The organism is Mesorhizobium sp. CA16 (genome assembly GCF_020165175.1).
In the GTDB taxonomy this organism is placed as follows: domain Bacteria; phylum Pseudomonadota; class Alphaproteobacteria; order Rhizobiales; family Rhizobiaceae; genus Mesorhizobium.
The window spans coordinates 55,584-113,254 of sequence record NZ_JAIUHP010000011.1 but is presented as its reverse complement, the minus strand read 5'-3'; the positions used below and the strand labels follow the sequence as shown (position 1 = coordinate 113,254).

Genomic DNA, 57,671 nt, shown 5'->3' with positions numbered 1-57,671 from the left:
ACAGCCAGAGCGGTTCGTTGGCCAGGAGTTGAGCCTCCAGCTCACGCGTCATCGCCGCATAGTCGCTGTCATCCAGATGCGCCGCATCGGGATCCGGTCCCGCATCCTCGACCGCGCGGAAGCAGCGAGCGACCAGTTCCTCGGTAAGCGACATGGTTCTTGGCAGCAATGTGCGCGACCTTAAGGTTCCTGCGCGACCGAAACTATGCGGACGCCTCGCGATTGACAACTCCTTGGCCCGGGTGTCGGCTGTCGGCAGCCACGGAGAAGCCGATGCAGCCCGATCCGAGCGAACGCGCGCCTTACAACGGCCTGACCAGTCTCCAGCCGACCTTGCCGTCCGCCTCCTACTGGGGCGCCGACGAATATCGTCGCGATCTGGACGCCATCTGGTACCGAAGCTGGCTGATGGTCTGCCGCGAGGCCGATCTCGCGGAACCCCTCGCCTTCCGCACGGTGCGCATCGGCACCCAGGAGATCGTCGTGCTGCGTGACGAGACCGGCGCCTTGCGCGCCTTCCACAACACCTGCCGGCATCGTGGCTCGCAGCTTTGCCAGGAAAGCGCGGGGCGGCTGAAAGCCAGGCTGCTGACCTGCCCCTATCACGCCTGGTCCTATTCGCTGCGCGGCGATCTCGTGCGCGTGCCGTCGAAATCGCTGCCCGAGGGCTTCGACAAGGCCGATTATCCGCTCTACCGCGTGGCGCTCTCGGTGTGGCGCGGTTTCGTCTTCGTCAATCTCGCCGAGCATCCCGACGGCTCGGCGGAAAGGGCCTTTGACCGCGCCTCCGGCGATCTTTCCAACTGGCCGCTGGAGACGCTCGTCACCGGTCACCGGCTCACCAGGGTGATGAACTGCAACTGGAAGGTCTTCTGGGAGAACTTCAACGAATGCCTGCACTGCCCGGGCGTGCATAAGGACTTGTCGCGGCTGGTGCCGATCTATGGCCGCGGCCTGATGGCCAGGCATGACGATCCCGAATGGGCGCGCCACGCCGACAATGACGCGCCGGAATTCTCCGGCCGGCTGCGCCCCGGCGCCGAAACCTGGTCGAAGGACGGCCATGTCCATGGCCCGGTCTTTTCCGGCCTGACGCCGGCCGAACGCGCCGCCGGCCAGACCTACGCCACCTCGCTGCCGTCGATGTTCATCGTCGGCCATATCGATTATATGCGCACCGTGCGGCTGGCCCCGCTCGGTCCCGAGCAGACCGAGCTCACCGCCGAATGGCTGTTCGCCCCGGAAGCGTTGGCTGAGACCGATGTCGAAAACATCGTCGCCTTCGGCACCCAGGTGCTCGAAGAAGACGCCGTGATCTGCGAGATCAACCAGAAGGGGCTGCGCTCGATGCGCCACGAGGCCGGAGTGCTGATGCCGGAGGAATACGATCTGCACCGCTTCCACGATTGGGTGCGCGGTCGTCACGCGGCGTTCAAAACGCCTTCGGCAGGTAGCGCCAGGTGACGAAGCCGCAGAAGGCGGCCAGGATGCCGAGCGTGACGAACACCGAGCCCAGCCCGAAGAAGGCGAGCACCACCGAATAGATGAGCGGCGGCGTCAGCTCGGAGAAATCGAGATAGGTGCGGTAGACCGCTGCCATCTGCGCCTTCTCGTAAGCGCGCACCGAGCGCATGAAGGCGGTCGAGCCGAGCGCGTCGAGCGCGATGGTGAAGAGCGCGCCGCAAAGCAGCAGCGCGCCGGTGAGCAACGGCGCCGCCTCGCCGATTGCGCCCGCGGCAAACAACATGGCCGACATGGCGAAATAGGCGAAAGTCATGACCTTGCGCCCGCCGAAGCGCTTGCCGGCCCTGCCCCAGAAGATCGCCGCGAACAGGAGCGCGTTGCCGGCCGAAACCAGCAAGCCGCCGGCGAGCTCGCCCTGGCCGGTGATCACCATGAACAGCGGGCCGTAGACGAAGAACGTCGTCCAGAAGCAGGAGCGGCCGAAGGCGATCAGCCAGGCAAGCCTGAGCCTTGGCTGCTTCACGAAGCGGCCGATATTGGCGAGCGGATTGGCGGGCCGCGACTTGCCGGGCCGGATCGACTGGTTATCGCTCAGCCGGTAGAACCAGAACAGGCAAAGCAGCGCGAACGCAAACACGACGACCGCGCCATGCGCGGCATAGATGCCGAAATGGGTGTAGAGGAAGATGCCGAGCGTCGGCCCGCCTGTCCAGGCGAGCATCGACCAAGCCATGCGCAGCGATTCTGCCTGCATGAAGTCGGTCTTGCGGATGTGATCCATGATGTAGAGGTTGAGCGTGATCGACAGCGCGCTCGCCCCCATGACGCGGCACAGCATGCCGGCAATCTGGCCGGGCAGCGAGTGGGTGATGAAGAAGGCGGAGCCGAGCGCCAGCAGCACGCAGCCGGCCGTGTAGACCCAGCGCCGCGCGAAGCGGCGAATGAGCACCGGCATGAACAGCGTGACCGAGAGGCCCATCAGGGACACGATCGTGTAGAGGACCGAGACGATCCGCTCATTGTGCAGGATCTCGTAGGCCTGGATCGGGATCACGCTGGAGATCGTGGCGCGGGCGAAGGATTCAACCGCATAGAGTGAGGCGAAGGTGCGCGCGTCCGCGGGCCGCAGGGCCGGAAGCCAGATCGGATGGCGCACATGGGTGGACATCGGCCCTCCGAAACGTGAATCCCGCGCCCGAATCTGGCCGGGCCAGCTGCCGGCCAGTAGCAGGAAACCGACTCCGAGGGGCCGAAAAGCGAAGCCTGCCAAAGGCTTTCCAGCTCTGGCCTAAGGCGAAATTTCATGGCTGCCATGAACCGCATTGATGGCCGCCTGCTTCTGTCGCCCACTTGAACCGTGATAGGTCGTTTGGCAGGACTGAATCGGATCGAGATGATGAGCCTTCAAACGACGAGCGGCCTTGTTCAGGACGCGCCAAAGCACGGCCGCATCCAGGCCATCGACATCCTGCGCGGCATCGCGCTGATCGCGATGGCGAGCTACCACTTCACCTGGGACCTCGAAAACTTCGGCTACACCGCGCCCGCCCTCACCGCCTTCGGCTGGTGGAAATTCTACGCGCGCTGCATTGCCTCGACTTTCCTGTTTCTGGTCGGCGTCAGCCTCTTCCTCGCCCACGGCCGTCAGATCCGTTGGCCAGGCTTCTGGAAGCGCTTTGCCATGGTCGCCGTCGCAGCGGCCGCCATCTCGGCCGTCACCTACATCGTCACGCCCGACGGGTTCATCTTCTTCGGCATCCTCCATCAGATCGCGCTGGCGAGCCTGCTCGGCCTCGCCTTTCTCAGGCTGCCCTGGCTGCTGACGGCGATCATTGCCGCGGCGGTGATTGCAGCCCCCTATTATCTGCGGTCGGAGTTCTTCGACCATCCGGCGCTGTGGTGGGTGGGGCTTTCCGCCACCAACCCGCGTTCCAATGACTATGTGCCCCTTTTCCCGTGGTTTGGCCCCGTGCTTGCCGGCATCGCCACGGTGAAGCTCGCTTCCGCCACTGGCCTGCTCGCCCGTCTGGGGACATGGGTTCCCGGCCACTGGTCGAAGCCGCTGACCTTCATCGGCCGGCACAGCCTCGCCTTCTACCTCATCCACCAGCCGCTTCTGTTCGGCTCGGTGTGGCTGTTCTCGCAGGTCATGCCCGCCGCCCCTCAGGACAGGGAGGCCGGCTTCCTGCCGGCTTGCCAGGCGCAGTGCGAACAGCAGCGCGACAGCAAGTTCTGTACGAGCTATTGTGGCTGCATGCTGGACACGCTGAAGGGCGAAGGGTCTCTCGACAAGCTCTATGCCAACGATCAGTCCAGCGTCTGGAAATCGCATCTGGCCGACCTGGCGGAAACCTGCACCGCCGCGACCGAGGACAAGATGGAGGGAGGACAGCAATGTCGGGCATCGCAAAGCCCAGACACGGGATCATTCCCTGGCCGCCGGTGATCTATGTCGCGGCGATTGCGGCGAGCATCGTCCTCGGCATGCTCTACCCACTGCCCTGGATCGGCGACATTCTCGGCGATCTCCTGTTCGGCGTCGGCTGGGTGGCGCTGTTCGGCGTCGCCATGCTCTGGGTCACGGCCATCCGTGTCATGATGCGGGCCAAGACGACATTCGACCCCAACGCCGAGCCCGATCATCTGGTGACGTCGGGCCCCTTCGGCATCACCCGCAATCCGATGTATCTCGCCAACACGCTGCTGCTGATCGGCGTCGCCTTCATCACCGGCATCGCCTGGTTCCTGCTCTTTGCCTTCCTCGCCGCCTTCGCGACGCAGAAACTGGCGATCGAGAAGGAAGAAAAGATCCTGGCGGAGAAGTTCGGCAAGAAATACCGCGATTATGCCAAGCGGGTGCGGCGCTGGATTTGAGGTTGCTTCCGCAATGACGGCTGCCTGGTGCGATCAGACTGCACACCTAGGCGATCAGCAACCGCGCACCTCGGCGATTTGGCAGGAGCATCCGCAACTTCGTCATTCCAGGGCGGAGCAAGGAGCGAAGCGACGCGCGCAGACCCTGGAATCCATGCCGTTACCTATACGCGTTGCAACGGTGCAGAGAGCCTACGTTCTGCACCGTTTTCGCCCTTCGGCGAAGGTAACGGAATGGATCCTCGGGTCTTCGCTCCGCTTCGCGTCGCTACGCCCAAGGATGACGAAGGTTCGGAACGCTTCGGCTAATCACCAAGGTCCGCTATGACAGGTGCCATCAGGTATTCACGCCCAGCTCGGCCAGCCGCTCCACGCAGGACTCTTCGGCCTGGTCCAACTCGGCCAGCGTCTCTTCCAGGTCGCGCCGCTTCTGGCGCAGGTCCTCGCGCTTCTCCTCGATGCGCTTGATCATCAGCTTGAGCTGGCCGACCTCGCCGGGCGGCTCCTTGTACATCTGAATGATCTCGCGGATCTCGTTGATCGAGAAGCCGAGCCTTTTCCCCCGCATGATCTGGCGGATGAGATGCCGGTCCGACGGCCGAAACAGCCGCGTGCGGCCGCGCCTTACCGGCTGCACCAGCCCCTCGTCCTCGTAAAAACGCAATGTTCGCGTCGACACGTCGAACTCGCGCGTCAGCTCGGTGATCGTGTAATATTCCCGCATTCCCGCTCCCAAGCCCGGGCATCGCGCTTGAAGCGTCGCCCTTCCCTCCGATGATACCCATCCAGCGCCGGAATCGGCACGTAACCCCGCGGCAACCCTCGCACGGCATTTACGTAAAAGTCAATTAACGGCGCCTCTTGCTTTAGCGAATGCTGAACCACCAGGTAGCCAAGCCAAGGAAAGCAAAGAAGCCGACGACGTCGGTGACGGTGGTGACGAAGACGGCGGAGGCCACGGCCGGGTCGATCTTGAAACGGTCAAGCAGCAGGGGGATGAGAATCCCTGCCAAGGCGGCCGCGAACATGTTGATGATCATCGCCGCCGCGATGATGCCGCCCAGATTGGGATCGCGGAACCAGAAACCGGCGACCATGCCGATAAGCACGGCAAACACCACACCGTTGATGAAACCGACACCGACCTCGCGGCGGATGATGCGGGCGGCGTTATAGATATCGAGGTCCCTGGTCGCCAGCGCGCGCACGGTGACGGTCATGGTCTGCGAGCCGGCATTGCCGCCCATGCCGGCGACGATCGGCATCAGCACCGCCAGCGCCACCACATGCTCGATGGTGCGGTCGAACAGGCCGATGACCGAAGCCGCGAGGAAGGCGGTCACAAGATTGACCAGCAGCCAGGGCACGCGCGAGCGCGAGGTGGCGAGCACCGTGTCGGACAGTTCCTCGTCGCCGACCCCGCCCATGCGCAAAAGGTCCTCTTCCGCCTCTTCCTGGATGACGTCGACCACGTCGTCGATGGTCAGCACACCGACCAGCCGCCCGTTCTCGTCGACCACGGCGGCGGAGAGCAAATTGTACTGCTCGAACTCGCGTGCCGCCTCTTCCTGGTCCATGGTGGCCGAGATCGCATGCAGTGTCTCATGCATGACGTCCTCGACCTTGACCGCCCGCTTGTTGCGCAGGATCTGGTCGAGATCGATGGCGCCGAGCAGCTTGAAGCTCGGGTCGATGACGAAGATCTGGCTGAAGCGCTCGGGCAGGTTCTTGTCCTCGCGCATGTAGTCGATGGTCTGGCCGATCGTCCAGAACGGCGGCACGGCGACAAACTCGGTCTGCATGCGCCGGCCGGCGGTCTCTTCCGGATAGTCGAGCGCGCGCCTGAGCCTGATGCGTTCGGTGAAAGGCAGCCGCGACAGGATCTCGTCCTGGTCTTCCTTCTCGAGGTCCTCGAGGATGTAGACGGCGTCGTCGGAATCGAGCTCCTGCACCGCCTGCGCGATCTGCGCATTGGGCAGATTGTCGACGATGTCGAGGCGGATCGCTTCATCGACTTCGGTCAGCGCGGAGAAGTCGAAATCGGAACCGAGCAACTCCACGAGCGCACGGCGCTGTTCGGGATGAAGCGCCTCCAGCACGTCGCCGAGCTCCGACTGGTGCAGGTCGTCGACCTCGCGCTTGAGGGTGATCGTGTCGCGGTCGGCGATCGCCGCGCCGATCTGGGCAAGGAAGGAGGCGCGCACCGCGCCGTCCTCGCCATAGATGTCGGCGTGGCGCTCCTCGGCGGGCGCGGCGCCGGTCGTCTGTCTGTCCTGGCCTTCCACCAGCGCCTCCCGCAACGAGGAATCCCAAACGAGGTCTAGTGCATGATCCCGAAAAGGGGAAACCGCTTTTCGGAAAATCCAAACCCTGTGCGGCAGATAGCGCGGCAATAGGATTCGTCTTGGAAAGATGTCGCTCTAGCGCGTGGAATAGCCAAGGAAATGTGACGGTCGCCGTCGCCTCGCCACCTCCCGGAAGCGGCGTGGAGCGCGGCCCGCAGGTGTGGCAATGGCTTCAGCCGGCGCGACAGCGCATGTCGCTGGGGAAAGAGCACCCCTTCCCCATTGAGGCAGAATTGTCATGATGCATGATCCAGCGGGATCAGCGCATCGCCAATCGGTCCGGGGAAAAACGCTGGCCTTGAACATCAAGTCCGCAAAAACGAACGAGGGCAATGCCGAGCGGCGCGTTCGCGTGGTCGTCGCCGAACGCAATCCATTCGTCGTTTCGGCGCTGCGCGAGATGCTGGAATGCGACGGCCGCTTCGATTTGCTCGGTGTCGTGCACAGCGGCGCGCAATTCCTGGAACTGGCCGCCGCCACGCAATTCGATGTCGCCGTCGTCGGCTGGAAGCTGGCCGACATGGACGGCGCCGATGTGCTTACGGAAGTCCAGAGCCGCGAGCTTGGCGTGCGCATCGCGATCTTCTCCAACGACCACGACATCGGCATCCTGAAGCAATGCGTGCGCCTGGGCGCTCAAGGCTACTGCTTCCAGTTCGACGATCCGCCGGTGATCTTCGAGACGATCCTGGCGGTCGCCCACGGGCGTATCTGTATTCCCTATATCGACATCAACAAGGTCAACGACACGCCGTTGTCCAGGCTCACCGTGCGCGAGCGCGAGTTGCTGGCGGTGCTTTCCGACGGCTGGACCAATTTGCAGATCGCGACGCGGACCGGGATTTCCGAGAACACGGTGAAGTATCACCTGAAGAACCTCTACGACAAGCTGGACGTCCGCAACCGCGCCATGGCCGTCGCGCTCTATTCGAGCGAGAAACGCCGCACCTCCAAATCACCTATAGGGTAGGCCAACCGGGTAGGATCATCCCACCCGCAAGGGCCAACAACTTACCCGGGAAGGTGTTGTTGCAAGGCCTCATCGAAACGAAACTGCCTCCAATATCCCAACGATCGGAGGAGTTTCGCGCATGGCTGGGTTTACCCATCTCTTTATCCCAGGACCCACCAACATTCCGGAACAGGTCCGGCAAGCCATGAACCTGCCGATGGAGGATATGCGCGCCTCCTCCTTCCCCAACCTGACGCTACCGCTGTTCGAGGACATCAAAAAGGTCTTCAAGAACGAGACCGGCCGCGTCTTCATCTACCCCTCCTCGGGCACCGGCGCCTGGGAAGCGGCGATGACCAATGTGCTCAGCCCCGGCGACAGGGTGTTGATGTCGCGCTTCGGCCAATTCTCCCATCTATGGGTCGACATGGCCGAGCGGCTCGGCTTCGATGTCGATGTCATCGATTGCGAATGGGGCACTGGCGTCCCGCTCGAGCTCTATGTCGAGAAGCTTCGGGCCGACAAGGCGCACCGCATCAAGGCTGTCTTCTGCACCCAGAACGAGACCGCGACCGGCGTCACCAGCGACGTCGCCGGCTGCCGCGCCGCGCTCGACGCGGCGAACCATCCTGCCCTTCTCTTCGTCGACGGCGTTTCCTCGATCGGCTCGATCGACTTCCGCCAGGAGGAATGGGGCGTCGACTGCGCTGTCAGCGGTTCGCAGAAAGGCTTCATGCTGCCGGCCGGCCTCGGCTTCCTGTCGGTCAGCAAGAAGGCGCTTGCCGCTTCGCGAGTGGCGACACACCGGCATTGCTACTTTTCCTTCGAGGACATGATCCGCGCCAATGACGCGGGCTATTTCCCCTATACGCCGGCCACCCAGTTGCTGCGCGGCCTGCGCGCTTCGCTCGACCTTATTGCCGAGGAAGGGTTGGAGAACATCTTCGCCCGCCACCATCGCCTGGCCGAGGGCGTGCGCAAGGCCGTCGACGCCTGGGGCCTGAAGCTCTGCGCCAAGACACCGCAATGGCACTCCGACACGGTCAGCGCCATCCTGGTGCCGGAAGGCATCGACAGCGCCAATGTCGTCAAGCGCGCCTACCAGCAATACAACACCTCCCTCGGCGGCGGCTTGAACAAGGTGTTCGGAAAAGTCTTCCGCATCGGTCATCTTGGCTGGCTGAACGAGGTTATGGTCTGCGCCTCGCTGTCGGCCGCCGAAATGGCGCTGCTCGATTGCGGCGTGCGCCTGGCGCCCGGCTCGGGCGTGGCGGCGGCGATCGAGCATTTCCGCCGCACGGCCGACGTGCCGGTCGCCAGAGCGGCGTGAGGGGTACCATGAGCCACACCATCAACCATCTGAAGAAGCTGAGGCTGCAGCGCAGCGAGCTCGCGGTGCCGGGCTCCAGCCCGGAGATGATCGACAAGGCGGCCAACAGCGCCGCCGACTTCGTCTTCCTCGACATCGAGGATGCGGTGGCGCCGCCCGACAAGGAGCGCGCGCGCAAGAACATCATCCAGGCGCTGAACGACATCGACTGGCGCGCCAAGGGCAAGACCGTCTCGGTGCGCATCAACGGCCTCGACACGCATTACATGTACCGCGACGTCGTCGACGTCATGGAGCAGGCCGGCGACCGGCTGGACACGATCCTGGTGCCGAAGGTCGGCGTGCCGGCCGACCTCTATATGGTCGAGGCCATGGTCAATCAGATCGAGATTGCCAAGGGTTTCAAGACCCGTGTCGGCCTCGAGGCATTGATCGAGACGGCGCTTGGCATGGCCAATGTCGAGGCGATCGCCGCCACGCCGGGCCGGCTGGAAGCCATGCATTTCGGCGTCGCCGATTATGCCGCGTCCAACAAGGCGCGCACCGTCAACATCGGCGGCCTCAATCCCGATTATCCCGGCGACCAGTGGCATTTCGCCCTGTCGCGCATGACGGTCGCATGCCGTGCCTATGGCCTGCGCGCCATTGACGGGCCGTTCGGCGATTTCTCCGACCCGGAAGGCTACAAGGCGGCCGCCAGGCGTGCCGCGGCGCTCGGCATCGAAGGCAAATGGGCGATCCACCCTTCGCAGATCGCCCTGGCCAACGATGTGTTCTCGCCGCCGGAGAAAGAAGTCACGCGGGCCAGGCGTATCCTCGAAGTGCTGAAGGAGGCCGAGGCGCTCGGCAAAGGCGCGGCGGCGCTCGACGGCAAGATGATCGACGCGGCGTCGGAGCGCATGGCGCGCAACGTGCTGGTGGTGAGCGAGGCGATCGAGCGCGCCGGCCAGGCGCATAGCGCGGCGCACTAAAAAATTACTGGGAGGACATGATGGACATCCACGAATACCAGGCCAAGGAACTGCTTGCCCGCCACGGCGTGCATGTGCCGCGCGGCGGCCTCGCCTACAGCCCCGAACAGGCGACCTACCGTGCCCGGGAGATCGGCGGCGCCAAATGGGTGCTGAAGGCGCAAGTCCATTCCGGCGCGCGCGGCAAGGCCGGCGGGATAAAACTCTGCTCGAACGACGAGGAGATCTCCAACGCGGCAGAAGCCATGCTCGGGCGCAAGCTGGTGACCCAGCAGACCGGCCCGCGCGGCAAGCTGATCTCGCGCCTCTATCTCGAGGAGGCCGTCGACATCGCGCAGGAACTCTATCTCGGCTTCGTCCTCGACCGCAAGGAAGAGCGCGTCATGATCGTGGCGTCGGCCGCCGGCGGCATGGAGATCGAGGACATCTCCGAAAAGAAGCCGGACTCCATCATCCGCGCCACCGTCGATCCGGGCGTCGGCATGCAAGGCTTCCAGGGGCGCGAAATCGCCTTCGGACTAGGCCTCGAAAGCAACCTGATCGGCAAGGCGACCGAAACCATCCTCGGCTGCTACCAGGTGTTCCGCGACTACGACGCCTCGATGCTGGAAATCAATCCGCTGGTGGTGACGCGCGACGGCAGCCTGGTCGCGCTCGACGCCAAGATGTCGTTCGACGAGAACGCGCTGTTTCGCCGCCCGGAAATTTCCGAGCTGCGCGACAAGAGCCAGGAAGATCCGCGCGAGACTTTCGCCAGCGACCGCGGCCTCTCCTATGTCGGGCTCGAAGGCAATATCGGCTGCATCATCAACGGCGCTGGCCTCGCCATGGCGACGATGGACATGATCAAGATCGCCGGCGGCGAGCCGGCCAACTTCCTCGACATCGGCGGCGGTGCCTCACCGGAGCGGGTAGCAAAGTCCTTCCGCGCGGTGCTCGGCGACAAGAATGTCGAGACAATCCTGGTCAACATCTTCGCCGGCATCAACCGCTGCGATTGGGTGGCCGAAGGCGTCATCAAGGCGATCCGCGAGGTCGGCGTCGACGTCCCTCTGGTGGTGCGCCTATCCGGCACCAAGGTCGAGGAAGGACGCAAGATCCTGGCCGATTCCGGCGAGAAGGTGATCGTCGCCGACACGCTGGCCGAAGCCGCCGAAAAGGCCGTCGCCGCCTGGCGCGAAGCCGCCAAGAACAAAAAAGCAGCCTGAGGGAGGTCGAGAAATGGCAATCCTGCTCAACCGCAGCACGCGCGTCATCGTGCAAGGTTTCACCGGCAAGATCGGCAGCTTCCACGCCGACGACATGAAGCGCTACGGCACCAAGCTGGTCGGCGGCGTCACCCCCGGCAAGGGCGGCCAGACGCATCTCGGCCTGCCCGTCTTCAACACTGTCAAGGGCGCCGTGCGCGAGACCCGCGCCGAGGCGAGCATCGTCTTCGTGCCGCCGCCCTTCGCCGCCGATTCGATCATGGAAGCGGCCGACGCCGGCATCAAGCTTTGCGTCTGCATCACCGACGGCATCCCCTCGCAGGACATGATGCAGGTCAAGCGCTACATGCGCCGCTACCGCTTCGAGGATCGCATGCGCCTCGTCGGACCGAACTGCGCCGGCGTCATCACGCCCGGACAGGCGTTGATGGGCATCATGCCGGGCAGCATCTATCTGCCGGGACGCGTCGGCATCGTCGGCCGTTCCGGCACGCTGGGCTACGAGGCGGCCTCGCAGATGAAGGCGCTGGGCATCGGCGTGTCGACCAGCGTCGGCATCGGCGGCGATCCGATCAACGGCTCGTCCTTCAAGGACATCCTGCAGCTCTTCGAGCGCGACGACGACACCGACGCCGTGGTGATGATCGGCGAGATCGGCGGCCCGCAGGAAGCCGAAGCCGCGATCTGGGCGCGCGACAATATGAGGAAGCCGCTGATCGCCTATATCGCCGGCCTCTCAGCCCCGAAGGGCCGCCGCATGGGCCATGCTGGCGCGATCATCTCCGCCTTCGGCGAGTCGGCGCAGGAAAAGGTCGAGATCCTCAAGGAAGCGGGCGTCGTGATCGTGCCGACCCCCGCCTCCTTCGGCGAGGTGGTGGCCGATACGCTGGCGCGGACGAAGAAGGCTGCTTGACGGCAGACCAGGCGAGAATCGCGACAGGATGTGAAGCCTGTTTCGGGCCGGCCTCCTTGACGGTCGTCGGCCCGTGCGCTCGGCGCTGCCCTATGAAGAGCAATTTCAGGAAACGTGCGCTGCGGCCGGTCCGGGATTGCCTGAAAACAACTGCTTAGCAGCGCAGCGGCAAATCGGCTGACGATTGGGAAAGCGGCTTTGGAACAGAGCAAACCCATCAAGTTTCGTGAGGACGAGCGCAGCCTGCTGTTGCGCCTGCTGCTTCAGGTCGCAAGCGCGCGCGAGCCCGAGATCGCCGCGGTCCTGAGCGGCCGCAGGTCGCTCGTCTCGCTGGCTCCCGAGCAGCGCATCCCGGCGCTCCAGGCGAGCGGCGTGTGGTTCCAGTTGCTGACGATTGCCGACGAGCTGCTTGCCATGCGGGCGCGGCGCGAGCTCGAGCAAGGCGCGGGCGCCGACGAAGTGCCTGGCTCCTTCGCCAGCGTGATTGCCGAGATGGCGGCGAGCGGCCACTCGGCGGACGATGTCCAGGCGATGCTCGACGAACTTTGCGTCGGCCCAACCATGACCGCGCATCCGACGGAGGCCAAACGCGTCACGGTGCTGGAGATCCACCGCCGCATCTATCGCAAGCTGACCGAGCTCGACCAGCCGCGCTGGGCGCCGCGCGAGCGCGATCTCCTGGTCGCCGACTTGGAAAGCGAGATCGAGCTTTTGTGGATGACCGGCGAGTTGCGGCTGGAGCGGCCGACGGTCGAGCGCGAGATCGCCTGGGGACTGCATTTCTTCCGCGAAGTCATCTTCGAGGCAACGCCACAGCTCTATGGCAAGCTTCAGAGCGCCTGCGAGCGCCACTATCCGGGCGAGCCGATCCGAATTCCTTCCTTTATGCGCTATGCCTCCTGGATCGGTGGCGACCGCGACGGTAATCCGAACGTGACGGCTGCGGTCACGGCACATGCCATGGCCGAATACCGCAACACCGCCATAGGCTGGTATCTGGCGCAGGTGCAGCGGCTGGTGACGGTGCTCAGCGCCAGTTCGAACGTCATCGACCTGCCGGCCGGCTTCAGGCCGGTGCTGCAGACAGCGCTGGATAAGAGTGGAGAGGCACAAGAGATAGCCGCCCGCAACCCTGACGAACCGCTGCGCCAGTTCGCTTCGGCCCTGCTGGCCCGGCTGGTCGCCACGCGTGACGGCGGCAAGGCGGCCTACCCCTCGGCGGAGGCGTTTCGCGCCGATCTCAACGCCCTCTCTTCAGCCCTCGAAGCGATCGGCGGCCGCGCGGTCGCCAGGCGTTTCATCCAGCCGCTCGTTTGGCAGGTCGGAAGCTTTGGCTTCCGCACGGTCTCGCTCGACATCCGGCAGAACTCCACAGTCGTCAACCGGGTGCTGGCCGAGCTGTTCGCGCTGACAGATCCGGCCGATCCCGTCGCCTCCGGCACGCCGCAATGGTCGGCGCGCATCCGCGGGGCGCTCAGCCAGGGCGAGCGGCTGCAGATCGAGGCAAGCCGGCTCTCGCAAGAAGCTGCCGAGCTGCTTTCGACATTCTCGGTTATCGCCAAGCAGATCTCGGGCTCCGATGCCGATGCGGTCGGCTCTTTCGTGCTCAGCATGACCCGCTCGGCCGACGACCTGCTCGCGGTCTATCTGCTGGCGCAATATTGCGGGCTCTCCACCGCGCCCGGCGGCGACGGCACGATCAGGCTGCGGATCGTGCCGTTGTTTGAGACCATCGCCGATCTGCAGGCAGCCCCTGCCATCCTGAACGAACTGCTCGGCGTCTCGCTGGTGCGGCGGACGGTGCGCGATTTCGGCGCGCGCCAGGAAATCATGCTTGGCTATTCGGACTCCAACAAGGATGGCGGATTCCTCGCTTCGAATTGGGAACTGGCAAAGGCGCAGAAGCGCCTCGCCGCCATCGGCCGCAAGCACAAGGTCAGGATCGGTTTCTTTCACGGCCGCGGCGGCTCCGTCAGCCGGGGCGGCGCGCCGACCGGCCGCGCGATCGCGGCGCAGCCGCAGGGCACCGTCGCCGGGACCATGCGGGTGACCGAACAGGGCGAGGTCGTTTCGTCGAAATTTGCCAATCGCGGCACTGGCCTCAACCAGCTCGAGGTTCTCGCCGCCGCCGTGCTGGCGCACGGTGTCCGATCCACAGGCGGTGATAAGCCTAAGGAGACGCCGGAGTTCGACGAAGCGCTGGAAGCGCTGGCGGGTATGTCGCAGGCATCCTACGCCGGATTGATGGCCGAGCCGGGCTTCCTTGACTATTTCAACCAGGCGAGCCCGGTTGCCGAGCTGGCGCTCTTGAAAATGGGCTCACGGCCGGATCGCCGTTTCGGCGCCAGCGGCATTGCCGACCTGCGCGCCATTCCCTGGGTGTTCGCCTGGAGCCAGAACCGACATCTCTTGACCGGCTGGTACGGCATCGGCAGCGCGTTGAACTCCTTCGTCGCGGTGCGTGGCGAGGCCGGGCGCGAGCTTCTGACCCGCATGTTCGAGCACTCGCGCTTTTTCCGTCTGATCGTCGACGAGGCCGAAAAGACGCTCTACCAGTCCGACATGGAGATCGCACGGCTCTATGCCGACCTGGTGTCCGACAGCGATGCGGCGGCAAGAATCCACGCCCGCATCGCCGCCGAATACGAGCTGACGCGACGCCTGATCGGCGACCTTACTGGAGGCGACCTTTCCGCGCGCTTTCCGATGTTCAAAAGGCGTTTCGACAATCTGCGCCGGCAGATGCACGATATCCACCGGCTGCAGGTCAATCTGCTGCGCGAAGTTCGGGCAGGCACAGGCGCAGATCAAAGGCGGGCGACCGACGCCCTGCTCGTCTCGATCAACTGCATCTCGGCCGGTCTGGGGTGGACGGGATAGGGCGAGTTCAATGGACCACTAAGCGGTCGGCAATCGTCATGCGCCGAACTTGGTTCTATCAATCGCCGCCAGAAAATCATCGCACGTTTTGAATCTTTCGAGATTGGCTACAGCTTGAGCAAGCGCAGTTCTAATATTATAGAAAACTCTATCGAGTTCAGATTCATCTACTGTTGTCAATCTATGATGTATATATTGAGACCTCATCTTATATGCTGTCTTAAAATTCTCAACTATCTTCTGTCGTTTTCCAGGATCTTTGGCGGTCAAGAAAGCCACCCTCTCCGCTACGTTTTGCTGAATGGGCTCGCTTGCATTTCTCAACATCAGCCCTTCGATCGCCGAGAAAGCGAACACCAACCGGTCAGAAAGTTCCGGAAACGTAACGGCACGTGTGAAAGCCAGTATGCTCGAGCGAATTGCGCGGCCAAATTCCGATAACTTCTCGAGGTCGAGGAAATTTCCGACAACGGTTAGATTTTCCTCCTGAAATCCAACAATGTCGCGCTTGCTGATGCGCCAGTACTCAACGCTGTCGATAGCAACCTTCGACGTATACCCGAAAACCCCATCTGCACCGCGAGTGAGAACATGACTCTTCGGAACAGAGATTGCGTTAAGTAGCGTAACCGGAGACATCATGGTCGAAGCTACGGTCGCCAGAGAGAAAAAACGCAGCAATCCAACGGCATCGGTAGCTTTCTGCAAAGCAGCCTCTTGGGCATAGCCGGGTTCCGCTAAAATCTCAAGTTCTATCGCCGAACAGTTTTCCATTACTTTGCGTAGCTTAGTTATTAGAGAGATAACATCCTTCTCGTTGTCGGGCGAAGTCCGGATCAGGATCTCACTTAAGGCATCGAAATATTTCGATCCCATCGGCACTATTTTTGCAGGGCCAAATTCAAACTCATCCTCAATGGCCAGATGCTGAATGGGCACGGTGGACGTCAAAGGCACCACTTCCTTTGAGCACCTCTCTAGGAAGAAACCACAGAATGGACCATCTGAGCGCGTTTGAAAGCGATGACGCACCCAATCGATGAATGCTCGCTCTACGAATTTCCAACTGACGGATTTCTGCGCCCACTTAACCTTAAGAATTGCATCGATCAGCTTGACCAATTTCTCATAGTCTGGCCGAGTTAACCCGAAAGAGCGTGAATCGTGCCGCATAAAGATCAAGGCATCATCACCGGACGGTTGTGGCAGCCACATCACCGGCTCACCTATGATGTCATCGTCAGTGATAGTGATGACGTTATCCGGTTTCCACCAATCGCTTCCCTTGCTTTTCTTCCTAGCTAGTTCAATTTCTCGGACGAGCAAAAAGGCCTCTGAGGCCAGTGCCTCGATCGAGGCTGCCGCAGATGGATGGAACTCAAACGCGATTGCCGTCATTCACCCCCCCCTTGAAAACGGTCGTTCGTCAACCACAGCAAAGCGCAGGAAATATGCAGCCCTACTGACGAAACTAACACTCTTATGTCCTTAACGTCCCGAATACGGAGGGGTACATCTATACACGCTAAGGAGACAAAGAGTTGCTACGGCTCCGAATACAGGCCGTAGCTGAGAGGAACTTGCAGGGCGAATCAGCTCTGCAGCAGAGGCGGCACACAAATTTGCGCACCTACGCCCGAAGTTTGATCGGAGCCCGAGGACTTAATCTAACCCTTCACTAAAGAGCATCTTGGAAGGGATGTTGGTGCGGTCGAGAAGACTCGAACTTCCACGGGTTGCCCCACAGCGACCTCAACGCTGCGCGTCTACCAATTCCGCCACGACCGCACGTGGTAGGAGCCGGAACCGACCGGCCCGGGGCCTGTAGCAAATCGTTTCCGGCGAAACAAGTGCGCCGAGCGGAATATTCGCGAATGCGTATCGCCCACAGGTGCGCAGAGGTTTTGGGAGGACGACGTGCATCAGGCAAAGCGGCTGGCACAAGCCTCCGCGGCGCGGCTTAACCTTGGCGGAACTGGACGTTTTGGCCGATTGCCGCCATATGAGAGGAGCATCGAGAAAGTTCCATGACAGAACGTAACCAGATCGCCACGTCGTTCCTTCCCCTGCCTGGTTCGGCGCCTGTGGAATGGGTGATCGAACCTGGCCTCACCTCTTATCCGGACGCGCTGGCTTTCATGGAGGCGCGCGCCGAGGCGATCCGCAGCGGTGCTGCCGGCGAGATGGTCTGGCTGGTCGAGCATCCACCGCTCTACACCGCCGGAACCAGCGCGCGAATCGATGACCTGATCGATGCCGACCGCTTTCCGGTCTTTGCCGCAGGCCGCGGCGGCGAATATACCTATCACGGTCCCGGCCAGCGCGTGGCCTATGTGATGCTCGACCTGAAGCGCAGGCGCGAGGATGTGCGCGCCTTCGTCGCGGCGCTCGAGCAATGGATCATCGCCACGCTCGCCGCCTTCAACGTGCGCGGCGAGCGGCGCGAGGACCGCGTCGGCGTCTGGGTGGTGCGGCCGGACCGGCCCGCCCTGCCGGACGGCACGCCCGCCGAAGACAAGATCGCGGCCATCGGCATCCGGCTGCGGCGCTGGGTGAGCTTTCACGGCATCGCCATCAATGTCGAGCCGGACCTCGGCCATTTCAGCGGTATCGTGCCCTGCGGCGTCTCGGACCATGGCGTAACCAGCCTCGTCGATCTTGGGCTGCCCGTCACCATGGCCGACCTCGACCTCGCGCTGAAAGCTGCGTTCGAGGATGTGTTCGGACCTGCCGCCGTTCCGGTCGCTGAGCCTGCTCGCAAGGCTAGCTAAGCCGCTCCGCCTAGGGTGTGTTGAGATTCAGGTCAGGCCGAGTCGAAAATGGCGGGTTCCGAGAACCGGCCTACGCCGGCCGTAGCCTTCATAGAGCAAAGACACTTATGAGGGCTTCGGCCGGCGAAGGCCGGAGCGGAGCGTACTTTGGTACGTGAGCACCGGAAGCGCAGGAAGCCGCCATTTGCAGACCGGCCTCACCTGAATGTCGACACACCCTACATGAGCTGCGCCGATGCCCACAGCATGCCGTAGCCATGGATGGCAAAGACGGCGAGCAGCGCGCCGGCCATGGCCAGCCGGTCGAAAGGCCGGATCGGCTTTAATTCGTGGCGCGGTTTCACGCCGCTGCCCATGGTGATCAGGCTCAGCATCGCGAACACCGCGCCGGCGATCAGCAGGAAGCTCGGCGAGAAACCAGCCCGCCAGCCGAGCGACAGAAGCGCCGAGAGCAGCAGGAAGGACGCCAGCGCAAGTGCGGCCGGCCCCGGGCAGATCTGGCGCAGCACTTGGCCGCCGTCGAATTTCCACACCGGCACCAGATTGGCGATGTTGAACAGCGACGCGCAGCCGGCAAGCGTGGCCAAAAGCATGGCGGCCAGCCGATGTCCTTCGCCATTGGTGAAGCCGCTGGCGGCGATCAGCACCGGCACCAGGAAGGCGGAGAAGCCGGCGCCCATAAGCGCCACGAAGGCGACCTCGAAGCGGCTGTCATAGGGCCTGCCGCCGATGGCGATGCCGCCCAGCAGCGGAATGAAGATCATCCGCGCGCGGCGATGCCCCGTCAGGCGAAAGGCGGCCATATGGCCAAGCTCGTGCAGGGCGACCACCGAGGTGAGGATCGCCGCCAGCGCGAAGCCACCGATATTGAGACCGAAGAACGGCCACAGGATCAGGGCCGAAAGCACGGCGAAGCCGACCTGGCTCAGCGGATGCTCGAACCAGCCGCCCTTGCGATAGGTGCCGGTCGCCGCCCAGACGTCGAGCTTGCGCAATTCGCGGCGCATGGCGAAGAAACGGAAGATCAGGAACGCAACGCCGCGATACCGGTCTGTCTGGCTGAGCGTCACCCGCGTGGCATCACCTTCCTGTACGAGTTCGACGGTCTCGCGATAGTTCGCCCAGAACGATGGATCGAGCGCCGTATCCTCGAGGACCGTCATCGAGAAGCAGCTTCCCTCCACCACATCCTCGAGCCGCGCCTTGCGGTCGATCGGCCGGCCGTCCCGTCCTTCCCAGGAGAGCCGGATCAGCGCCGTCCCTTCGCTATCCAGGGGCTCGGCGGCAAGAATTTCGCCCGACCAGCCGGCGTCGCTGCCGAACGGCCACAGCGCCTGCCAAAGGCGATTGCGGTCGGCCTTGATCACGCGGCTGACCGTCACCGTGCGCAGTCCGAGCGGCACGGTCATCAAAAGAAAGATCAGTCCGAGATTGCCGGCCACGAGCGTGACCGTGACGATGACCGACACTTGCCTTGGCTCCCTATCTTGAAGGAGCAGCCTAGCGGCGACGCGGCCAAGAAAGGCTTAACAGCGGGCGGGCTCTTGTCCGTTCCAGGCGGATGGGCTCTTGCCCGTTCAAGGCGGGATCTCCCCCCATCCCGACATGGGCGGACTCCTGCCCGTCCCGTACGGCGGCGAAACCGCCTGATCACATGGCGCCGATCCAGATCGCCATGGAAACGAGAAAGGTGCTCATGCAAACCAGCGAGACAACATCCTGAACCAGATCAGACATAACTCTCTCCGTTGTTGGAATGTTCGTAATTTGTTCTAATTTTGTTCGAATGTCAATGATCGTCTCGGGCGCGCTGGAGCGAAACCGCGCGGTCTGTTTGGGCAGGGTTAAGGAAAGGTTGAGGGCCTTGCTCCGCGGGCACACCGCAGCCGTTTGCGATTAGTCAACACGCCGATGGCTTCGTCATTCTAGGGCGGAGCAAGGAGCGAAGCGACGCGCGCAGACCCTAGAATCCATTCCGTGAGATTGATGCTTCGCTGCGGTGCGGAACAAGGCTTCTAAAAGCCCCTCTGCCCCCTCTGCGGCGTCGCATTCTTCGGCAGAGGTAACGGAATGGATCCTAGGGTCTTCGCTCCGCTTTGCGGAGCTTCGCCCTAGGATGACGACATTGGCCTAGAGCGGCACGACCTTACCCTCGGCCAACGTCACGCGCCGGTCCATGCGCGAGGCCAGCTCGTGGTTGTGGGTGGCGATCAGCGCCGCGAGCCCCGATTGCCTGACCAGCGCCTCCAGCGCATCGAACACATAGGAGGCGGTGACCGGATCGAGATTGCCGGTCGGCTCGTCTGCCAGGAGCACCAGTGGCGCGTTGGCGACCGCGCGGGCAATGGCTACGCGCTGCTGCTCGCCGCCGGAAAGCTCGGCCGGCCGGTGCTGCGCGCGCTTGCCGATCTGCATATAGTCGAGGAGCTGCGCCGCCCGCTCGGATGCTTCCTTGCGGCCGAGCCCCTTGATCAGCTGCGGCATCATGATGTTCTCGAGCGCGGAGAACTCCGGCAGCAAATGATGGAATTGATAGACGAAGCCGACATCGTTGCGGCGGATCGCGGTGCGCTCCTCGTCCGACAGCCGTCCGCACGCACGGCCGGCTAGGATCACGTCGCCCGCATCGGGCCGCTCCAATAGCCCCGCCGTGTGCAAAAGGGTGGACTTGCCGGTGCCCGACGGCGCCACCAGCGCCACCATCTCGCCGCGCCTGAGCGAAAAGTCGGCGCCGTTCAAAATGGTGAGCTTGCGCGGCCCTTGGACGTAGTGCCGCTCGACGCCCTTCAACTCGATAATGGCCTCGGCCATCATTCGTACCTCAAGGCTTCGACGGGATCGAGCCGGGCGGCCCGCCAGGCCGGGAACACCGTCGCGAGGAACGACAGGCCAAGCGCCATGATGACGACATAGGTGGTCTCGCGCGGATCCATCTTCGCCGGCAGCTGGCTGAGGAAATAGAGCTCGGGATTGAACAGGATCCTGCCGGTCATCCAGGAGAAGAACTGGCGGATCGATTCGATGTTGAGGCAGATGACGACGCCGAGCAGCACGCCGGCGATCGTGCCGGTGACGCCGATCGCCGCGCCAGTCATCAGGAAGATGCGCAGGATCGCGCCGCGCGAGGCGCCCATGGTGCGCAGGATGGCGATGTCGTGGCCCTTGTCCTTCACCAGCATGATGAGGCCGGAAATGATGTTGAGCGCCGCCACCAGCACGATCAGCGTGAGAATCATGAACATGACGTTGCGCTCGACCTGCAGCGCCGAGAAGAAGGTCTCGTTGCGCTGGCGCCAGTCGACGAGGTCGACCGGCCGCTGCGCCGCCTGCTCGACCAGCGGCTTCAGCGCGTCGACATTGTCGGGATTGTCGACATAGATCTCGATGGTCTGGGCTCGCCCGTCCATGTTGAAATAGAGCTGCGCTTCCGAGAACGGCATATAGACGATCGAGCTGTCATATTCCGACATGCCGACCTCGAAGATCGCCGCCACCTTGTAGCCCTTCATGCGCGGCGTGGTGCCGAGCGGCGTCACGTCGCCGTCCGGCGAGATCAGCGTGATGGTGTCGCCGAGCACCAGCCCGAGGCTTTCGGCCATGCGCTTGCCGATCGCCACGCCGTCGCCGGTATCGAAACCGTCGAGCGTGCCCTGCTTGATGTTGCTGGCGACGATCGAAATCTTGCCGAGGTCCTCGCCGCGGATGCCGCGCACCAGGGCGCCCGTGCCGCCGCCGACATTGCCTTGCGCCAGGACCTGGCCGTCGATCAGCGGGATGGCGTATTTGACGCCCGAAACACCGTTGATGCGGCTCGCCACCTGGGCGTAGTCCTCCAGCGGCGAATCGAGCGGCTGCACGATGAGATGGCCGTTGACGCCGAGGATGCGGGTCAGCAACTCGGCGCGGAAACCGTTCATCACGGCCATGACGACGATCAACGTCGCGACGCCGAGCATGATGCCGAGAAAGGAGATCGAGGCGATGACCGAGATCACCGTCTCCTTGCGGCGCGATCGCAGATAGCGCCACGCCACCATGCGCTCGAAGCCGGAGAAAGCGCCCGCCGCTGACCTGGCCGCTGCCGCCGCCTCGTTCATGAGGCGATACCCAGGCGCTTCTTGGCTTCCCCGACCGGCAGCGTCTCGCGCTCGCCCGACCTGCGGTTCTTGATCTCGATCTCGCCCGCGGCCACGCCGCGCGGACCGACGATCACCTGCCAGGGCAGGCCGATCAGGTCGGCGGTGGCGAACTTGCCGCCGGGACGCTGGTCGGTGTCGTCATAAAGCACGTCCTTGCCGGCTGCGTTAAGCGCCGCATAGAGCTCGGCGCAGACGCGGTCGCATTCGCCGTCGCCGACCTTCATGTTGATCAGGCCGATATCGAAGGGCGCCACCGCTTCCGGCCAGATGATGCCGTTCTCGTCATGGCTGGCCTCGATGATCGCCGCGACCAAGCGCGATGGACCGATGCCGTAGGAGCCGCCCGAGGCGTAATGGTCCTTGCCGTCGGGGCCGGTCACCTTGGCGTTCATCGGCTTGGAGTATTTCTCTCCGAAGTGGAAGATGTGGCCGACCTCTATGCCGCGCGCCGAGACCTGCTCGCTTGGCGGAACGTTCGCCCAGGCCGCCTCGTCATGCATCTCGTCGGTGGCGGCATAAGGCGTCGTCCACTTCTTCACGATGTCGCCGATCTCGGCGTCGTCGGAGAAGTTGGTGCCGGCGCCCGGCACGTCGAGGGTGAGATAGGCGCGGTCGCAGAATACCTGGCTCTCACCGGTCTCGGCCAAGATGATGAACTCATGGCTGAGGTCGCCGCCGATCGGACCGGTGTCGGCGCGCATTGGAATGGCCTGCAGGCCCATGCGTGTGAAGGTCCTGAGGTAGGAGACGAACATACGGTTGTAGGCGGCCTTGGCGCCCTCGAAATCGAGGTCGAAGGAATAGGCGTCCTTCATCAGGAACTCTCTGCTGCGCATGACGCCGAAGCGAGGGCGCACCTCGTCGCGGAACTTCCATTGAATGTGGTAGAGGTTGAGCGGCAGGTCCTTGTAGGACTTCACATAGGCGCGAAAAATCTCGGTGACCATCTCTTCGTTCGTCGGCCCGTAGAGCATGTCGCGGTCCTGGCGGTCCTTGATGCGCAGCATCTCCTTGCCGTAGTCGTTGTAACGGCCGCTTTCGCGCCAAAGATCCGCCGACTGGATGGTCGGCATCAAGATTTCCAGCGCGCCGGCGCGGTTCTGTTCCTCGCGGATGATCTGGCAGACTTTGTCCAGCACGCGCTTGCCGAGCGGTAGCCACGAAAAGCTGCCCTGCCCCTGCTGGCGGATCATGCCTGCGCGCAGCATCAGCCGATGCGAGACGATCTCGGCCTCGCGGGGATTTTCTTTGAGAATGGGCAGGAAATAGCGCGACAAACGCATGGACTGGTCCGTGAGTGAAAATGGCGGCGCTGGGAATCGGCGCAACCGAGGCTGCTTGCCCGGGCTTCATAGCCATTTCATGGCCGAATGGAAACCCGAGTGCCCCAAAGTATCGGGCCTTCTGCACCTTACCAAAAAGGCGATTTTGGCTGCAAAGTGCCGCAAATGGCTATTTGATCGATTCACAAGCAAGCCCTGCCGCACTATTGTGCAGTGCAGCACGATATTGCCTGTTTCGAGGCAAAATTCTTCGTGACATTTTCACCTGCCTTGGTCTAGTGTGCGCCGATAACCGAGAGGGCGGAGAAAAATCTGCTCTCCTACGCGGTCAAAGTCTTGGGAGGATGCGATCTAGGCGCGGTAACTCGCTGCCGCCGGACACCGGAAACGGATCGGACGCGTTTAAATTGCAAGGCCTTGTGCCTTGCATTTTTTTTGTGCAATCATCTGCTTAGCGCGATCATCTGCCAAACAGCGTCAGCCATGGTTAGCCGTCGAATTCGGAAGCCGGCTTCCGAATTCAACCTTGGCGCGCGTATGCTGCTTAATACTTGCGGAGACTGTATCTTCAGCGTCAGTGATGGGCATTCGGACTAAAGTCCGGCATGATCCGCATGATATCGTCGAAGCTGAATCCCAGGCCCATCGTCAGGCCGTAGAGAATGCCCATCACGACCACCGTCACGATCGTCGCGCGGGCGAAGGCGCGCAGCATGTGCGGGCCGCGCGGTGCGCTGGAAACGGTGCCAAGCGTGACATCCTGGTCGTCGTCCTGGGTGCGCAGGCTGAACGGCAGAACGACGAACAGCACCAGCCACCAGGTGACGAAGAACAGCGCGGCGAACAGGATCCAGTTCATGCCTGCTCCAGTTCGACCAGCGTGCCGAAGAAATCCTTGGGATGCAGGAACAGCACCGGCTTGCCATGTGCGCCGATCTTCGGATTGCCGTCGCCAAGCACACGCGCGCCGCTTTGCTTCAAATGATCGCGGGCGGCTAGGATATCGTCGACCTCATAGCAGACGTGATGCATGCCGCCCGAAGGGTTCTTCTCGAGGAACGCGGCGATAGGGGATGCCTCGCCCAGCGGCTCCAGCAACTCGATCTTGGTGTTGCCGACATCGATGAACGCCACGCTCACACCATGCTCCGGCAGCGCCTGCGGCTCGCTCAGCCGCGCGCCCAGCGTATCCCGATAGGCGGCCATTGCCGCGGCCAGATCCGGCACGGCAAGCGCGACATGGTTCAGGCGTCCAAGCATCGGCGGTTTCCTCAGGCAGTAGGCAGTAGGCAGTAGGCAGTAGGCAGTAGGGAAGAAGCAAATTTGGCGAGCTAAAAAGCAATCGCCTTTCCTATTGCCTACTGCCTAGTCCCTACTGCCTACTCCCTCATCTCGTAACAAACACCGTCACCAGCGGCTTCTTGCCCCAGGCTTCGTTGGCGGGGGCCCCCCCCGCGCACTGCGCGGCGCACCGCCTCCTGGACCAGGTCGAGGTCTTTTCGGCGCTGACGCGGAATGGAGTCCACCGCGCCGATTGCCGCATCGAGCATCAGGTCCTCCAGCGTCTCGCCGCGGGCATCCGCCTCGGCGACGCCGATCGCCACCAAGTCGGGGTCGCCGGCAAGCTCATATTTGTCGTCGAGCACGACATTGACCGCGACATGCCCGGCGAATGAAAGCTTGCGACGGTCGCGTATGCCCATCGCCTGGTCGGTGCCGATCAGCGAGCCATCCTTGTAAAGCCGCCCGAACGGCACCTGGTCGATGATCGTCGCCGGCCCTGGCCAGAGCCTCAGCATGTCGCCGTCGCGCACCTGCGCCACCTGGCAGATGCCCGACATCGACATCAGCGAGCCCTGCGCCACCAGATGCGCCGCCTCGCCATGCACGGGAACGCCGATCTGCGGCCGCACCCATTCATACATCTTGCGCAATTCGCTGCGGCGCGGGTGGCCGGAGACATGCACCAACGCGTCGCCGTCCTCGATGATCTTCATGCCGAGATCGATCAGCCGGTTCTTGATCTCGAGGATTCCCTTCTCGTTGCCGGGAATGGTGCGCGAGGAAAACACCACCGTGTCGCCGGCCGTCAGCGCCACCGACTTCATCTCGTCGCGTGAAAGCTTTGCCAGCGCCGCCAGCGGCTCGCCCTGGCTGCCGGTGCAGATGATCACCAGGTTCTCGCGCGGGATATAGCCATAGTCCTCCTCGGCGATGAACTCCGGCAGCCCCTCCATGTAGCCGAGCTCGCCCGCCACATCGATAACGCGCTTCAGCGATCGGCCGAGCACGAGGCATTGCCGGCCGGCATCGCGCGCCGCCTTGGCGATCGAGACGATACGCCCGACATTGGAGGAGAAGGTCGTGACCGCGACGCGCCCCTTCGCGCTCTCAATGACACCCTTGAGGCCTTCGCCGACAGCGACTTCCGACGGCGACTCCCCTTCCCTCAGCGCGTTGGTGGAATCGCAGATCAGCGCCAGCACGCCCTTGTCGCCATAGGCGCGGAAGCGTGCCTCGTCGGTCTTCGGGCCGATCGTCGGCGCCGGGTCTATCTTCCAGTCGCCGGTGTGGATGACGATCCCGGCAGGCGTGGTGATCGCCAGCGACATCGGCTCGGGAATCGAATGCGCCACGGGAATGGCCTCGATCTCGAAAGGTCCGATGGTGAATTTCTCACCGCCCCGGTAGATCGACGCCGGGATCTTCGGCGCGCCCTGCTCGCCCTGTCGCTTGGCCTCGAGCAGGCCGGCGGTGAACGGCGTCATCCAGACCGGGACTTTAAGCTTCGGCCAGATATCGAGCAGCGCCCCGTAATGATCCTCATGCGCATGGGTGATGACGATGCCGCGCAGGCCGTCGATATTCTCCTCGATGAAGCGCGTATCGGGCAGGATGAGATCAACGCCGGGATGTGCCGAGTCCGGAAAGGTGACGCCGACATCGACGATGATCCATTCGCGCGCATCGGCGGGCCCATAGCCGTAAAGGGCGAAGTTCATGCCGATCTCGCCGACGCCGCCCAGCGGCGCGAAGACGAGCTCGGCGTTTTCCTTATTCGCCATCAATTCTTTCCTTCCTGGCCGCTTTGGCCAAGCCGTTGGCGCAAACCCGGGAAAAGCGTGTCACCGCTTTCCGTACGGAATTGCACAAAAACAAAATTATATCCGGGCCGAGGCGACCGCGCCGAAATGCACGTCGCCGGCCGCGATCGTCAAAACCGATCCCTCATCGTCGCGGATCACAAAACGGCAGTCCTCGTCAATGGTTTCGAAGACGCCGCGCACCACATTGCCGTCAATTCTGACAGCAACCTCGCCGCCGAGCCCTGCCGCGCGGGCAAGCCAGCGCTTTCTGATAGCATCGAGCCCGCGCCCGTCATCCCATAGCCGGGCATTCTCGCTCCAGGCATCCGAAAGCGCCAGGAACAGCGTTTCGGCATCGCAAGTCGCGCCCAGCGCCTGCAGCGACGTCGCCGGATAAGGCAAATCCTCAGGGTAAGCCACGACATTGACGCCGATACCGATGGCGACGGCAAAGCGGCCGCCATCGAGCATCGCCGATTCCAACAGGATGCCAGCAAGCTTGGCGCCCGACGCCAGCACGTCGTTCGGCCATTTCAATTCGAAGCGGTTGCGGCCCTGGCTCGCGCCGTCGACGGCGACGGCGATCCGGCCCTTCGGCACGACGGCGTCGAGCGCGTCGGCCAGCGCCAGCCCGGCGACAAAGCCGAGCGTCGCGGCAAGCCGGAGCTCGCCGCCCGGAACCAGAAGCAGCGTCGCCGCGAGATTGCCTTCTGGCGTTGCCCAGACACGGCCGCGGCGGCCGCGGCCGCTTTCCTGCTTCTTCGAAACGACCCAGAGCTTGCCGGGATCGCCGGCGCGCGCGTGTTCCAGCGCCAGCGCATTGGTGGAGCCGACGCTGTCATGCGCCTCGAGCCGGAACCCCTCCGACGCCGCGGTTGGAGCCAGCCGAAATGCCATCCCGTCAGAAGAAGGTCTTGGCGGCGGCTTCGGCATAGCTGCCGATCGGCCCGCCGATCAGCACGTAGAACAGCACGAAGGCGCCGCTGACGCCGAGCACGAGGCGCAGCTCGCTGGCCATCGGCACGAAGCCGCCGACCGGCTCGTCGAACCACATGATCTTGATGATGCGCAGGTAATAATAGGCGCCCACCACCGAGGCCAGCACGCCGATGATCGCCAGCGCGTAGAGATGCGCGTTGATGGCGGCGAGGAACACGTACCACTTCCCCCAGAAGCCGGCGAGCGGCGGAATGCCGGCCAGCGAGAACATCAGGACGGTGAGGATGGTGGCCATGATCGGATTGGTCGAGGCGAGACCGGAAAGATCGCTGATCTGCTCGACATTGCCTTCCTTGCGCCGCATGGCGAGGATGAAGGCGAAAGTGCCGAGCGTCATCACCAGATAGATCAGCATGTAGATGGCGACGCCGCGCACGCCGGCCTGGCTGTTGGCGGCAAGGCCGACCAGCGCGTAGCCCATATGGCCGATCGAGGAATAGGCCATCAGGCGCTTGATGTTGGTCTGGCCGATGGCCGCGAAAGCGCCAAGCGCCATCGAGGCGATCGAGATGAAGACGACGATCTGCTGCCAGTCCGAGGCAATCGGCTTGAAGGCGCCCATGGTGACGCGCACGATCAGCGCCATCGCCGCCATCTTCGGGGCGGCTGCCAGGAACGCGGTGATCGGCGTCGGCGCGCCCTCATAGACGTCCGGCGTCCACATGTGGAACGGCACGGCCGAGATCTTGAAGGCAAGGCCTGCCAGCACGAACACCAGGCCGAAGACGAGGCCGAGCTGGCGCTCGCCGCTGCCAAGAGCCGTCGCGATTTCCTGGAAGCCGGTATTGCCGGTGTAGCCGTAAACGAGGCTGATGCCGTAGAGCAGCATGCCCGACGACAGCGCGCCGAGGACGAAGTATTTCAGACCGGCTTCGGTCGAGCGCAGATTGTCGCGGTTGATCGCCGCCAGCACATAGATCGCCAGCGACTGCAGCTCGAGCCCGAGATAAAGCCCGATCATGCCGTTGGCCGAAATCATCAACATCATGCCGAGCGTGCAGAGCAGCACCAGAACCGGGAATTCGAACTTGTCGAAATGCTCCTGGCGCGCAAAGCGCATCGACATGACCAGCGTCACCGCCGATCCGATCAGCGCCAGCATCTTCATGAAGGCGCTGAAGGCATCCTGCACGAAGGCGCCGCCATAGGCTGAGCCCTGCCCGCCGGAGAAGGCAAGCCAGAGCCCGGTCACCACCAGTACGATGACGGCCAGGCCGGTCACGGTCATGGTGCTGTTGGAGCGCGAATAGGCCCCGATCATCAGGAGCACGAGCGCACCGACGGCGAGGATCAGTTCCGGCGTCGAGAGCGAAAGGCTGGAGAGAAGGTCCGGCGTCATGGTCTATTCCCCAGTCAGTTCGCCGCCGCGGTCTGCGCGGAATTGATGGATGCGGTGACGTTGGTGACGAGCGTCTTGACCGACTGGGCCGTCGCGTCGAACACCGGCGCCGGGTAGACGCCGAAGAAGATGACCAGCACCACCAGCGGGTAGACGATCGCCTTCTCGCGCGGCGAAAGGTCGAGCAGGTTCTTCAGGCTATCCTTGGTCAGCGCGCCGAAGATCACCCGGCGATAGAGCCACAGCGCGTAGGCCGCCGACAGGATGACGCCGGTGGCGGCGAAGAACGCCACCCAGGTGTTGACCTTGAACACGCCGAGCATGGTCAGGAACTCGCCGATGAAGCCGCTGGTGCCGGGAAGGCCGACATTGGCCATGGTGAAGATCATGAACACGGTGGCGTATTTCGGCATGTTGTTGACGAGACCGCCATAGGCGTCGATTTCGCGCGTATGCATACGGTCGTAGATGACGCCGACGCACAGGAACAGCGCGCCCGAGACGAGGCCGTGGCTGAGCATCTGGAAGATCGCGCCCTGCACGCCTTCCTGGTTCATCGCGAAGATGCCCATGGTGACGAAGCCCATATGGGCGACCGACGAATAGGCGATCAGCTTCTTCATGTCCTCCTGCATCAGCGCCACCAGCGAGGTGTAGATGATGGCGACGACCGAGAGCGTGAACACCAGCGGCGCGAACATCGCCGACGCCTCCGGGAACATCGGCAGCGAGAAGCGCAGGAAGCCGTACCCGCCCATCTTCAGCAGGATGCCGGCCAGGATCACCGAACCGGCGGTCGGCGCCTCGACGTGGGCGTCCGGCAGCCAGGTATGCACCGGCCACATCGGCATCTTCACCGCGAAGGAGGCGAAGAAGGCGAGCCACAGCCAAGTCTGCATGTTGGCCGGGAAATTATGCGTCAGAAGCGTCGGAATGTCGGTGGTGCCCGACTGGAAGAACATCGCCATGATGGCGAGCAGCATCAGCACCGAGCCGGCGAGCGTGTAGAGGAAGAACTTGAACGAGGCATAGACGCGTCGCTTGCCGCCCCAGACGCCGATGATGATGAACATCGGAATCAGGCCAGCCTCGAAGAAGACGTAGAACAGCACGATGTCGAGCGCGCAGAACACGCCGATCATCAGCGTCTCGAGGATCAGGAAGGCGATCATATAGGCCTTGACCCGCTTCTCGATCGCATCCCAGGAGGCCAGTATGCAAAGCGGCATCAGGAAGGTGGTCAGGATGACGAACAGCATCGAGATGCCGTCGACGCCCATGTGGTAGGAAATGCCCGAATCCAGCCAGGCGTGCTTCTCGACGAACTGGAAGCCGGCCTGCGAATTGTCGAAGCCCGTCCAGATGAACAGCGAGATCACGAAGGTGAACGCCGTCGTGATGAATGCGATGGCGCGGATATTGCGGCGCGCGTTTTCGCTGTCGTCGCTGATGAACAGGATGAGCAGAACACCAACCAGCGGCAGGAAGGTGACCAGCGAGAGGATTGGCCAGTCGGTCATCAGAGCATCATCCAGGTGACGAGAGCGGCCACGCCGATCAGCATGGCGAAGGCGTAGTGATAGAGATAGCCGGTCTGCAGCTTGACGACCCTGTTGGTGACGTCGACGACGCGCGCCGAGATGCCGTCGGGGCCGAGGCCGTCAATGACGGCGCCGTCTCCGGTCTTCCACAGGAACCTGCCGAGGCGCTTCGCCGGCCGCACGAACAGGAAGTCGTAGAGCTCGTCGAAATACCACTTGTTGAGCAGGAACCCATAAAGCAGGCGATGATTGGCGGCGACGCTTCGGGGAAGTTCCGGCGAGCGAATATAGAGTTTCCAGGCCACCGCAAGGCCGATCAGCATGGCGACGAACGGGGCGAGCTCGACCCAGAGCGGCAATTCGTGGATCTCATGCAGGATCTGGTTTTCCGGCAGCGTGAACAGCGAAGCCTTCCAGAATTCGGCGTAACCCTCGCCGATGAAGGCGCCGTGGAAGATGATACCGGCAAACAGCGCGCCGGCGGCCAGCACATAGAGCGGCACCAGCATCACCGGCGGCGATTCGTGGACATGGTGCATGACCTCGTGGCTGGCGCGCGGCTCGCCGTGGAAAGTCATGAAGATCAGCCGCCAGGAATAGAAGCTGGTGAAGCAGGCGGCGACCACCAGCAGGATAAAGGCGAAGCCGGCGACCGCATTGTGGCTGGCGAAGGAGGTCGCGATGATGGCGTCCTTGGAGAAGAAGCCGGCAGTGCCGATCACCGTTGCCGGAATGCCGACGCCGGTCAGCGCCAGCGTGCCGACGATCATCATCCAGTAGGTCGCCGGGATGAGCCTGCGCAGGCCGCCCATCTTGCGCATGTCCTGCTCGTCGGACACGGCATGGATGACCGAGCCGGAGCCGAGGAACAGCAGCGCCTTGAAGAAGGCGTGCGTGAAAAGGTGGAAGATCGCCGCGCCATAAGCGCCGACCCCGAGCGCCACGAACATGTAGCCGAGCTGCGAGCAGGTCGAATAGGCGATGACGCGCTTGATGTCGTTCTGGACGAGGCCGACGGTCGCCGCGAAGAAGGCGGTGAATGCGCCGATGAAAGTGACGACGGTCAGCGCCGAATGCGACAGCTCGAACAGCGGCGAAAGCCTGGCCAGCATGAACACGCCGGCGGTCACCATGGTCGCCGCGTGGATCAGCGCGGAGACCGGCGTCGGGCCTTCCATCGCGTCCGGCAGCCAAGTGTGCAGCGGCACCTGCGCCGACTTGCCGATGGCGCCCATGAAGAGCAGCAGGCAGACCACCGTCAGCGCCGTCTGTTTGTCGAGCGCTTGGCCGAGGAAAGTGAGCACGGCAGCACCCGCCGGCGCGCCTTCGGCCGGCAGGAAGGATGCGGCATTGGCGAACACGGTGCTCAGATTGACCGAGCCGAACAGCACGAACACGCCGAAGATGCCGAGCGCGAAGCCGAAGTCGCCGACGCGGTTGACGACGAAAGCCTTGATGGCGGCGGCATTGGCCGACGGCTTCTTGTACCAGAAGCCGATCAAGAGATACGACGCGAGACCGACGCCCTCCCAGCCGAAGAACATCTGGATGAGGTTGTCGGCCGTCACCAGCATCAGCATGGCGAAGGTGAACAGCGACAGATAGGCGAAGAAACGCGGCCGGTTCGGATCGTAGTGCATGTAGCCGATCGAGTAGATATGGACCAGCGCCGACACGGTGTTGACGACGACCAGCATAACCACCGTCAGCGTATCGATCCTGAGCGCCCAGGAAGCATCGATGCCGCCCGACTGGATCCAGCGCAGCACCGGCACAGTGAACACTTCGCCATGGCCGAAGCCGACGGTGAAGAAGGCAACCCACGACAGCACCGCCGCGATCACCAGGAAGCCGGAGGTGATGTATTCGGAAGCCTTGGCGCCGAGCGAATTGCCGAACAGGCCGACGATCAGGAAGCCGAGCAGCGGAAGGAAGACGATAGCCTGATACATGATGGTTCCCGTCAACCCTTCATCGCGCTCACGTCTTCGACCGCGATCGAGCCGCGGTTGCGGAAGAAGACGACAAGAATGGCAAGTCCGATCGCGGCTTCAGCGGCTGCGACCGTCAGCACGAACAGGGCAAAGACCTGTCCGACAAGGTCATGCAGCGCCGCCGAGAAAGCGACGAAGTTGATGTTGACCGCAAGCAGGATGAGCTCGATCGACATCAGGATGACGATGATGTTGCGGCGGTTCAGGAAGATGCCGAACACGCCGAGCGTGAACAGGATCGCCGATACCGTCAGGTAATGTGCAATGCCGACGACCATCTCAGATGCCCTCGCCCGATTTGACCTTGCGGATTTCCATGCCCGTCGCTGGCGTGCGGGCGACCTGCGCGGCGATCGACTGCCGCTTGACGCCTTCCTTATGGCGCAGCGTCAAGACGATGGCACCGATCATGGCGACCAGCAGCACCAGGCCGGAAATCTGGAAATAATAGAGATAGTCCGTGTAGAGGATGTCGCCGAGCGCCGCAGTGTTGGAGCGCGTGGCGAGATCCGGCGTCGCCTTGGCGACCGTCGAGGCGAGCTGCGGCGCAAATGTGTAGCCGCCGAGCACTATGATCAGCTCGGCCGCCAGGATCAGCCCGACCAGCGCGCCGATCGGCGCGTATTGCAGCGCACCCTCTTTCATCTCGGCGAAGTCGACGTCGAGCATCATGACGACGAACAGGAACAGCACCATAACCGCGCCGACATAGACGACCAGCAGGATCATCGCCAGGAACTCGGCGCCGGTCAGCATGAACAGACCCGCGGCGTTGAAGAAGGTGAGGATCAGGAACAGCACGGAATGCACGGGGTTGCGCGACGAAATGACCATGAAGGCCGACGCCACGGCGATAAAGGCGAAGAGGTAGAAAAAGGCCGCCTCTAGTCCACTCAGCATGGGTTCCCCCGGGTTCCAAATTCCGACTCCGACCCGCCTCCGGTTCGAAACCGCGTGTTCCTTAGACGGACGACGTTGCGCCGTCCACTTTCTTGTTCTTTCTCCCCGTTTACAGGGAGAAGGTGGCCCGAAGGGCCGGATGAGGGGTACGCCAAGTTTCCAGAAGCTGGCGCCGCCCCTCATCTGCCTGCCGGCGTCTTCTCCCCGTAAACGGGGAGAAGCACGCTAATCACCTATACGGCGCATCCAGCGCGATGTTGCGCGCCAGCTCCCGCTCCCAGCGATCGCCGTTCGCGAGCAGCTTTTCCTTGTTGTAGTAGAGCTCCTCGCGCGTCTCGGTCGCGAATTCGAAATTGGGCCCTTCGACGATGGCGTCGACCGGGCAGGCTTCCTGGCAGAAGCCGCAATAGATGCACTTCACCATGTCGATGTCGTAGCGCACGGTGCGGCGCGTGCCGTCATTGCGGCGCGGGCCGGCCTCGATGGTGATGGCCTGCGCCGGACAGATCGCCTCGCAAAGCTTGCAGGCGATGCAGCGTTCCTCGCCGTTCGGATAGCGGCGCAGCGCATGCTCGCCGCGGAAGCGCGGGCTGATCGGCCCCTTCTCATGCGGATAGTTGATCGTTTCCTTCGGCGCGAAGAATTGGCGCATCGACAGGAAGAAGGCGCTGACGAAATCCTTCAGCAGCAGCGATTTTGCGGCCTGGGCCAGAGCGGACATCACGCAAACCCCGTGATCTTGAGGAAGGCCGCGGTGGCGACGACCATGAACAGCGAAATCGGCAGGAACACCTTCCAGCCCAGCCGCATCAGCTGGTCGTAGCGGTAGCGTGGCACAAAAGCCTTCACCATGGAGAACATGAAGAACATCAGGCAGATCTTCAGCACGAACCAGATCACCCCAGGTATCCAGGTGAAGGGCGCGAAGTTGAACGGCGGCAGCCAGCCGCCGAGGAACAGGATGGTCGCCAGCGCGCACATCAGGACGACGGCGACATACTCGCCGAGGAAGAACAGCAGGAACGGCGTCGACGAATATTCGACCATGTGGCCGGCGACGAGTTCCGATTCCGCTTCCACCAGGTCGAAAGGCGGACGGTTCGTCTCGGCAAGCGCGGAAATGAAGAACACCACGAACATCGGCAACAGCGACAGCCAATGCCAGTCAAGGAAGGTGTTGGGCAGGCCGAGCCGCGTGCCGAGACCGTCCTGCTGCGACATGACGATGTCGGAGAGGTTGAGCGAGCCGACGGTGAGCAGCACGGTGACGATGACGAAGCCGATCGAGACTTCGTAGGACACCATCTGCGCGGCCGAGCGCAGCGCGCCGAGGAACGGGTACTTCGAGTTCGATGCCCAGCCGCCCATGATCACGCCATAGACCTCGAGCGAGGAGATGGCGAAAACATAAAGGATGCCGACATTGATGTTGGCGATCGCCCAGCCCTCATTGACCGGAATGACCGCCCAGGCCGAAATCGCCAGCACCGCCGAGACCAGCGGCGCCAGAAGGAACACGCCCTTGTTGGCGCCCGACGGGATCACCGGCTCCTTGAAGACGAATTTCAGAAGGTCGGCAAAGGCCTGCAGCGTTCCCCACGGACCGACGACGTTCGGCCCGCGCCGCAATTGCACCGCCGCCCAGATCTTGCGGTCGGCATAAAGCAGATAGGCGACGCCGATCAGAAGCACGACGATCAGCACGACCGACTTCAACAGGATCAGCAGCGTCGGCAGCACATAGAAGGAGAAGAAGGTGTCCATGCTTATTCCGCCGCCTGCTTGAAGCCGCTCTTGGCCAGCGCCGAGCATTCGGCCATCACGGCCGACGCCCGCGCGATCGGGTTGGTGAGATAAAAATCCTTCACCGGCGAGGTGAACGTGCCCTTGTTAAGCCGGCCGCCGAGCTTCGCCACCTTGGCGATGTCATCGCCGCTGCCCGCCTGCACCTGGTCGATGCGGGCGAGATGCGGGAATTCGCCATAGAGCTTGGCACGCAGCTGCGCCAGCGAATCGAAGGGCAGCTTCTTGCCGAGCACGTCGGAGAGCGCCCGCAGGATCGCCCAGTCCTCGCGCGCCTCGCCAGGGGCGAAGCCGGCGCGGTTGGTCTGCTGCACGCGGCCTTCCGTGTTGACATAGGTGCCCGACTTCTCGGTGTAGGCCGCGGCCGGCAGGATGACATTGGCGCGGTGCGCGCCGGCATCGCCATGCGTGCCGATATAGACGACGAAGGCGCCGCCGGTCTTGGCCATGTCGATCTCGTCGGCGCCGAGCAGGAAGAGCACATCGGTGTCGCCCAGCATGCCGGCGACGTTCTTGCCGCCCTCGCCCGGCACGAAGCCGACATCGAGGCCGCCGACTCTTGCCGCTGCGTTGTGCAGCACCGCAAAGCCGTTCCACTCGGCCGTGACCGCGTTGACGGCAGCCGCGAGCCTGGCTGCCTGGCCGAGTACGGCCGCGCCGTCGGTGCGCGCCAGCGCGCCCTGGCCCACGATGATCAGCGGATGCGTGGCCTTGCTCAGCACCTCGAAGAACTTGCCGTTGCCGTCGGCAAGGTCCTTGAGCGATTCCGGGCCGGCGCCGATCAGCTCATAGTCGTAGCGTGTGTCGCCGATCTCGCCGATGACGCCGACCGGCAGATTGCCGACGCGCCAACGCTTGCGGATGCGAGCGTTGAGCACAGAGGCCTCGAAGCGCGGATTGGCACCGATGATCAGCACCGCATCGGCCTGCTCGATGCCTTCGATGGTCGGGTTGAAGATATAGCTGGCGCGGCCGAGCGACGGATCGAGCGCGGCGCCATCCTGGCGGCAGTCGATGTTCTTGGAGCCGAGCGCGGCCATCAGCAGCTTGAGCGCGTAGATTTCTTCGACCGCGGCGAGATCGCCGGCGATGGCGCCGATCCGCTCGGGTGCGGTCTTTGCAACCTCGTCCTTGATCGCTGCGAAGGCCTCCGCCCAGCTTGCCGAAACGAGCCTGCCGTTCTTGCGCACGTAAGGGCGGTCTAGGCGCTGCGTGCGCAGGCCGTCCCAGATGAAACGGGTCTTGTCGGAGATCCACTCCTCGTTCACCGCCTCGTTGACGCGCGGCAGGATGCGCATCACCTCGCGACCGCGGCTGTCGACGCGGATCGCCGAGCCGACTGCGTCCATGACGTCGATCGATTCCGTCTTCGTCAGCTCCCACGGCCGTGCCTGGAAGGCGAACGGCTTGGAGGTCAGCGCGCCGACCGGGCACAGATCGATGACATTGCCCTGCAGCTCCGACGTCATCGCCTGTTCGAGATAGGTGGTGATCTCGGCATCCTCGCCGCGGCCGATCAGGCCGAGCTCGGAAATGCCGGCGACCTCGGTGGTGAAGCGGACGCAGCGCGTGCAATGGATGCAGCGGTTCATCACCGTCTTGACCAGTGGGCCGATATACTTGTCCTCGACCGCGCGCTTGTTCTCGTGATAGCGCGAGGAATCGACGCCGAAGGCCATCGCCTGGTCCTGCAGGTCGCATTCGCCGCCCTGGTCGCAGATCGGGCAATCGAGCGGATGATTGATCAACAGGAATTCCATCACGCCTTCGCGGGCCTTCTTGACCATCGGCGTGTTGGTGAAGATTTCCGGCGGCTCGCCATTCGGGCCGGGACGCAGGTCGCGCACGCCCATGGCGCAGGAGGCCTGTGGCTTGGGCGGACCGCCCTTCACCTCGATCAGGCACATGCGACAATTGCCGGCGATCGACAGGCGCTCGTGGAAGCAGAAGCGCGGCACTTCCGCGCCGGCGTCCTCGGCCGCCTGCAGCAGCGTGTAATGGTCGGGTACCGTGATCTCTTTCCCGTCGACCTTTAGCTTTGCCATTCGCCTCAAACCTCTGCGGATGTCCCGCAATCTATCCTTCCGGGCGCGACTGAAGCCGCGCCCGGCATTTCAATTCACTTCTTCGCGGCGAGCGCCGCGGCCTGGGCAGTCCAGTTGTCGCGGCCGATACGGCCGGCGAGCGACAGGTAATCTTCCACCCAGGCGATCTCTTCCGAGGTCCAGGCGGCGATCTGGCCATAGGTCCAGATGCCGAGACCGTTGAGCACCTTCTCCAGCTTCGGTCCGACACCCGAAATCGCCTTCAGGTCCGACGGATTCGCCGGCTTGTCGACGGCCTTAGGCTGCCTGAAATCCTCAGGCATCAGCCCCGTTGCGGCCGGTTGGGCGACAATATCGGCCCCGGTCGCGTCGAGCGCCTTCTCGGTCGCGTTCGCCGCTATGTCGGTCACATCCTGGGCGAAGGTCTGAGCCCTGGCGATCAACGTCTCGGTCGCCTTGCGCGCCTTGGAGGCGTTGGCGGCCGCTTCATGCTGCGCCTCGAGATCGTCGAGGAAGGGCTGGAACATGCGCTGCGAAGCCTCCAGCGCGCCGGTGAACGCGCCCATCCACATGCCGACGGCGTGGTTGGCCAGACCGATGCTGAGCGCCGACATCGCGGCGGCACCCGCGACTGGATGCGCCAGAAGGTTGACGGCGCTGGCCATCTCCTTCGGCATCATCTTGGTCAGGTCCTGGTTCATCTTCTCGAGTTGGTCCAAATCAGGCACAAACGGATAGGGTATCGAATACGGCGCCATAGAGATCTCCTGGTCGTTTCTTCGTATGCCCGCCCCAGTTTTTCAGTCTTCGGGCCAAGCCCGTATTTCGTAGTCTTATTCCGCCGCCACCATCACCGGCTCGACCCGGTGCGCGTTGCGCGAAAACTCGTCGATGCGGCGTTCCACCTCGCCGCGGAAATGCCGCATCAGGCCCTGAATCGGCCAGGCGGCCGCATCGCCCAGCGCGCAAATTGTGTGGCCCTCGACCTGCTTGGTGACGTCGAGCAGCATGTCGATCTCGCGCTTCTGCGCCTCGCCGCGCACCAGCCGCTCCATCACCCGCCACATCCAGCCGGTGCCTTCGCGGCACGGCGTGCACTGGCCGCAGCTCTCATGCTTGTAGAAGTAGGACAGCCTGGCGATCGCCTTCACGATATCCGTCGACTTGTCCATGACGATGACGGCCGCCGTGCCAAGGCCGGATTTCAGGTCGCGCAGCGCGTCGAAATCCATCGGCGCATCGATGATCTGCTCGGCCGGCACCAGCGGCACTGAAGCGCCGCCCGGAATGACCGCGAGCAGATTGTCCCAGCCGCCGCGGATGCCGCCGCAATGCGTCTCGATCAGCTCGCGGAACGGGATCGACATCGCTTCTTCGAAAGTGCACGGATTGTTGACGTGGCCGGACACGCAGAACAGCTTGGTGCCGGCATTGTTCGGGCGACCGAAGGACGAGAACCAGGCGGCGCCCCGGCGCAGAATGGTCGGCGCCACCGCGATCGATTCGACGTTGTTGACGGTGGTCGGGCAGCCATAGAGGCCGACATTGGCCGGGAATGGCGGCTTCAGCCGCGGCTGGCCCTTCTTGCCTTCCAGGCTTTCGAGCAGCGCCGTCTCCTCGCCGCAGATATAGGCGCCGGCGCCATGATGCATGTAGATGTCGAAGTCGTAGCCGGATGTGTTGTTCTTGCCGATCAGCTTGGCCGCGTAAGCCTCGTCGATGGCGCGCTGCAGCGCCTCACGCTCGCGGATGAACTCGCCGCGCACATAGATGTAGGCGGCGATCGCGCCCATCGCGAAGCCGGCGACCAGCGCGCCTTCGACCAGCGTGTGCGGATCGTTGCGCAGGATATCGCGGTCCTTGCAGGTGCCCGGCTCGGATTCGTCGGCATTGATGACCAGATAGCTCGGCCGTCCGTCGCTCTGCTTGGGCATGAACGACCACTTCAACCCCGTCGGGAAGCCGGCGCCGCCACGGCCGCGCAGGCCCGACGCCTTCATCTCGTTGATGATCCAGTCGCGCCCCTTGGCGACGAGGCCTGGCGTGTCGTCCCAGATGCCGCGCGACTGCGCGCCGGCCAGCGACTTGTCGAACAGGCCGTAGATGTTGGTGAAGATGCGGTCTTTGTCCTGAAGCATTTTTCGTCCCTCAGACCGGCTTCTTGCCGAAGACGCGGATGTATTCGGCGACGCCGCCCTTGGCGAGCGCCTTGGCCTGCTTCACCCAGTCGTCGCGCTCGATGCGGCCGCGGAAATTGAGATAGCCGTCGACCCATTCGCGCTCGGCCTTCTTCCAGGCGGCGACCTGCGCGAAGGTGTAGATGCCCAGCGAATGCAGGCTGCCTTCTATCTTCGGGCCGACGCCTGAGATCAGCTTGAGATCGTCGACCGTTGCCGGGCGCTCGATGCCGGCCGGCCGGTTCTTGTCGTCGAGCGAAGGTTTCGTCGTCTTGGCGACAGGCTGCTTGGTTTCCGGCGCCTTGAAAGCGGTGACCGGCTCGGCCTTGGTCTTCGGCCCGCTGCGCGGCTTTGAAACCGCCTCGACTTCCGGAGAAGCCTGATTGGCGTTGGCGGCCGAATGGCGCGGCGCCCTGACGCTGGCGCCATTCTCGGTGGCCGGGGCGACCTTGACCGGGGACGGCGTGTTGAGCGCCGGGCTGGTTTCAGCCGCATGGGTCTTCGGCTTGCTGGATTTTGACGGTCCAATCGGGCCAGAGGCGGCCGTAGCCGGCGCCGAAGCTGCCGGCGCAGCGGGTGCCGGGGCTGCGGCGGGAGTTGCAGGCGGCGCCGACGCGAGAGCTTCCTTGGCGGCTTTCGCCGCCGCCCTGGCTTCCTTGTCGCGCGTCGACTTCAGGATCGCCTTTTCGCTGGTCAGCGTCGTCAGCCCGGTAGCCGGCTCGGACCCGTGGCGGCCGTTCTGCGGACCAGGCGTCACCTCGGCGCCCTTGCCGGCGTCGTAGAGATCGATGATCTCGGCCAGCCGCTCGGGCGTCAGGTCCTCGAAAGTGTCCTTGAAGATCATGACCATCGGCGCGTTGACGCAGGCGCCGAGGCATTCGACCTCCTCCCACGACAGCGTGCCCTTGTCGTTAGTATGGAACTGGTCGTGATGGATTTTCGAACGGCACACATCCATCAGCGCTTCGGAGCCGCGCAACATGCAGGGCGTGGTGCCGCAGACCTGGATATGCGCGCGCGTGCCGACCGGATTGAGCTGGTACTGCGTATAGAAAGTCGCGACTTCGAGGCCACGGATGCGCGGCATGCCGAGCATGTCCGAGATCGTCTCGATCGCCGCCTTGGTGACCCAGCCTTCCTGCTCCTGCGCGATCATCAGCAACGGGATGATCGCCGACTGCTCGCGCCCCTTCGGGTATTTGGCGATCCACTGCTGGGCGGCCGCCGCGTTCGCCTCGTTGAAGGCGAAGGTGGCAGGCTGGAGGCTGGCTTCTGCAAGACGGCGGACTGACATTTAGCGATCGACCTCACCAAACACGATGTCGAGGGAGCCAAGCACGGCGGTGACGTCGGCCAGCATGTGGCCGCGGCACAGGAAATCCATGGCTTGCAGATGCGCGAAACCGGGCGCGCGCAGCTTGCAGCGATAGGGCTTGTTGGTGCCGTCGGAGACCAGGTAGACGCCAAATTCGCCCTTCGGTGCCTCGACGGCCGCATAGACCTCGCCGGCCGGCACGCGGTAGCCCTCGGTATAGAGCTTGAAGTGATGGATCAGCGCTTCCATCGAGCGCTTCATCGCGGCGCGCTTCGGCGGCACGACCTTGCCGTCGAGGTTCGACACGGGGCCGGCGCTTTCCTTGCCGAGCAGCAGATCGACGCACTGGCGCATGATCTTCGCCGACTGGCGCATCTCTTCCATGCGCACAAGGTAACGGTCGTAGCAGTCGCCGTTCTTGCCGATCGGAATGTCGAAATCCATCTCGGAATAGCATTCATAGGGCTGCGATTTGCGCAGGTCCCAGGCGGCGCCCGAGCCGCGCACCATCACGCCAGAAAAGCCCCAGGCCCAGGCGTCGGCCAGGGACACCGTGCCGATATCGACATTGCGCTGCTTGAAGATGCGGTTGCCGGTCAAGAGCGCGTCGAGATCGTCGATCGACTTCAGGAACGGGTCGATCCACTTGCCGATGTCCTCGACCAGCTTCTGCGGCAGGTCCTGATGAACGCCGCCCGGCCGGAAATAGGCCGCATGCATGCGCGAACCCGAGGCGCGCTCGTAAAACACCATTAGCTTTTCGCGTTCGACGAAGCCCCAAAGCGGTGGCGTCAGCGCGCCGACATCCATGGCCTGCGTCGTCACATTCAAGATGTGCGACATGATACGGCCCATCTCGGAATAGAGCACCCGGATCAGTTGCCCACGCTTCGGCACCTCGATGCCGAGCAGGCGCTCGGCCGCGAGAGCGAAGGCATGCTCCTGGTTCATCGGCGCGCAATAATCGAGCCGGTCGAGATAAGGCACGGCCTGCAGATAAGTCTTGGCCTCGATCAGCTTCTCGGTGCCGCGATGCAGCAGACCGATATGCGGATCGACGCGGTCGACCACCTCGCCGTCCAGCTCCAGCACCAGGCGCAAAACGCCATGCGCCGCAGGATGCTGCGGGCCGAAGTTGATGTTGAAGTTGCGGACGGAGGTTTCAGCCATGGGTCGCCCTACTGTTTCGCCTTCTCATCCCCGGGAAGCACGTAATCCGTTCCTTCCCACGGGCTCAAGAAGTCGAAATTTCTGAATTCCTGCTTCAATTCCACCGGCTCGTAGATCACCCGCTTGGCCTCGTCGTCGTAGCGCACCTCGACGAAACCGGTCAGCGGGAAATCCTTGCGCAGCGGATGCCCCTCGAAACCATAGTCGGTGAGAATGCGGCGCAGGTCCGGATGGCCCGAGAACAGCACGCCGTAAAGGTCGTAGGTCTCGCGCTCGAACCAGTCGGCACCCGGATAGACGCCGGTCAGCGACGGCACCAGCGTCTCCTCGTCGGCCTGGACCTTGAGCCTGATGCGGACATTCTGCTTCGGCGACAATAGGTGATAGACGACGTCGAAGCGCCTGGCGCGCGACGGGTAGTCCGCTCCGCAGACATCGATGATCGAGATGAACTGGCAGCGCGGATCGTCGCGCAGGAAGGTCGCGACCTCGATCAGGTTGCCCGGTTCAACCGAAACCGTCAGCTCACCATAGGCAAGCACGGCTTCGCCAATGCGGCCGGAGAGCTTCTCGCCGAGATAGATGGAGAGTTCGTTCAACGCCAGGGTCATCGGCTCACCGTTCGATCGTGCCGGTGCGGCGGATCTTCTTCTGCAGAAGGAGAATGCCGTAGAGCAGCGCCTCCGCGCTCGGCGGGCAGCCGGGCACATAAATGTCGACCGGCACGACGCGGTCGCAGCCGCGCACCACCGAATAGGAATAGTGGTAGTAGCCGCCGCCATTGGCGCAGGAGCCCATCGAGATGACGTAGCGCGGCTCCGGCATCTGGTCGTAGACCTTGCGCAGCGCCGGCGCCATCTTGTTGGTCAGCGTGCCGGCGACGATCATAATGTCGGACTGGCGCGGCGACGCGCGCGGGGCGACGCCGAAACGCTCCGAGTCATAGCGCGGCATCGAGGTGTGGATCATCTCGACCGCGCAGCAGGCGAGGCCGAAAGTCATGAACATCAGCGAGCCGCTGCGCGCCCAGGTGATCAGTGCCTCGGTCGAGGTGACGAGAAAACCCTTGTCGGCCAGCTCATTGTTGATTTCGAGGAAGAAGGGATCGTCCTCCCCCACCGGCCTGCCGGTGTTGGGGTCGATGATGCCCTTGGGCTTCGGCGCGACGAGGGTGCCTGAACTATCGTTCAATCCCATTCCAGCGCTCCTTTTTTCCATTCATAGGCAAAACCGATGGTCAACACCGCCAGGAACACCATCATCGACCAGAAGCCGAGCATGCCGAGCTTCGAGAAGGACACCGCCCACGGGAACAGGAAGGCGACCTCGAGATCGAAGATGATGAACAGGATCGACACCAGGTAGAAGCGGATGTCGAACTTCATGCGGGCGTCGTCGAACGAGTTGAACCCGCATTCATAGGCGGAAAGCTTTTCCGGGTCGGGATTGCGGTAGGCGACAAGGAACGGAGCGATGATGAGCGCCAGACCGACGATCATCGCCACGGCGATGAACAGCACGATAGGCAGGTACGAACTTAGGAGTGCGCTCATGCGGCGACTTTCCTTCGGCGGGGGCAGTTCATTTTGATTACAGCAACGAACTCTAATGCGGAAGCGTGACAGATTAACCGCTGAACCGTTTTAAGGGGCCCATGCTGCAACGCGGCGAGGGTTAGCGCAGCGGTTTCGGTGACGCAAGTCAAACGTTGTTCAAATCGCGGCTCTGGACGCCTTATCGGAAGAAACTGGTCCGATCCGCTCCTGTTTGATTTCCTTCAGTTTTTACTCCAGTTTTCTCTCCTGACATATCTCCCGCCATTTGCCTGCTAGCATGGCCGGAATCACCGGCTAAAAATCCAACGGACGATCGGGGCAAGGACACCTGATGAAGGACAAGATTTCGCTGGCCATGGCGAGGCGCGTCGCGCTCGGGGCGCAAGGGTTCAACGACCCTAGGCCCAGTGGTGTTCCGGATCGCCGCCACCTTGCGCGGGTACTTTCGCGAACCGGCCTTCTGCAGATCGATTCCGTGAGCGCGGTGGTGCGCGCGCATTACATGCCGCTCTATTCGCGCCTCGGCCCCTACCCGCTTACGCTGCTCGACAATGCCGCAGTCACCCGCAAGCGCGCCGTGTTCGAATACTGGGCGCATGAGGCGTCGTTCCTGCCCGTCGAGACCTATCCTTTGATGCGCTGGCGCATGCAGCGCGCCGAGCGGGGCGACGAGATGTATCTCGGCCTAGCGAAATGGGGTCGTGAACGCAAGGAAATGATCGACGAGATATATGGAGAAGTCGCCGATCGTGGTCCGATCGCCGCCTCCGATATCGAAGGCCACAAGGGCAATGGCGGCTGGTGGGGCTGGAGCGAGGCCAAGCACGCTTTCGAATGGCTGTTCTGGGCCGGTCGCATCACCACGGCCTACCGCCGCGGCTTCGAACGCTATTACGACCTGCCCGAGCGCGTTTTGCCGCAGGCGGTGCTCGACCTTCCCATTCCCTCGGTCGAGGACGCGCATCGCGAGTTGCTGCGCATTTCCGCCCGCGCCCATGGCATCGCCACCTATGGCGACCTGCGCGACTATTTTCGTCTCGCGCCGGGCGACACGAAGGGTCGCATCGAGGAACTGGTCGAAGCCGGCGAATTGCTGTCGGTGAAGGTCGAAGGTTGGGACAAGACCGCCTATCTCCACAAGGACGCCCGTTTCCCGCGCCGGATAGAAGCGCGCGCCCTGCTCGCCCCTTTCGATCCCGTCGTCTTCGAACGCACCAGGACGGAGAAACTCTTCGATTTCCGCTACCGCATCGAGATCTACACGCCGGCCGAGAAACGCCAATATGGCTACTACGTGCTGCCCTTCCTGCTCGGCGATCGGATCGTCGCCCGCGTCGATCTGAAAGCTGACCGCCCGGCCAGCATCTTGCGCGTCCACGCCGCCTACGCCGAGGCCGGCGCCCCGCCCGAAACGGCCGCCCAGCTCTTCGACGAGTTGAAGCAGATGCAGGGCTGGCTCGGCCTGGAGGCGATCGAAGTGACGCCGGCCGGCGACCTCGGGCCGGCGCTGGCCGACATCGCGGTGTCGTAGCTGCGCGTTGACAGGGAGAGTGAACAAAAATAGAACATCCCAACTGTGGTTAGGATCGGTTGCGATGGTTTTCAGTCGCTCGATATGTCTGGTCTTGGCCTACCTGACCTTAGCGTCGCCATCATATGCGACAGGTGCTTACCGAGAGGAATGGGTAGAGGTCACGCGTCCAGTCATTTTCTGTGGCGGCCACATTGCACCCGGTATGCAGCCAAAAGAAGTGACGGCGCTTCTTCTGCCGTGGTTGGAGTTTGGAACGATCGACAAGCAGATCGCAGGCGCCTGTGGCTTATTGCCGGTAGGGCAGCGCTATATAATAGTTCATGAGCCGAAGTTCGACGCCAATCGCTTCGTCTTGATGTGGGAACCGGTTTGCCAGCGCGGCTGTTCGTTAAGTATGGCGCCCGTGGCCTCACCGCCTCGCAAACTTGTGGGTCCATACCTCAAACCCATAAAGCCGCCAAAAGGCTGGTACTAAGCCAGTCGTTGACTCCAGCCCCCTGAACCCTCTAAATCCGCCGCAGACGGTCTTCTCCCGGCAAAGGGAGGAGCCAAGAGGGAATGCGGTGCGGGCCGAAAGCCCAAATCCGCGGCTGTCCCCGCAACTGTAAGCGACGAGCCTCTGCCGAAAACCACTGGGATGTTCCCGGGAAGGCGGCATTCAGGGTGACGACCCGCGAGCCAGGAGACCTGCCGTCTGAGACTTTAAGTATCCGAATGCCCGGCGGGTTTTCCGGGCAAGGAGCATGGTTTTGGATCGCAACGGCAGTTTCCCGGCAAACAGCGCGGACATTCCGTCCGAGCCCGATGCTTTGGCTGGCGCCACCGTCATCGTCTGCTCATCCTGCCGCGACGAGACCGGGTCGGATGCGCATCCGCGCGCCGGCGCGCTGCTTGCCGAAGACACGCGTCGGGCTGCTTGCGGCGAAAAGATCGACATCCGTACCGTCGAATGCCTCGGCAACTGCAAGCGCCGGCTAAGCGCCGCGCTGCTGCGCGACGGCTGCTGGAGCTACGTCTTCGGCGATCTGAACACGACCAGCGGCGCCGATCTCGTCGCCGGCGCAAAGCTCTTCGCCACCTCGACCGATGGCCTCATCCCCTGGCGCGGCCGGCCCGATTCTCTCAAGCGCGGCCTGGTTGCCCGCATCCCTCCCCTCGACATGCTGAAGGACCGACCATGAACGCATCCGTTTCCCGCGTGCCCTGCACCGTCGTCACCGGCTTCCTCGGCGCCGGCAAGACGACGCTGATCCGCAACCTGCTCGAGAACGCCAAGGGCAAGCGGCTGGCGATCATCGTCAACGAGTTCGGCGATGTCGGCATCGACGGCGAGATCCTGAAAGGCTGCGTCGACTCTTGTCCGGAAGAAAACATCGTCGAGCTCGCCAATGGCTGCATCTGCTGCACCGTCGCCGACGATTTCGTGCCGGCGCTCGACCAGATCCTGTCGCTCAACCCCAAGGTCGACCACATCCTGATCGAGACCTCGGGCCTCGCTCTGCCGAAGCCGCTGGTGCAGGCATTCCAGTGGCCGACGGTGAAGAGCCGCGTGACGGTCGATGGCGTCATCGCCGTGGTCGACGGCCCGGCGCTCGCCGACGGCCGTGTCGCTTCCGATATGGATGCCCTGCAGGCGCAGCGTGCGGCGGACGATTCCCTCGACCATGACGATCCGGTCGAAGAGGTGTTCGAGGACCAGATCGCCTGCGCCGACCTGATCATCCTGTCGAAAAGCGATCTGATGGATGCGGCAGGCTCCGCCCGTGCCAACGCCGTCATCGGCGAGCATGTCGCGCGCGCGGTCAAGGTCGTGCCGACAGCGCAGGGCAAGGTTGACCCGTCCGTGCTGCTCGGCCTTGGCCTTGCGGTGGAGGGCGACATCGAGAACCGCAAGACCCATCACGACGACGAGCTCGACCACGAGCACGACGATTTCGATTCCTTCGTCCTCGACATCCCGTCCATCGCCAATCCCGACGAGCTGGCCAAGCGCGTCGCCCTTGCCGCCGAGCAGGAAAACGTGCTGCGCGTCAAAGGTTTCGTCGAGGTCGGCGGCAAGCCGATGCGGCTCCTGCTGCAGGCCGTCGGCCCGCGCGTCAATCATTACTACGACCGCGCCTGGACGGCTGAGGACGACCGCCGCTCGCGGCTCGTTGTCATCGGCCTCAAGGGGCTGAACCGCCCGGCGATCGAGCGTATCCTCGCCGGCTGAGGCAATCCGGACCGCGATGCACATCCTCGCCACCACATCCGCTTCGCTCGACGATCTCGCCGAGCCGATCGACCTCAGGCAGACGCCTGCGGATGTGGTGGCGCTGTCCTTCACCGACAGCGACCTCGCCGGCCTGGCCGCCGCCTGGAAGGCCAATGCGGCGCGGTTACCCTCGATGCGGCTGGCGGCCCTTCGCGACCTTCGCCATCCGATGTCGGTTGACCTGTGGATCGACAGCGTCGCCCGCCACGCCAGGGTCATCCTAGTGCGCATCCTCGGCGGCTATGACTGGTGGCGTTATGGCTGTGACCAGCTCGCCGCAGTGGCGCGCGAACGCGGCATAAAGCTCGCGCTGCTGCCCGGCGAAAGCCACGACGAGGACCAGCGCCTGATCGAAGCCTCCACCCTGCCGCGCGCCGAGCTCGACGCCCTGCTCGGCTATTTCCGCGAAGGCGGTCCGGCCAATATGAACGCGCTGGTCCAGAGGCTGGCAAGGCTTGCTGGGTCGGATGCGGCCGTGACCGAGCCGGTGAGCGTGCCGAAGGCGGGGTATTATCAGCCGGGAGTTGGTGTCGTCGAGAAGCCGAACCTTTTAAAGGCGGAACTCGACGCCTACAATTTCGCCGTCATCCCCATCCTCTTCTACCGCTCGATGCTGCTTGCCGCCGACGTGGCACCGATCGACGCACTCGTTGACGCCCTGTGTTCGCAAGGCCTAGCGCCTGTACCGATCTTCGTCTCCAGCCTCAAAGACGCGGCATCCCTGGCCTTCGTCGAAACCGCCCTCACCTCCCTGAACCCCTCCGCCATCGTCACCGCCACCGCCTTCGCCTCCGGCGCGGAACCCGGTGCCGAGACCCTCTTCGACCGCGCCGGTGTGCCCGTCTTCCAGGTCATCGTCGCCACGACGAGGCGCGAGGTCTGGCAAAAGAACCAGCGCGGTCTGGCTCCTGCCGACCTTGCCATGCATGTGGTGCTGCCCGAGCTCGACGGCCGCATCCTCGCCGGCGCGGTCTCGTTCAAGGGCGAGGTCGAGACCGATCCGGCGCTCGCCTTCCGCGCCTTCGCCAACAGGCCCGAGCCGGACCGCATCGCGCAGGTGGCCAAGCGGATCGCAGCGTTTATCCGCCTGCAGCGGACGGAGAGGGCCGAGCGCAAGCTCGCAATCCTGATCCCTGATTATCCGAGCGCGCCAGGGCGAACCGGTTACGCCGTTGGGCTCGATGTGCCGTCGAGCGTGCTCGCCATGCTGCAGGACCTGAAGGAACAAGGCTACGCGGTTGAAGGGATTCCGCAATCGCCGCGCGCGTTGCTGGATGCGCTGGAGGTAGGTGGGCACGGCCTTACGTTGACGGATTACGTTGCCTTTTCAGCGGAACTGCCGAGGGAAGCGCGAGCTTCAGTTGAGGCGACATGGGGCAAGGCAAAGGGGATAGGTTCGCGCGAGGCACCCCCCTCTGTCCTGCCGGACATCTCCCCCGCAGGGGGGGAGATTGATCTGTCGCCACCGCTTTCGCCAATCGGCAGTGTTGTAGGTGGAGCGCCGGCGCCCGAACTGCCAATCTCCCCCCTAGAGGGGGAGATGTCCGGCAGGACAGAGGGGGGCGCGACAGAACGCCAGCCTTGGCAGCTAGCGGGTGAAACAACCTTCCCCTTCCGCGCCGCGACCTTCGGCAACGTCACCGTGGCGCTGGCCCCCGACCGCGGCCGCTCGGCCGACCGCCGCGCCGACTATCACGACCCGACGCTGCCCCCGCGCCACGAGCTGATCGCCTTCGGCCTGTGGCTGCAAAAATCGCTCGGCGTGCATGCCATCATCCATGTCGGCGCGCATGGCACGCTCGAATGGCTGCCGGGCAAGACGGTGGCCCTCTCCGGAACCTGCTTCCCGGAGATCGTCACCGGATCGCTGCCGGTCATCTATCCATTCATCGTCTCCAATCCGGGCGAGGCGGCGCAGGCCAAGCGCCGCATTTCGGCCGTCACCCTCGGCCATCTGCCGCCGCCGCTGAGCGGCGCCGGCCTAGACGAGGCGCAACAGAAACTCGAGCGGTTGGTCGACGAATACGCGCAGGCCGACGGCCTCGACCGCCGCCGCCGTGACCAACTTGCAAAGCTGATCGTCGAGACCGCGCAGAAGACTGGCCTCGCTTCTGAAGCGGGCGTGGCCAAGGCTGATCAACCCGACGAGGCGCTGCGCCGCATCGACGCGTGGCTTTGCGATCTCAAGGATTTCGCCGTCAAGGATGGGCTGCACGTCTATGGCCGCGCGCAGGAACACGAAACCGATCCGCTGCGCCGGCAAAGCGCGGAAACCGAAAAGGCAGCCCTCCTCGCCGCGCTCGACGGCCGTCACATCAAGGCCGGCCCTGCCGGCGCCCCGGCGCGCGGTCGCTCCGATGTGCTCCCCACCGGCCGCAACCTCTTCACCTCCGATCCGCGCACAATGCCGACGCCAACCGCCTATGACCTCGGCCAGGCGGCGGCGGAGGAAGTGGTGCGCAGCTATATGCAAAGCCATGGCGACTGGCCGCGCTCGCTGGTCATCGACCTCTGGGGTTCCGCCTCGTTGCGCACCGGGGGCGAGGAGATCGCGCAAGGTCTGGCGCTGATGGGCTGCCGGCCGCAATGGGATGCCGCCACCGGCCGCGTCACCGGCATCGAGGTGCTGCCGCCGGCCACGCTCGGCCGCCCGCGCGTCGACGTCACCTGGCGCATCTCCGGCCTGTTCCGCGACATGTTCCCGACCCAGATCGCGCTGATCGACGCCGCCGCCAATGCGGTCGCCAGCCGCGACGAAGATGACGCGGAAAACCCCCTCGCCGCGGCGACCCGCGCGGAAGGCAAGGTCGGACCGCGCATTTTCGGCACCTCACCGGGAACTTATGGCGCCGGCGTCGAGGACTTGCTGTCGCGCGGCGAATGGGGCGCGCGCGAAGAGATCGGCCGCGCTTATCTCGACGCCACCTCGCACGCCTATGGCGGCGCCGATGGCGAAGCGATCTCGGCGCCCGGCGCTTTCGAAGACCGCATCGCCGAAGCCGATCTCCTCGTCCACACCGGCGATGATCCGGGCCGCGACATCCTTGAAGGCTCGGCCGACGTCGCCTTCATCGGCGGCTTTTCGGCCGCCCTTGCCACGCTCGGCCGCAATGCCGACGTGATCGTGCTCGACACGACCGACCCGAAAAAGCCGAAGCCGCGTTCGATCGGCGAAGCGGTATCGCGCGTGGTCCGCGCCCGCGCCGTCAACCCGCGCTTCATCGCCGGCCAGATGCGGCATGGCCCGCGCGGCGCCTCGGAATTCGCCGAGACCGTCGACCGTCTGGTCGGCTTCGCCGAAACCACCCATGCCATTTCGGGCGCGCTGATCGAGGCCGTCCATGACGCCTATGTTGGCGATCCGGACGTGCGCGCCTTCCTGCTGCGCGAGAACCCGGCGGCTGCCAAGGTCATCGCCGAACGGTTCCTCGCCGCGCGTCGGCGCGGCCTCTGGCATCCGCTCAGGAATTCCATCGACGACGATCTCGCGGCCCTGATTGCCGAGGCCCAGGCAAGCGAGGTGGCGGCATGAATGCATTTTCGCGCCGTGGCGCCTGCCCGGCCCTGAGCGCCCCGATGCAGACCGGTGACGGGCTGCTCGTGCGGCTCAATCCGGTCGCAGGAGGACTCGCGCCCAAGTCGCTCATCGGACTCGGTGAATCCGCTTTGCGCCACGGCAACGGCATCATGGAAGTGACCGCGCGCGGCAGCCTGCAGATCCGCGGTTTGACGGCCGAAAGCGCCCGGCTGCTGGCGGACGAAGTAGATGCGCTAGGCATCGCGGTGCGCAGTGGCGTTCCGGTCGAGACCGGACCGCTGGCGGGAATCGATCCAGAAGAGATCGTCGATCCGCGCCCGTTGGCAGAGCGAATCAGCGCGGCGATCGAGGAAGCCGGGCTGACGGCAAGGCTGGGGCCGAAGGTGTCGGTGGTTGTCGACGGCGGCGGACAGCTGACGATGGATGCGGTGACGGGCGATGTGCGGCTGAAGGCGGTGCAGGTTGCGGCGGGCATCTGGTGGAGCGTGTCGATTGCCGGCGACGGGCGGAGCGCGAAGCCGCTCGCGGCGGTCGATGCGGATGCTGGGCGTGACATTACAGTTGCTGCACTCCGGATGGTCTCGGAAAAGGGCCGGGAGGCGCATACCCGCGATTTGTCGGAGCGGCAGTTGGCCTCTCTCGCCAGCTGGCATTCCTTCGCGCCCCCCTCTGTCCTGCCGGACATCTCCCCCTCTGGGGGGGAGATTGGTAGTTCCCGCGCCGGCTCTCCACTTTCAGCGTTGGAGATTGGCGAAAGCCGCGGTGACAAGGCAATCTCCCCCCTTGAGGGGGAGATGTCCGGCAGGACAGAGAGGGGGGTGCAGGAACGCCAGCCCGCGAGAAGTCCCATTGGCCTATTCAATCTAGGCAACAACACCGCCCTAGGCATCGCCCTGCCCTACGGCAGCATGCCGGCGCAAAACCTCATCGGTCTCGCCGCCCAAGCCGCGAACCTCGGCGCCTCCGAAATCCGCCTCGCCCCAGGCCGAGCCCTGCTCTTCCTCGGTCTCTCCGCCCCCTCCACGCTCCAATCCTCCGCCGCCGCGCTCGGCTTTGTCACCGACCCCGCCGATCCGCGCACCCGCATCGCCGCCTGCCCCGGCACGCCGGCCTGCGCGTCCGGCCGCATCGCCACCCGTGCCATCGCCGAAACGATCGCAAAAGAAAGCGCGGACCTCCTTGACACCTCGCTGACCCTGCACGTTTCCGGCTGCGCCAAGGGCTGCGCGCATCCCGGCACCGCTGCGCTCACCCTGGTCGGCGACGAAAACGGAGCCGGACTTGTCGTGGACGGGACGGCAAAGGCCCTTCCTGCCGCGTACAGGCCGGGCTATGACGCCGCGCGCGGGGTCGCCGGCATCCTTGCCGCGATCCGCGACGGAAGACATCAGGGCGAAACCGCCGCCGCCTGCCTGAAAAGATTTGGCGCGGCCGGCATCGCCGAACTCTATCGACGGAACCAGTGAATGGCCGCCTACGACTATATCCATGACGGAACGGCGATCTACGAGCGGTCTTTCGCCATCATCCGCGCCGAGGCGGATCTGTCGCGCTTCTCGGAGGCGGAAGCCGATGTCGCGATTCGAATGATCCATGCCTGCGGCCAGGTCGAAGCCGCCAGCCATTTCGTCTTCTCGAATAATTTCGTTACCGCCGCCCGGACCGCGCTCGCCGCCGGCGCGCCGATCTTCTGCGATGCCGAGATGGTGGCGCACGGCGTCACCCGCGCCCGTCTGCCGGCCGGCAACGAGGTGATATGCACGCTGCGCGACCCGCGCACGCACGACATCGCCAGGCAAATCGGCAACACCCGCTCGGCCGCCGCGATCGACCTCTGGGGCGAGCGCATGGCCGGCTCTGTCGTCGCCATCGGCAACGCGCCGACCGCGCTCTTCTATCTGCTTGAGAAGCTGCGCGACGGCGCGCCGAGGCCGGCCGCGATCATCGGCATGCCCGTGGGCTTCGTGGGTGCTGCCGAATCCAAGGATGCGCTGGCCGAAAATTCCTACGGCGTGCCCTACGCTATCGTGCGCGGCAGGCTGGGCGGCAGCGCCATGACCGCCGCCGCGCTCAATTCGTTGGCGAGGCCTGGCCTGTGAACGCGATCATGAAAGGCCGTCTGGTCGGCGTCGGCACCGGCCCCGGAGATCCGGAGCTTCTGACACTGAAGGCGGCGCGCGCGTTGGCAGAGGCGGACGTCGTCGCCTATTTCGCCAAGCGCGGCAACAACAGCAATGCGCGTGCCATCGTCGAGGCGCGCTTCCGGCCGGACATGATCGAGCTGCCGCTGCTCTATCCGGTGACGACGGAGATCGATAAGGATCACGACGACTACCGCGCGCAGATCGCCGATTTCTACGAGCAATCGGCCGAACAGGTGGCCGAGCATCTCGGCGCCGGCAGGATCGTGGCGGTGCTGTCGGAGGGCGATCCGCTCTTCTACGGCTCCTACATGCATCTGCATGTGCGGCTGGCGCACCGCTTCCCGACCGAGGTCATCCCCGGCGTCACCGCCATGTCCGGCTGCTGGTCCGCCACCGGCTTGCCGATCGTCCAGGGCGACGACGTGCTGAGTGTGCTGCCCGGCACGATGAGCGAGTTCGAGCTGACCCGCCGCCTCGCCGACACAGATGCCGCCGTCATCATGAAGGTCGGCCGCAACCTGCCAAAAATCCGCCGCGCGCTGGAAGCGACCGGCAAGCTGGCGAAGGCCGTCTATGTCGAGCGCGGCACCATGCCGGGCAGCGTCTCGATGCGGCTGGCCGAAAAATCGGACGACAAGGCGCCCTATTTCGCCATCGTGCTGGTTGCCGGCTGGTCGGCTCGCCCGGGTGCCAAGGCATGAGCGGCCGCCTTACCGTCATCGGTCTCGGACCCGGCAATGCCGACCAGGTCACGCCGCAGGCTGCCAATGCCGTGGCCGAGGCTTCCTTCTTCTATGGCTACAAGCCCTATCTCGACCGGCTGGAGCTGCGGCCGGACCAGACCCGCATCGCCTCCGACAACCGCGAGGAACTCGCCCGCTCCAACGAAGCGCTGGCCAAGGCCGCAGAAGGCCACAATGTCGCCGTCGTTTCCGGCGGCGATCCCGGCGTTTTCGCCATGGCCGCCGCCGTTTGCGAGGCGATCGAAGCCGGCCCTGAAGAATGGCGTGCCATCGACATCTCGGTTGTCCCGGGCGTGACTGCGATGCTTGCCGTCGCCGCCCGCATCGGCGCACCGCTCGGCCATGATTTCTGCGCCATCTCGCTCTCCGACAATTTGAAGCCGTGGGACCTGATCGAATTGCGCCTGCTGGCAGCGGCCGGCGCCGGCTTCGTCGTCGCGCTCTACAATCCCATCAGCAAGGCTCGCCCCTGGCAGCTTGGCCGCGCCTTCGAATGCCTGAAGGCGATCCTGCCCGGCACCACGCCAGTGATCTTCGGCCGGGCTGCCGGCCGGCCCGACGAGCGCATCGAAGTCTCTCTGCTGGCGGACGCCGACGCCGAAAAGGCCGACATGGCGACCTGCATCATCATCGGCTCGCCGGAGACCCGCATCATCAAGCGCGGCGAAAAACCAGCGCTGGTCTACACGCCGCGTTCTGCAACGGCGTCGAAAAGATGATCGACTTTTGCCGCCAGCGCATCGACGGTCTCAGTCGAAGGAACGTCCGGCAAAGGCGGTCGGCGGATCATGATCACTTCGATGCCGAGCGCCCGCGCAGCGGCGATCTTGCCATAGGTCGCCTCGCCGCCGCTGTTCTTGGAAACGACGGCATCGATACCGTATTTTTCGAGCAACGCCCTTTCGTCCGCTTCCGGAAACGGTCCACGCGCCAGGAGGTAAAGCGCATCGGGCACGCCAAGCTTCGGCTCGACCGGATCGACACTGCGGATCAGACAACGGTGCTGCGGAGCGGCCTCGAACGCGCCCGCCTCCTGCCGGCCGATCGCCAGGAAGACGCAACGCGGCGCCGTGCCGAGCGCACGTGCCGCCTCGGTGACATTGTCAACCAGCGTCCAGCGATCACCCGTCACGGGTTCCCAGCCGGGACGGCGCAGCGCCAGGATCGGCACGTCCGTCTGCCTTGCCGCTTCGGCGGCATTGGCCGAAATACGCGCGGCGTATGGATGCGTGGCGTCGATCAGCAGATCGACGTGTTCTTCCCGAAGATAGGCAGCCAGCCCATCTGCGCCGCCAAAGCCGCCGGCACGCACCGGCACGCCTTGCGCGACCGGGCTTTCAGTGCGGCCGGCCAGCGACAGCGTGACCGAAAAATCGTCGCGGCGGGCGAGCTTCCCGGCCAATTGCCGGGCTTCCGTCGTTCCGCCGAGGATCAGGATATGGTGGGTCATCATGCCTGCTAAGGGTCCGCGCGCCGCCAAGCCAGCCTCAAAATGGCTCACCATCGTCGGCATCGGCGAGGACGGTGTAGCGGGTCTCGGCGACGAGGCCAAGCAGCGGATTGCGCAGGCGGACGTCGTGTTCGGCGGAAGGCGGCATCTTGCGCTCGTCTCTTCCCTCGCCAACGGCGAAACCCGCTCATGGCCGACACCCTTCGACGCGGAAATGCGCGACGTGCTGGCGCTCGCGGGCAAGGACGTCTGCGTGCTCGCGTCCGGCGACCCGTTCTTTCACGGCGTCGGCGTCACGCTCGCGCGCAAGGTAGAACCGGAACAGATGCTCGTCCTGCCGGCGCCCTCATCTCTGTCGCTCGCGGCATCGCGCCTCGGCTGGGCCTTGCAGGACGTCGAGACCATCTCGCTGCACGGCCATTCGATCGACCTGATCCGGCCCCTGCTCCACCCCGGCGCGCGCATCCTTGCCCTGACATCGGATGGCGACGCTCCGGCTGCTATCGCCGCGCTGCTCGACGAACTCGGTTTCGGCCCGTCGCGATTCACGGTCCTCGAAGCGCTGGGCGGCCCCGATGAGATGCGCCGCGCCGCTCGAGCCGATGCCTTCGATCTCAAAAACATCAATTCGCTCAACGTGCTGGCGCTCGAAATTGAATCGACGCCGGATGCGCGCATCCTGCCCTTGACCGTCGGCCTCGCCGATCATCTGTTCGAGCATGACGGTCAGATCACCAAGCGCGAGATCCGCGCCATCACGCTGTCGGCGCTGGCGCCCCGGCGCGGCGAACTGCTGTGGGACATCGGCGCCGGTTCCGGCTCGATCGGCATCGAGTGGATGCTGGCTCATTCCTCGCTGCGCGCCATCGCCATCGAGGCTAACGCAGAACGCGCCGCCCGCATCGCTCGCAACGCCGCGCATTGCGGCGTGCCCGGCCTCGTCGTGATCGAGGGCGCCGCGCCTAAGGCGCTGGCAAAATTGGAGACGCCCGATGCCATCTTCATCGGCGGCGGCGGCAGCGATGCCGGGGTGCTGGAGCAGGCGATCAAGGCGCTGCGTCCCGGCGGCCGGCTAGTCGCCAATGCGGTGACGCTGGAGATGGAGGCGCTGCTGCTCGACCAGCACAACAGGCGTGGCGGCGACCTGACCCGCATCGCCCTGTCGCGCGCGGCGCCTGTCGGATCGATGCAATCATGGCGTCCGGCCATGCCGGTCACGCAGTGGAGCTGGGTCAAGCCATGATGGTCGCGGGCATCGGCAGCCGCAAAGGCGTGACGGCGGGCGACGTTCGCGCCGCGGTCGAGACCGCGCTCGAAGCGCACGGGCTGGCGATGACGGCGCTTTCCGCGCTGGCGACAGGCGAAATCAAGCGCGACGAGCCGGCGATCTTCCTTGCCGGCCGAGACCTCGACCTCCCCGTGCTCGTCATCTCCGACGCCGCGCTGCGATCCGTCTCGTCCGGCACGGTCAGTCGCTCCGAAGCGTCGCAGGCCCAGGCCGGCACGCCTTCTGTCTCGGAAGCCTCGGCTCTGGCCGCGGCCGGAAAAGGTGCGAGACTGCTTGGACCGCGTATCGTGCTCGGTCCGGTGACCTGCGCCATCGCTCTTGGCGGAGGCGCCGCATGACCGTCCATTTCATCGGCGCCGGCCCGGGCGCCGCCGATCTCATCACGCTGCGCGGCGCCCGGCTCCTGGCCAGTTGCCCGGTCTGCCTCTATGCCGGCTCGATCGTCGCGCCGGAACTGCTCGAGCATTGCGCGCCAGGCACCAAATTGATCGACACCGCGCCGATGTCGCTTGACGAGATCGAGGCCGAATATGTCGCCGCGCACAAGGCCGGCCACGACGTCTCGCGCCTGCATTCCGGCGACCTTTCGGTGTGGAGCGCGGTGGCCGAACAGATCAGGCGGCTGGAAAAGCACGGCATCCCCTACTCGCTGACCCCAGGCGTGCCCTCTTTCGCGGCGGCGGCGGCAGCACTTCGCCGCGAGCTCACCATTCCCGAGCTCGCGCAAAGCCTGGTGCTGACCCGCATCTCCGGCCGCGCCTCGAAAATGCCGCCGGGCGAGACGCTGGCCGGCTTCGGCCGCACCGGCGCCACGCTAGCCATCCATCTCGCCATCCATGCCATCGACCGCATCGTGGCGGATCTAACCCCGCTTTACGGCGCCGAATGTCCGGTCGCGGTCGTCTTCCGCGCCTCCTGGCCGGACGAGCGCATCCTGACCGGCACGCTGGGCACCATCGAAGCGCAACTGGCGGAGAGCCCGATGGAACGCACCGCGATCATCTTCGTCGGCAGCGCTCTCGCCGCGCAGGATTTCGGCGAAAGCTCATTGTACGACGCCCACTACCAGCGGCGTTTTCGCGGACGGGACGGATTGTGAACGGCGGCGCCAATATGAACGGACGGGCTAATGTGGAGCAGGCGCTGGCGCGGCTGAACTTCAAGCCGCGCGAGCTTGAGCCAGGCCATGTCTGGCTGGCAGGCGCCGGCCCCGGCGACCCCGGCTGCCTGACGCTGGAGGTGCTGGCGGCACTTGGGCAATGCGATGCGCTGGTCTATGACGCGCTGGTCTCGCCCGACGTCGTGGCGGTCGCTCAAGGCGCCGAGCTCTTCTACGCCGGAAAACGCGGCGGCCAGCCCTCGATGAAGCAGGACGACATCAACGCGCTTCTCGTGCGGCTGGCGCGCGAAGGCCGCCGAGTCGTGCGCCTGAAGGGCGGCGACCCCTATATTTTCGGCCGCGGCGGCGAAGAAGCTCTGGCGCTCGCCGGCGAAGAAATTCCGTTCCGGGTGCTCTCCGGCCTGACCTCCGGCCTCAGCGCGCTGGCTGCCACCGGCATTCCCACCACCATGCGCGGCATCAATAAGGCGGTCATTCTCGCCACCGGCCACGCCGCCGGCACCGATGACGACATCGACTGGACCGCGATCGCCCGCACCGGACAG

At 64.1% G+C, this 57,671-nt stretch carries 50 protein-coding genes, 1 tRNA gene, 1 pseudogene and 1 riboswitch (2 of these 53 cut by a window edge); of the genes and pseudogenes, 22 read left to right on the top strand and 30 right to left on the bottom strand.

Annotated features, from left to right (window positions below; genetic code table 11):
• Window positions 1-154: the 5' end (the start) of a gamma-glutamylcyclotransferase gene (locus LB525_RS17035; protein ID WP_318012408.1), read on the bottom strand. 518 nt of this gene lie to the left of the window's left edge; 154 of the gene's 672 nt are visible here — the first part of the coding sequence; its start codon is at window positions 152-154; its stop codon lies beyond the left edge, outside the window.
• 119 nt (window positions 155-273) lie between these two features.
• Here LB525_RS17035 and LB525_RS17030 point away from each other — a divergent pair, with 119 nt between their 5' ends.
• Window positions 274-1,464 carry an aromatic ring-hydroxylating oxygenase subunit alpha gene (locus LB525_RS17030; RefSeq protein WP_224545474.1) on the top strand — a complete coding sequence of 397 codons (1,191 nt, stop codon included), beginning with the start codon at window positions 274-276 and terminating at the stop codon, window positions 1,462-1,464.
• Here LB525_RS17030 and LB525_RS17025 read toward each other — a convergent pair.
• The gene (locus LB525_RS17025; RefSeq protein WP_224545473.1) at window positions 1,433-2,632 is read right to left on the bottom strand and encodes an MFS transporter; all 1,200 of its coding nucleotides are present in this window, start codon (window positions 2,630-2,632) and stop codon (window positions 1,433-1,435) included. The two genes, LB525_RS17030 and LB525_RS17025, sit on opposite strands and share 32 nt — an antisense overlap.
• Before the next feature lie 228 nt (window positions 2,633-2,860).
• On the opposite strand from LB525_RS17025, the gene LB525_RS17020 reads away from it, so the two are divergent.
• Both LB525_RS17020 and LB525_RS17015 read left to right on the top strand, forming a co-directional pair.
• On the top strand, window positions 2,861-3,910 hold the full coding sequence (locus tag LB525_RS17020; protein ID WP_224545538.1) for a heparan-alpha-glucosaminide N-acetyltransferase: 1,050 nt from the start codon (window positions 2,861-2,863) through the stop codon (window positions 3,908-3,910).
• Window positions 3,859-4,338 carry a methyltransferase family protein gene (locus LB525_RS17015; protein ID WP_224545472.1) on the top strand — a complete coding sequence of 160 codons (480 nt, stop codon included), beginning with the start codon at window positions 3,859-3,861 and terminating at the stop codon, window positions 4,336-4,338. The genes LB525_RS17020 and LB525_RS17015 overlap by 52 nt, the downstream gene beginning before the upstream one ends.
• Before the next feature lie 337 nt (window positions 4,339-4,675).
• Here LB525_RS17015 and LB525_RS17010 read toward each other — a convergent pair whose 3' ends face one another.
• Entirely contained in the window at window positions 4,676-5,062 is a 387-nt protein-coding gene (locus LB525_RS17010; protein WP_027168973.1) for a MerR family transcriptional regulator, read from the bottom strand.
• A gap of 142 nt (window positions 5,063-5,204) precedes the next feature.
• A complete protein-coding gene (gene mgtE, locus LB525_RS17005; protein ID WP_224545471.1) occupies window positions 5,205-6,623 on the bottom strand; it encodes a magnesium transporter in 1,419 nt (472 codons plus the stop codon).
• Between the two features lie 358 nt (window positions 6,624-6,981).
• Here mgtE and LB525_RS17000 point away from each other — a divergent pair, with 358 nt between their 5' ends.
• The 6 genes from LB525_RS17000 to LB525_RS16975 all read left to right on the top strand — a co-directional run bounded on the left by LB525_RS17000 (window position 6,982) and on the right by LB525_RS16975 (window position 14,937).
• The gene (locus tag LB525_RS17000) at window positions 6,982-7,653 is read left to right on the top strand and encodes a response regulator transcription factor (RefSeq protein ID WP_224545470.1); all 672 of its coding nucleotides are present in this window, start codon (window positions 6,982-6,984) and stop codon (window positions 7,651-7,653) included.
• Window positions 7,654-7,774: 121 nt separating this feature from the next.
• Entirely contained in the window at window positions 7,775-8,965 is a 1,191-nt protein-coding gene (locus tag LB525_RS16995; protein WP_224545469.1) for an aminotransferase class V-fold PLP-dependent enzyme, read from the top strand.
• Window positions 8,966-8,973: 8 nt separating this feature from the next.
• Window positions 8,974-9,936 carry an HpcH/HpaI aldolase/citrate lyase family protein gene (locus LB525_RS16990; RefSeq protein ID WP_224545468.1) on the top strand — a complete coding sequence of 321 codons (963 nt, stop codon included), beginning with the start codon at window positions 8,974-8,976 and terminating at the stop codon, window positions 9,934-9,936.
• 20 nt (window positions 9,937-9,956) lie between these two features.
• Window positions 9,957-11,144 (top strand): malate--CoA ligase subunit beta, encoded by a 1,188-nt coding sequence (locus LB525_RS16985; protein ID WP_224545537.1) that lies wholly within the window; start codon window positions 9,957-9,959, stop codon window positions 11,142-11,144.
• Window positions 11,145-11,157: 13 nt separating this feature from the next.
• Window positions 11,158-12,057 (top strand): succinate--CoA ligase subunit alpha, encoded by a 900-nt coding sequence (gene sucD, locus LB525_RS16980; protein ID WP_095764879.1) that lies wholly within the window; start codon window positions 11,158-11,160, stop codon window positions 12,055-12,057.
• A gap of 198 nt (window positions 12,058-12,255) precedes the next feature.
• Entirely contained in the window at window positions 12,256-14,937 is a 2,682-nt protein-coding gene (locus LB525_RS16975; RefSeq protein ID WP_224545467.1) for a phosphoenolpyruvate carboxylase, read from the top strand.
• A gap of 36 nt (window positions 14,938-14,973) precedes the next feature.
• On the opposite strand, the gene LB525_RS16970 is transcribed toward LB525_RS16975, so the two are convergent.
• Together LB525_RS16970 and LB525_RS16965 are read right to left on the bottom strand one after the other, a co-directional pair.
• A complete protein-coding gene (locus tag LB525_RS16970; RefSeq protein WP_224545466.1) occupies window positions 14,974-16,335 on the bottom strand; it encodes a HEPN domain-containing protein in 1,362 nt (453 codons plus the stop codon).
• A 305-nt stretch (window positions 16,336-16,640) separates the two neighbouring features.
• Window positions 16,641-16,725, bottom strand: a tRNA-Leu gene (locus tag LB525_RS16965).
• A gap of 239 nt (window positions 16,726-16,964) precedes the next feature.
• Between LB525_RS16965 and lipB the strand changes: the two genes are divergently transcribed.
• Window positions 16,965-17,708, top strand: a complete 744-nt coding sequence (lipB, locus tag LB525_RS16960) for a lipoyl(octanoyl) transferase LipB (RefSeq protein ID WP_224545465.1) — start codon at window positions 16,965-16,967, stop codon at window positions 17,706-17,708.
• 218 nt (window positions 17,709-17,926) lie between these two features.
• On the opposite strand, the gene LB525_RS16955 is transcribed toward lipB, so the two are convergent.
• The 23 genes and pseudogenes from LB525_RS16955 to LB525_RS16845 form a co-directional block, all read right to left on the bottom strand.
• Entirely contained in the window at window positions 17,927-19,177 is a 1,251-nt protein-coding gene (locus tag LB525_RS16955) for a site-2 protease family protein (RefSeq protein WP_224545464.1), read from the bottom strand.
• A 661-nt stretch (window positions 19,178-19,838) separates the two neighbouring features.
• The gene (locus LB525_RS16950; protein ID WP_176476897.1) at window positions 19,839-20,522 is read right to left on the bottom strand and encodes an ABC transporter ATP-binding protein; all 684 of its coding nucleotides are present in this window, start codon (window positions 20,520-20,522) and stop codon (window positions 19,839-19,841) included.
• Window positions 20,519-21,805 (bottom strand): lipoprotein-releasing ABC transporter permease subunit, encoded by a 1,287-nt coding sequence (locus tag LB525_RS16945; RefSeq protein ID WP_140839951.1) that lies wholly within the window; start codon window positions 21,803-21,805, stop codon window positions 20,519-20,521. The genes LB525_RS16950 and LB525_RS16945 overlap by 4 nt, the downstream gene beginning before the upstream one ends.
• Window positions 21,802-23,130 (bottom strand): proline--tRNA ligase, encoded by a 1,329-nt coding sequence (gene proS, locus LB525_RS16940; RefSeq protein WP_224545463.1) that lies wholly within the window; start codon window positions 23,128-23,130, stop codon window positions 21,802-21,804. Before proS ends, LB525_RS16945 begins: the two co-directional genes overlap by 4 nt.
• A 574-nt stretch (window positions 23,131-23,704) precedes the next feature.
• On the bottom strand, window positions 23,705-23,989 hold the full coding sequence (locus tag LB525_RS16935; protein WP_095764873.1) for a DUF1467 family protein: 285 nt from the start codon (window positions 23,987-23,989) through the stop codon (window positions 23,705-23,707).
• Window positions 23,986-24,390: a methylmalonyl-CoA epimerase gene (mce, locus tag LB525_RS16930; RefSeq protein WP_224545462.1), complete on the bottom strand. Its 405-nt coding sequence runs from the start codon at window positions 24,388-24,390 to the stop codon at window positions 23,986-23,988. The genes LB525_RS16935 and mce overlap by 4 nt, the downstream gene beginning before the upstream one ends.
• 127 nt (window positions 24,391-24,517) lie before the next feature.
• Window positions 24,518-26,195, bottom strand: a pseudogene (locus LB525_RS16925) (ribonuclease J).
• A 96-nt stretch (window positions 26,196-26,291) separates the two neighbouring features.
• Entirely contained in the window at window positions 26,292-27,113 is an 822-nt protein-coding gene (locus LB525_RS16920; RefSeq protein ID WP_224545461.1) for a biotin--[acetyl-CoA-carboxylase] ligase, read from the bottom strand.
• Between the two features lie 4 nt (window positions 27,114-27,117).
• Window positions 27,118-28,554 carry an NADH-quinone oxidoreductase subunit NuoN gene (gene nuoN / locus LB525_RS16915; protein ID WP_224545460.1) on the bottom strand — a complete coding sequence of 479 codons (1,437 nt, stop codon included), beginning with the start codon at window positions 28,552-28,554 and terminating at the stop codon, window positions 27,118-27,120.
• Between the two features lie 14 nt (window positions 28,555-28,568).
• A complete protein-coding gene (locus tag LB525_RS16910) occupies window positions 28,569-30,074 on the bottom strand; it encodes an NADH-quinone oxidoreductase subunit M (RefSeq protein WP_140839940.1) in 1,506 nt (501 codons plus the stop codon).
• Window positions 30,074-32,047: an NADH-quinone oxidoreductase subunit L gene (nuoL, locus tag LB525_RS16905; RefSeq protein ID WP_224545459.1), complete on the bottom strand. Its 1,974-nt coding sequence runs from the start codon at window positions 32,045-32,047 to the stop codon at window positions 30,074-30,076. The genes LB525_RS16910 and nuoL overlap by 1 nt, the downstream gene beginning before the upstream one ends.
• An 11-nt stretch (window positions 32,048-32,058) precedes the next feature.
• Window positions 32,059-32,367, bottom strand: coding sequence for an NADH-quinone oxidoreductase subunit NuoK (gene nuoK / locus LB525_RS16900; protein ID WP_027168992.1), 309 nt, complete (start codon window positions 32,365-32,367; stop codon window positions 32,059-32,061).
• 1 nt (window position 32,368) lies between these two features.
• Window positions 32,369-32,989, bottom strand: coding sequence for an NADH-quinone oxidoreductase subunit J (locus tag LB525_RS16895; protein WP_140724960.1), 621 nt, complete (start codon window positions 32,987-32,989; stop codon window positions 32,369-32,371).
• 229 nt (window positions 32,990-33,218) lie between these two features.
• Window positions 33,219-33,710: an NADH-quinone oxidoreductase subunit NuoI gene (nuoI, locus tag LB525_RS16890; RefSeq protein ID WP_095764866.1), complete on the bottom strand. Its 492-nt coding sequence runs from the start codon at window positions 33,708-33,710 to the stop codon at window positions 33,219-33,221.
• The gene (gene nuoH, locus LB525_RS16885) at window positions 33,710-34,753 is read right to left on the bottom strand and encodes an NADH-quinone oxidoreductase subunit NuoH (protein WP_095764865.1); all 1,044 of its coding nucleotides are present in this window, start codon (window positions 34,751-34,753) and stop codon (window positions 33,710-33,712) included. The genes nuoI and nuoH overlap by 1 nt, the downstream gene beginning before the upstream one ends.
• Window positions 34,754-34,755: 2 nt before the next feature.
• Entirely contained in the window at window positions 34,756-36,837 is a 2,082-nt protein-coding gene (nuoG, locus tag LB525_RS16880; protein ID WP_224545458.1) for an NADH-quinone oxidoreductase subunit NuoG, read from the bottom strand.
• 74 nt (window positions 36,838-36,911) lie between these two features.
• Complete coding sequence (locus LB525_RS16875) at window positions 36,912-37,595, bottom strand: NADH-ubiquinone dehydrogenase (protein ID WP_224545457.1); 684 nt, start codon at window positions 37,593-37,595, stop codon at window positions 36,912-36,914.
• Window positions 37,596-37,670: 75 nt separating this feature from the next.
• Window positions 37,671-38,975 (bottom strand): NADH-quinone oxidoreductase subunit NuoF, encoded by a 1,305-nt coding sequence (nuoF, locus tag LB525_RS16870; protein ID WP_095764862.1) that lies wholly within the window; start codon window positions 38,973-38,975, stop codon window positions 37,671-37,673.
• 10 nt (window positions 38,976-38,985) lie between these two features.
• The gene (locus LB525_RS16865) at window positions 38,986-40,308 is read right to left on the bottom strand and encodes an NADH-quinone oxidoreductase subunit E (protein WP_224545456.1); all 1,323 of its coding nucleotides are present in this window, start codon (window positions 40,306-40,308) and stop codon (window positions 38,986-38,988) included.
• Window positions 40,309-41,499 (bottom strand): NADH-quinone oxidoreductase subunit D, encoded by a 1,191-nt coding sequence (locus LB525_RS16860; protein WP_095764860.1) that lies wholly within the window; start codon window positions 41,497-41,499, stop codon window positions 40,309-40,311.
• 8 nt (window positions 41,500-41,507) lie between these two features.
• Window positions 41,508-42,110: an NADH-quinone oxidoreductase subunit C gene (locus LB525_RS16855; protein WP_224545455.1), complete on the bottom strand. Its 603-nt coding sequence runs from the start codon at window positions 42,108-42,110 to the stop codon at window positions 41,508-41,510.
• Window positions 42,111-42,114: 4 nt separating this feature from the next.
• Window positions 42,115-42,696 carry a NuoB/complex I 20 kDa subunit family protein gene (locus LB525_RS16850; protein WP_015317338.1) on the bottom strand — a complete coding sequence of 194 codons (582 nt, stop codon included), beginning with the start codon at window positions 42,694-42,696 and terminating at the stop codon, window positions 42,115-42,117.
• The gene (locus tag LB525_RS16845; protein WP_042643187.1) at window positions 42,687-43,052 is read right to left on the bottom strand and encodes an NADH-quinone oxidoreductase subunit A; all 366 of its coding nucleotides are present in this window, start codon (window positions 43,050-43,052) and stop codon (window positions 42,687-42,689) included. Before LB525_RS16845 ends, LB525_RS16850 begins: the two co-directional genes overlap by 10 nt.
• A gap of 334 nt (window positions 43,053-43,386) precedes the next feature.
• Between LB525_RS16845 and LB525_RS16840 the strand changes: the two genes are divergently transcribed.
• The 8 genes from LB525_RS16840 to LB525_RS16805 all read left to right on the top strand — a co-directional run bounded on the left by LB525_RS16840 (window position 43,387) and on the right by LB525_RS16805 (window position 53,987).
• Complete coding sequence (locus LB525_RS16840) at window positions 43,387-44,586, top strand: winged helix-turn-helix domain-containing protein (protein WP_224545454.1); 1,200 nt, start codon at window positions 43,387-43,389, stop codon at window positions 44,584-44,586.
• Between the two features lie 508 nt (window positions 44,587-45,094).
• Window positions 45,095-45,299, top strand: a riboswitch (cobalamin riboswitch).
• A 39-nt stretch (window positions 45,300-45,338) separates the two neighbouring features.
• Window positions 45,339-45,770 carry a DUF1636 family protein gene (locus tag LB525_RS16835; RefSeq protein WP_224545536.1) on the top strand — a complete coding sequence of 144 codons (432 nt, stop codon included), beginning with the start codon at window positions 45,339-45,341 and terminating at the stop codon, window positions 45,768-45,770.
• A complete protein-coding gene (cobW, locus tag LB525_RS16830; RefSeq protein ID WP_224545453.1) occupies window positions 45,767-46,801 on the top strand; it encodes a cobalamin biosynthesis protein CobW in 1,035 nt (344 codons plus the stop codon). The genes LB525_RS16835 and cobW overlap by 4 nt, the downstream gene beginning before the upstream one ends.
• 16 nt (window positions 46,802-46,817) lie before the next feature.
• Entirely contained in the window at window positions 46,818-50,375 is a 3,558-nt protein-coding gene (locus LB525_RS16825; protein ID WP_224545452.1) for a cobaltochelatase subunit CobN, read from the top strand.
• Window positions 50,372-51,847: a precorrin-3B synthase gene (cobG, locus tag LB525_RS16820; protein ID WP_224545451.1), complete on the top strand. Its 1,476-nt coding sequence runs from the start codon at window positions 50,372-50,374 to the stop codon at window positions 51,845-51,847. The genes LB525_RS16825 and cobG overlap by 4 nt, the downstream gene beginning before the upstream one ends.
• Window positions 51,848-52,480, top strand: a complete 633-nt coding sequence (locus tag LB525_RS16815) for a precorrin-8X methylmutase (protein WP_224522769.1) — start codon at window positions 51,848-51,850, stop codon at window positions 52,478-52,480.
• 8 nt (window positions 52,481-52,488) lie between these two features.
• Window positions 52,489-53,226, top strand: a complete 738-nt coding sequence (locus LB525_RS16810; RefSeq protein WP_263482300.1) for a precorrin-2 C(20)-methyltransferase — start codon at window positions 52,489-52,491, stop codon at window positions 53,224-53,226.
• Window positions 53,223-53,987 (top strand): precorrin-3B C(17)-methyltransferase, encoded by a 765-nt coding sequence (locus LB525_RS16805; protein WP_224522771.1) that lies wholly within the window; start codon window positions 53,223-53,225, stop codon window positions 53,985-53,987. The genes LB525_RS16810 and LB525_RS16805 overlap by 4 nt, the downstream gene beginning before the upstream one ends.
• Here the strand turns inward: LB525_RS16805 and LB525_RS16800 are convergent.
• A complete protein-coding gene (locus LB525_RS16800) occupies window positions 53,951-54,718 on the bottom strand; it encodes a cobalt-precorrin-6A reductase (protein ID WP_224545535.1) in 768 nt (255 codons plus the stop codon). The genes LB525_RS16805 and LB525_RS16800 overlap by 37 nt on opposite strands.
• 1 nt (window position 54,719) lies before the next feature.
• On the opposite strand from LB525_RS16800, the gene cbiE reads away from it, so the two are divergent.
• The 4 genes in view from cbiE to cobA are tightly spaced (at most 14 nt apart) and all read left to right on the top strand, a layout consistent with a single transcriptional unit that may run on beyond the window.
• Window positions 54,720-55,961, top strand: a complete 1,242-nt coding sequence (cbiE, locus tag LB525_RS16795) for a precorrin-6y C5,15-methyltransferase (decarboxylating) subunit CbiE (RefSeq protein WP_224545450.1) — start codon at window positions 54,720-54,722, stop codon at window positions 55,959-55,961.
• Entirely contained in the window at window positions 55,958-56,344 is a 387-nt protein-coding gene (locus LB525_RS16790) for a cobalamin biosynthesis protein (protein WP_095764849.1), read from the top strand. Before cbiE ends, LB525_RS16790 begins: the two co-directional genes overlap by 4 nt.
• A complete protein-coding gene (gene cobM, locus LB525_RS16785) occupies window positions 56,341-57,105 on the top strand; it encodes a precorrin-4 C(11)-methyltransferase (protein WP_224545449.1) in 765 nt (254 codons plus the stop codon). Before LB525_RS16790 ends, cobM begins: the two co-directional genes overlap by 4 nt.
• A 14-nt stretch (window positions 57,106-57,119) precedes the next feature.
• Window positions 57,120-57,671, top strand: the 5' portion of a protein-coding gene (gene cobA / locus LB525_RS16780) for a uroporphyrinogen-III C-methyltransferase (RefSeq protein ID WP_140839908.1). The gene runs 246 nt beyond the window's last position; 552 of the gene's 798 nt are visible here — the first part of the coding sequence; its start codon is at window positions 57,120-57,122; the stop codon falls past the right edge of the window.

Coding starts and splice junctions, on each gene's coding strand:
- LB525_RS16895 (WP_140724960.1), bottom strand. CDS start 32,989: ATGCTGAGTGGACTAGAGGCGGCCTTTTTCTACCTCTTCGCCTTTATC.
- nuoK (WP_027168992.1), bottom strand. CDS start 32,367: ATGGTCGTCGGCATTGCACATTACCTGACGGTATCGGCGATCCTGTTC.
- nuoI (WP_095764866.1), bottom strand. CDS start 33,710: ATGTCCGCTCTGGCCCAGGCCGCAAAATCGCTGCTGCTGAAGGATTTC.
- LB525_RS16865 (WP_224545456.1), bottom strand. CDS start 40,308: ATGTCAGTCCGCCGTCTTGCAGAAGCCAGCCTCCAGCCTGCCACCTTC.
- cobM (WP_224545449.1), top strand. CDS start 56,341: ATGACCGTCCATTTCATCGGCGCCGGCCCGGGCGCCGCCGATCTCATC.
- nuoG (WP_224545458.1), bottom strand. CDS start 36,837: ATGGCAAAGCTAAAGGTCGACGGGAAAGAGATCACGGTACCCGACCAT.
- LB525_RS16810 (WP_263482300.1), top strand. CDS start 52,489: ATGAAAGGCCGTCTGGTCGGCGTCGGCACCGGCCCCGGAGATCCGGAG.
- LB525_RS16920 (WP_224545461.1), bottom strand. CDS start 27,113: ATGGCATTTCGGCTGGCTCCAACCGCGGCGTCGGAGGGGTTCCGGCTC.
- LB525_RS16825 (WP_224545452.1), top strand. CDS start 46,818: ATGCACATCCTCGCCACCACATCCGCTTCGCTCGACGATCTCGCCGAG.
- LB525_RS16985 (WP_224545537.1), top strand. CDS start 9,957: ATGGACATCCACGAATACCAGGCCAAGGAACTGCTTGCCCGCCACGGC.
- lipB (WP_224545465.1), top strand. CDS start 16,965: ATGACAGAACGTAACCAGATCGCCACGTCGTTCCTTCCCCTGCCTGGT.
- LB525_RS16790 (WP_095764849.1), top strand. CDS start 55,958: ATGATGGTCGCGGGCATCGGCAGCCGCAAAGGCGTGACGGCGGGCGAC.
- LB525_RS16990 (WP_224545468.1), top strand. CDS start 8,974: ATGAGCCACACCATCAACCATCTGAAGAAGCTGAGGCTGCAGCGCAGC.
- LB525_RS16805 (WP_224522771.1), top strand. CDS start 53,223: ATGAGCGGCCGCCTTACCGTCATCGGTCTCGGACCCGGCAATGCCGAC.
- LB525_RS16815 (WP_224522769.1), top strand. CDS start 51,848: ATGGCCGCCTACGACTATATCCATGACGGAACGGCGATCTACGAGCGG.
- LB525_RS16935 (WP_095764873.1), bottom strand. CDS start 23,989: ATGAACTGGATCCTGTTCGCCGCGCTGTTCTTCGTCACCTGGTGGCTG.
- LB525_RS16845 (WP_042643187.1), bottom strand. CDS start 43,052: ATGAGCGCACTCCTAAGTTCGTACCTGCCTATCGTGCTGTTCATCGCC.
- cobW (WP_224545453.1), top strand. CDS start 45,767: ATGAACGCATCCGTTTCCCGCGTGCCCTGCACCGTCGTCACCGGCTTC.
- mce (WP_224545462.1), bottom strand. CDS start 24,390: ATGCTTGGACGCCTGAACCATGTCGCGCTTGCCGTGCCGGATCTGGCC.
- nuoN (WP_224545460.1), bottom strand. CDS start 28,554: ATGACGCCGGACCTTCTCTCCAGCCTTTCGCTCTCGACGCCGGAACTG.
- nuoL (WP_224545459.1), bottom strand. CDS start 32,047: ATGTATCAGGCTATCGTCTTCCTTCCGCTGCTCGGCTTCCTGATCGTC.
- LB525_RS16840 (WP_224545454.1), top strand. CDS start 43,387: ATGAAGGACAAGATTTCGCTGGCCATGGCGAGGCGCGTCGCGCTCGGG.
- LB525_RS17015 (WP_224545472.1), top strand. CDS start 3,859: ATGTCGGGCATCGCAAAGCCCAGACACGGGATCATTCCCTGGCCGCCG.
- LB525_RS16800 (WP_224545535.1), bottom strand. CDS start 54,718: ATGACCCACCATATCCTGATCCTCGGCGGAACGACGGAAGCCCGGCAA.
- sucD (WP_095764879.1), top strand. CDS start 11,158: ATGGCAATCCTGCTCAACCGCAGCACGCGCGTCATCGTGCAAGGTTTC.
- LB525_RS16910 (WP_140839940.1), bottom strand. CDS start 30,074: ATGACCGACTGGCCAATCCTCTCGCTGGTCACCTTCCTGCCGCTGGTT.
- cobG (WP_224545451.1), top strand. CDS start 50,372: ATGAATGCATTTTCGCGCCGTGGCGCCTGCCCGGCCCTGAGCGCCCCG.
- LB525_RS16970 (WP_224545466.1), bottom strand. CDS start 16,335: ATGACGGCAATCGCGTTTGAGTTCCATCCATCTGCGGCAGCCTCGATC.
- LB525_RS16950 (WP_176476897.1), bottom strand. CDS start 20,522: ATGATGGCCGAGGCCATTATCGAGTTGAAGGGCGTCGAGCGGCACTAC.
- nuoH (WP_095764865.1), bottom strand. CDS start 34,753: ATGGACACCTTCTTCTCCTTCTATGTGCTGCCGACGCTGCTGATCCTG.
- LB525_RS17030 (WP_224545474.1), top strand. CDS start 274: ATGCAGCCCGATCCGAGCGAACGCGCGCCTTACAACGGCCTGACCAGT.
- LB525_RS16945 (WP_140839951.1), bottom strand. CDS start 21,805: ATGAACGAGGCGGCGGCAGCGGCCAGGTCAGCGGCGGGCGCTTTCTCC.
- LB525_RS17025 (WP_224545473.1), bottom strand. CDS start 2,632: ATGTCCACCCATGTGCGCCATCCGATCTGGCTTCCGGCCCTGCGGCCC.
- nuoF (WP_095764862.1), bottom strand. CDS start 38,975: ATGCTTCAGGACAAAGACCGCATCTTCACCAACATCTACGGCCTGTTC.
- LB525_RS16850 (WP_015317338.1), bottom strand. CDS start 42,696: ATGGGATTGAACGATAGTTCAGGCACCCTCGTCGCGCCGAAGCCCAAG.
- LB525_RS16875 (WP_224545457.1), bottom strand. CDS start 37,595: ATGGCGCCGTATTCGATACCCTATCCGTTTGTGCCTGATTTGGACCAA.
- LB525_RS16855 (WP_224545455.1), bottom strand. CDS start 42,110: ATGACCCTGGCGTTGAACGAACTCTCCATCTATCTCGGCGAGAAGCTC.
- cbiE (WP_224545450.1), top strand. CDS start 54,720: ATGCCTGCTAAGGGTCCGCGCGCCGCCAAGCCAGCCTCAAAATGGCTC.
- LB525_RS17010 (WP_027168973.1), bottom strand. CDS start 5,062: ATGCGGGAATATTACACGATCACCGAGCTGACGCGCGAGTTCGACGTG.
- LB525_RS16995 (WP_224545469.1), top strand. CDS start 7,775: ATGGCTGGGTTTACCCATCTCTTTATCCCAGGACCCACCAACATTCCG.
- LB525_RS17020 (WP_224545538.1), top strand. CDS start 2,861: ATGAGCCTTCAAACGACGAGCGGCCTTGTTCAGGACGCGCCAAAGCAC.
- LB525_RS16860 (WP_095764860.1), bottom strand. CDS start 41,499: ATGGCTGAAACCTCCGTCCGCAACTTCAACATCAACTTCGGCCCGCAG.
- proS (WP_224545463.1), bottom strand. CDS start 23,130: ATGCGTTTGTCGCGCTATTTCCTGCCCATTCTCAAAGAAAATCCCCGC.